This window comes from Undibacterium sp., assembly GCF_030683615.1.
GTDB lineage: Bacteria > Pseudomonadota > Gammaproteobacteria > Burkholderiales > Burkholderiaceae_D > Undibacterium > Undibacterium umbellatum.
Genome location: NZ_JAUXQE010000017.1, coordinates 1 through 57,671, shown reverse-complemented (window position 1 = coordinate 57,671; position 57,671 = coordinate 1). Strand labels below are relative to the sequence as shown.

The 57,671-nt window shown below is 52.3% G+C and carries 53 protein-coding genes (1 of these 53 running past the window's edge); 26 read left to right on the top strand and 27 right to left on the bottom strand.

Features of this window, described 5'->3' with window-relative positions; genetic code table 11:
* The 3 genes from Q8K39_RS08535 to Q8K39_RS08525 all read right to left on the bottom strand — a co-directional run.
* On the bottom strand, nt 1-98 hold the 5' end (the start) of the coding sequence (locus tag Q8K39_RS08535; protein ID WP_305259451.1) for a reverse transcriptase family protein. It extends 1,837 nt beyond the left edge of the window; the window shows 98 of its 1,935 coding nt (coding positions 1-98); the start codon lies at nt 96-98; its stop codon lies off the left edge, out of view.
* A gap of 379 nt (nt 99-477) precedes the next feature.
* Nucleotides 478-2,133, bottom strand: coding sequence for an SWIM zinc finger family protein (locus tag Q8K39_RS08530; protein ID WP_305259450.1), 1,656 nt, complete (start codon nt 2,131-2,133; stop codon nt 478-480).
* Nucleotides 2,130-5,429 (bottom strand): hypothetical protein, encoded by a 3,300-nt coding sequence (locus tag Q8K39_RS08525; protein WP_305259449.1) that lies wholly within the window; start codon nt 5,427-5,429, stop codon nt 2,130-2,132. The genes Q8K39_RS08530 and Q8K39_RS08525 overlap by 4 nt, the downstream gene beginning before the upstream one ends.
* Before the next feature lie 233 nt (nt 5,430-5,662).
* Between Q8K39_RS08525 and Q8K39_RS08520 the strand changes: the two genes are divergently transcribed.
* The 3 genes from Q8K39_RS08520 (at nt 5,663) to Q8K39_RS08510 (ending at nt 7,555) form a co-directional block, all read left to right on the top strand.
* Nucleotides 5,663-5,860 (top strand): hypothetical protein, encoded by a 198-nt coding sequence (locus Q8K39_RS08520; protein WP_186956053.1) that lies wholly within the window; start codon nt 5,663-5,665, stop codon nt 5,858-5,860.
* Between the two features lie 8 nt (nt 5,861-5,868).
* On the top strand, nt 5,869-6,975 hold the full coding sequence (locus Q8K39_RS08515; protein WP_305259447.1) for a patatin-like phospholipase family protein: 1,107 nt from the start codon (nt 5,869-5,871) through the stop codon (nt 6,973-6,975).
* A gap of 61 nt (nt 6,976-7,036) precedes the next feature.
* Entirely contained in the window at nt 7,037-7,555 is a 519-nt protein-coding gene (locus Q8K39_RS08510; protein WP_305259445.1) for a hypothetical protein, read from the top strand.
* 90 nt (nt 7,556-7,645) lie between these two features.
* Here Q8K39_RS08510 and Q8K39_RS08505 read toward each other — a convergent pair whose 3' ends face one another.
* From Q8K39_RS08505 to Q8K39_RS08490, 4 genes are all read right to left on the bottom strand, one after another.
* Nucleotides 7,646-8,572: a pseudouridine-5'-phosphate glycosidase gene (locus Q8K39_RS08505; protein WP_305259443.1), complete on the bottom strand. Its 927-nt coding sequence runs from the start codon at nt 8,570-8,572 to the stop codon at nt 7,646-7,648.
* A gap of 38 nt (nt 8,573-8,610) precedes the next feature.
* Nucleotides 8,611-9,711, bottom strand: coding sequence for a PfkB family carbohydrate kinase (locus Q8K39_RS08500; RefSeq protein ID WP_305259441.1), 1,101 nt, complete (start codon nt 9,709-9,711; stop codon nt 8,611-8,613).
* A 206-nt stretch (nt 9,712-9,917) separates the two neighbouring features.
* Nucleotides 9,918-11,633: an AAA family ATPase gene (locus Q8K39_RS08495; RefSeq protein WP_305259439.1), complete on the bottom strand. Its 1,716-nt coding sequence runs from the start codon at nt 11,631-11,633 to the stop codon at nt 9,918-9,920.
* Complete coding sequence (locus Q8K39_RS08490) at nt 11,609-12,877, bottom strand: ATP-binding protein (protein WP_305259437.1); 1,269 nt, start codon at nt 12,875-12,877, stop codon at nt 11,609-11,611. Before Q8K39_RS08490 ends, Q8K39_RS08495 begins: the two co-directional genes overlap by 25 nt.
* A gap of 483 nt (nt 12,878-13,360) precedes the next feature.
* On the opposite strand from Q8K39_RS08490, the gene Q8K39_RS08485 reads away from it, so the two are divergent.
* The gene (locus tag Q8K39_RS08485) at nt 13,361-13,687 is read left to right on the top strand and encodes a collagen-like protein (RefSeq protein ID WP_268978090.1); all 327 of its coding nucleotides are present in this window, start codon (nt 13,361-13,363) and stop codon (nt 13,685-13,687) included.
* Nucleotides 13,688-13,773: 86 nt separating this feature from the next.
* Nucleotides 13,774-13,965 (top strand): Thivi_2564 family membrane protein, encoded by a 192-nt coding sequence (locus Q8K39_RS08480; protein WP_186956061.1) that lies wholly within the window; start codon nt 13,774-13,776, stop codon nt 13,963-13,965.
* Between the two features lie 70 nt (nt 13,966-14,035).
* On the opposite strand, the gene Q8K39_RS08475 is transcribed toward Q8K39_RS08480, so the two are convergent.
* Both Q8K39_RS08475 and Q8K39_RS08470 read right to left on the bottom strand, forming a co-directional pair.
* Nucleotides 14,036-14,203, bottom strand: coding sequence for a hypothetical protein (locus tag Q8K39_RS08475; protein ID WP_305259433.1), 168 nt, complete (start codon nt 14,201-14,203; stop codon nt 14,036-14,038).
* A gap of 10 nt (nt 14,204-14,213) precedes the next feature.
* Nucleotides 14,214-14,555, bottom strand: coding sequence for a hypothetical protein (locus Q8K39_RS08470; protein WP_305259431.1), 342 nt, complete (start codon nt 14,553-14,555; stop codon nt 14,214-14,216).
* Nucleotides 14,556-14,851: 296 nt separating this feature from the next.
* Here Q8K39_RS08470 and rbsK point away from each other — a divergent pair, with 296 nt between their 5' ends.
* Complete coding sequence (gene rbsK, locus Q8K39_RS08465; RefSeq protein WP_305259429.1) at nt 14,852-15,781, top strand: ribokinase; 930 nt, start codon at nt 14,852-14,854, stop codon at nt 15,779-15,781.
* Here the strand turns inward: rbsK and Q8K39_RS08460 are convergent.
* Nucleotides 15,765-16,049 carry a hypothetical protein gene (locus Q8K39_RS08460; protein ID WP_305259428.1) on the bottom strand — a complete coding sequence of 95 codons (285 nt, stop codon included), beginning with the start codon at nt 16,047-16,049 and terminating at the stop codon, nt 15,765-15,767. The genes rbsK and Q8K39_RS08460 overlap by 17 nt on opposite strands.
* On the opposite strand from Q8K39_RS08460, the gene Q8K39_RS08455 reads away from it, so the two are divergent.
* The 6 genes from Q8K39_RS08455 (at nt 16,048) to Q8K39_RS08430 (ending at nt 23,091) form a co-directional block, all read left to right on the top strand.
* A complete protein-coding gene (locus tag Q8K39_RS08455) occupies nt 16,048-17,052 on the top strand; it encodes a BMP family protein (protein ID WP_305259427.1) in 1,005 nt (334 codons plus the stop codon). The genes Q8K39_RS08460 and Q8K39_RS08455 overlap by 2 nt on opposite strands.
* A 128-nt stretch (nt 17,053-17,180) precedes the next feature.
* Nucleotides 17,181-18,710, top strand: a complete 1,530-nt coding sequence (locus Q8K39_RS08450; protein ID WP_305259425.1) for an ABC transporter ATP-binding protein — start codon at nt 17,181-17,183, stop codon at nt 18,708-18,710.
* Between the two features lie 74 nt (nt 18,711-18,784).
* Nucleotides 18,785-19,867, top strand: a complete 1,083-nt coding sequence (locus tag Q8K39_RS08445) for an ABC transporter permease (protein ID WP_305259423.1) — start codon at nt 18,785-18,787, stop codon at nt 19,865-19,867.
* Nucleotides 19,864-20,835: an ABC transporter permease gene (locus tag Q8K39_RS08440; RefSeq protein WP_370868582.1), complete on the top strand. Its 972-nt coding sequence runs from the start codon at nt 19,864-19,866 to the stop codon at nt 20,833-20,835. Before Q8K39_RS08445 ends, Q8K39_RS08440 begins: the two co-directional genes overlap by 4 nt.
* A 393-nt stretch (nt 20,836-21,228) precedes the next feature.
* Nucleotides 21,229-22,236: a nucleoside hydrolase gene (locus tag Q8K39_RS08435; protein ID WP_305259419.1), complete on the top strand. Its 1,008-nt coding sequence runs from the start codon at nt 21,229-21,231 to the stop codon at nt 22,234-22,236.
* A gap of 12 nt (nt 22,237-22,248) precedes the next feature.
* Nucleotides 22,249-23,091 (top strand): 2OG-Fe(II) oxygenase family protein, encoded by an 843-nt coding sequence (locus tag Q8K39_RS08430; RefSeq protein ID WP_305259418.1) that lies wholly within the window; start codon nt 22,249-22,251, stop codon nt 23,089-23,091.
* A gap of 367 nt (nt 23,092-23,458) precedes the next feature.
* Here Q8K39_RS08430 and Q8K39_RS08425 read toward each other — a convergent pair whose 3' ends face one another.
* The 3 genes from Q8K39_RS08425 to Q8K39_RS08415 all read right to left on the bottom strand — a co-directional run bounded on the left by Q8K39_RS08425 (nt 23,459) and on the right by Q8K39_RS08415 (nt 25,691).
* On the bottom strand, nt 23,459-23,896 hold the full coding sequence (locus Q8K39_RS08425) for a hypothetical protein (protein ID WP_305259416.1): 438 nt from the start codon (nt 23,894-23,896) through the stop codon (nt 23,459-23,461).
* The gene (locus Q8K39_RS08420) at nt 23,893-24,330 is read right to left on the bottom strand and encodes a hypothetical protein (RefSeq protein ID WP_305259414.1); all 438 of its coding nucleotides are present in this window, start codon (nt 24,328-24,330) and stop codon (nt 23,893-23,895) included. Before Q8K39_RS08420 ends, Q8K39_RS08425 begins: the two co-directional genes overlap by 4 nt.
* Before the next feature lie 476 nt (nt 24,331-24,806).
* Complete coding sequence (locus Q8K39_RS08415) at nt 24,807-25,691, bottom strand: LysR family transcriptional regulator (RefSeq protein ID WP_305259413.1); 885 nt, start codon at nt 25,689-25,691, stop codon at nt 24,807-24,809.
* 102 nt (nt 25,692-25,793) lie between these two features.
* On the opposite strand from Q8K39_RS08415, the gene Q8K39_RS08410 reads away from it, so the two are divergent.
* Nucleotides 25,794-26,759, top strand: coding sequence for an MBL fold metallo-hydrolase (locus Q8K39_RS08410; RefSeq protein ID WP_305259412.1), 966 nt, complete (start codon nt 25,794-25,796; stop codon nt 26,757-26,759).
* A gap of 84 nt (nt 26,760-26,843) precedes the next feature.
* On the opposite strand, the gene Q8K39_RS08405 is transcribed toward Q8K39_RS08410, so the two are convergent.
* Both Q8K39_RS08405 and Q8K39_RS08400 read right to left on the bottom strand, forming a co-directional pair.
* Nucleotides 26,844-27,503, bottom strand: a complete 660-nt coding sequence (locus Q8K39_RS08405) for a hypothetical protein (RefSeq protein WP_305259409.1) — start codon at nt 27,501-27,503, stop codon at nt 26,844-26,846.
* A gap of 106 nt (nt 27,504-27,609) precedes the next feature.
* Nucleotides 27,610-29,091, bottom strand: a complete 1,482-nt coding sequence (locus Q8K39_RS08400) for a sensor domain-containing diguanylate cyclase (RefSeq protein ID WP_305259408.1) — start codon at nt 29,089-29,091, stop codon at nt 27,610-27,612.
* A gap of 42 nt (nt 29,092-29,133) precedes the next feature.
* On the opposite strand from Q8K39_RS08400, the gene cdd reads away from it, so the two are divergent.
* The 4 genes from cdd (at nt 29,134) to creD (ending at nt 33,332) form a co-directional block, all read left to right on the top strand.
* Nucleotides 29,134-29,535: a cytidine deaminase gene (cdd, locus tag Q8K39_RS08395; protein WP_305259406.1), complete on the top strand. Its 402-nt coding sequence runs from the start codon at nt 29,134-29,136 to the stop codon at nt 29,533-29,535.
* A gap of 34 nt (nt 29,536-29,569) precedes the next feature.
* A complete protein-coding gene (gene creB / locus Q8K39_RS08390; RefSeq protein ID WP_305259404.1) occupies nt 29,570-30,328 on the top strand; it encodes a two-component system response regulator CreB in 759 nt (252 codons plus the stop codon).
* On the top strand, nt 30,325-31,764 hold the full coding sequence (gene creC / locus Q8K39_RS08385) for a two-component system sensor histidine kinase CreC (RefSeq protein WP_305259402.1): 1,440 nt from the start codon (nt 30,325-30,327) through the stop codon (nt 31,762-31,764). Before creB ends, creC begins: the two co-directional genes overlap by 4 nt.
* Nucleotides 31,765-31,904: 140 nt before the next feature.
* Nucleotides 31,905-33,332: a cell envelope integrity protein CreD gene (gene creD, locus Q8K39_RS08380; protein ID WP_305259400.1), complete on the top strand. Its 1,428-nt coding sequence runs from the start codon at nt 31,905-31,907 to the stop codon at nt 33,330-33,332.
* A 68-nt stretch (nt 33,333-33,400) separates the two neighbouring features.
* Here the strand turns inward: creD and Q8K39_RS08375 are convergent, their stop codons facing one another.
* The 7 genes from Q8K39_RS08375 to Q8K39_RS08345 form a co-directional block, all read right to left on the bottom strand.
* The gene (locus tag Q8K39_RS08375) at nt 33,401-33,868 is read right to left on the bottom strand and encodes a hypothetical protein (protein WP_305259398.1); all 468 of its coding nucleotides are present in this window, start codon (nt 33,866-33,868) and stop codon (nt 33,401-33,403) included.
* Nucleotides 33,869-34,069: 201 nt separating this feature from the next.
* On the bottom strand, nt 34,070-34,609 hold the full coding sequence (locus Q8K39_RS08370; protein ID WP_305259396.1) for a cysteine hydrolase family protein: 540 nt from the start codon (nt 34,607-34,609) through the stop codon (nt 34,070-34,072).
* A gap of 257 nt (nt 34,610-34,866) precedes the next feature.
* Nucleotides 34,867-35,427 carry an HD domain-containing protein gene (locus Q8K39_RS08365; RefSeq protein ID WP_305259394.1) on the bottom strand — a complete coding sequence of 187 codons (561 nt, stop codon included), beginning with the start codon at nt 35,425-35,427 and terminating at the stop codon, nt 34,867-34,869.
* Between the two features lie 45 nt (nt 35,428-35,472).
* Nucleotides 35,473-36,618 (bottom strand): YbdK family carboxylate-amine ligase, encoded by a 1,146-nt coding sequence (locus Q8K39_RS08360; protein WP_305259471.1) that lies wholly within the window; start codon nt 36,616-36,618, stop codon nt 35,473-35,475.
* Complete coding sequence (locus tag Q8K39_RS08355; protein WP_305259392.1) at nt 36,618-37,814, bottom strand: cation:proton antiporter; 1,197 nt, start codon at nt 37,812-37,814, stop codon at nt 36,618-36,620. The genes Q8K39_RS08360 and Q8K39_RS08355 overlap by 1 nt, the downstream gene beginning before the upstream one ends.
* A gap of 28 nt (nt 37,815-37,842) precedes the next feature.
* On the bottom strand, nt 37,843-38,862 hold the full coding sequence (locus tag Q8K39_RS08350) for a gamma-glutamyl-gamma-aminobutyrate hydrolase family protein (RefSeq protein WP_305259390.1): 1,020 nt from the start codon (nt 38,860-38,862) through the stop codon (nt 37,843-37,845).
* A 444-nt stretch (nt 38,863-39,306) separates the two neighbouring features.
* Complete coding sequence (locus tag Q8K39_RS08345; protein WP_305259388.1) at nt 39,307-40,563, bottom strand: putative Na+/H+ antiporter; 1,257 nt, start codon at nt 40,561-40,563, stop codon at nt 39,307-39,309.
* Between the two features lie 204 nt (nt 40,564-40,767).
* Here Q8K39_RS08345 and Q8K39_RS08340 point away from each other — a divergent pair, with 204 nt between their 5' ends.
* On the top strand, nt 40,768-42,804 hold the full coding sequence (locus Q8K39_RS08340; RefSeq protein ID WP_305259386.1) for a hypothetical protein: 2,037 nt from the start codon (nt 40,768-40,770) through the stop codon (nt 42,802-42,804).
* A 2-nt stretch (nt 42,805-42,806) separates the two neighbouring features.
* On the opposite strand, the gene Q8K39_RS08335 is transcribed toward Q8K39_RS08340, so the two are convergent.
* Entirely contained in the window at nt 42,807-43,367 is a 561-nt protein-coding gene (locus tag Q8K39_RS08335) for a LysR substrate-binding domain-containing protein (RefSeq protein WP_305259384.1), read from the bottom strand.
* A 10-nt stretch (nt 43,368-43,377) separates the two neighbouring features.
* Between Q8K39_RS08335 and Q8K39_RS08330 the strand changes: the two genes are divergently transcribed.
* From Q8K39_RS08330 to Q8K39_RS08310, 5 genes are all read left to right on the top strand, one after another.
* Nucleotides 43,378-44,043, top strand: coding sequence for a DMT family transporter (locus Q8K39_RS08330; RefSeq protein ID WP_305259382.1), 666 nt, complete (start codon nt 43,378-43,380; stop codon nt 44,041-44,043).
* A gap of 100 nt (nt 44,044-44,143) precedes the next feature.
* Complete coding sequence (locus Q8K39_RS08325) at nt 44,144-44,554, top strand: lysozyme inhibitor LprI family protein (protein ID WP_305259380.1); 411 nt, start codon at nt 44,144-44,146, stop codon at nt 44,552-44,554.
* Nucleotides 44,555-44,669: 115 nt separating this feature from the next.
* Nucleotides 44,670-45,551 carry a dienelactone hydrolase family protein gene (locus tag Q8K39_RS08320; RefSeq protein WP_305259378.1) on the top strand — a complete coding sequence of 294 codons (882 nt, stop codon included), beginning with the start codon at nt 44,670-44,672 and terminating at the stop codon, nt 45,549-45,551.
* 110 nt (nt 45,552-45,661) lie between these two features.
* Nucleotides 45,662-47,023 (top strand): glutathione-disulfide reductase, encoded by a 1,362-nt coding sequence (gene gorA, locus Q8K39_RS08315; RefSeq protein ID WP_305259376.1) that lies wholly within the window; start codon nt 45,662-45,664, stop codon nt 47,021-47,023.
* 351 nt (nt 47,024-47,374) lie between these two features.
* Nucleotides 47,375-47,896, top strand: coding sequence for a hypothetical protein (locus Q8K39_RS08310; RefSeq protein WP_305259374.1), 522 nt, complete (start codon nt 47,375-47,377; stop codon nt 47,894-47,896).
* A gap of 246 nt (nt 47,897-48,142) precedes the next feature.
* On the opposite strand, the gene Q8K39_RS08305 is transcribed toward Q8K39_RS08310, so the two are convergent.
* Nucleotides 48,143-49,165 carry an HNH endonuclease gene (locus Q8K39_RS08305; protein WP_305259372.1) on the bottom strand — a complete coding sequence of 341 codons (1,023 nt, stop codon included), beginning with the start codon at nt 49,163-49,165 and terminating at the stop codon, nt 48,143-48,145.
* Between the two features lie 416 nt (nt 49,166-49,581).
* Here Q8K39_RS08305 and Q8K39_RS08300 point away from each other — a divergent pair, with 416 nt between their 5' ends.
* Together Q8K39_RS08300 and Q8K39_RS08295 are read left to right on the top strand one after the other, a co-directional pair.
* Nucleotides 49,582-52,695 carry a discoidin domain-containing protein gene (locus Q8K39_RS08300; protein ID WP_305259370.1) on the top strand — a complete coding sequence of 1,038 codons (3,114 nt, stop codon included), beginning with the start codon at nt 49,582-49,584 and terminating at the stop codon, nt 52,693-52,695.
* Between the two features lie 378 nt (nt 52,696-53,073).
* Nucleotides 53,074-54,384: a hemolysin family protein gene (locus tag Q8K39_RS08295; protein WP_305259368.1), complete on the top strand. Its 1,311-nt coding sequence runs from the start codon at nt 53,074-53,076 to the stop codon at nt 54,382-54,384.
* 287 nt (nt 54,385-54,671) lie between these two features.
* On the opposite strand, the gene Q8K39_RS08290 is transcribed toward Q8K39_RS08295, so the two are convergent.
* Together Q8K39_RS08290 and Q8K39_RS08285 are read right to left on the bottom strand one after the other, a co-directional pair.
* Nucleotides 54,672-55,559 (bottom strand): endonuclease/exonuclease/phosphatase family protein, encoded by an 888-nt coding sequence (locus tag Q8K39_RS08290; RefSeq protein WP_305259366.1) that lies wholly within the window; start codon nt 55,557-55,559, stop codon nt 54,672-54,674.
* Between the two features lie 555 nt (nt 55,560-56,114).
* The gene (locus Q8K39_RS08285) at nt 56,115-56,540 is read right to left on the bottom strand and encodes an SMI1/KNR4 family protein (protein WP_305259364.1); all 426 of its coding nucleotides are present in this window, start codon (nt 56,538-56,540) and stop codon (nt 56,115-56,117) included.
* 322 nt (nt 56,541-56,862) lie between these two features.
* On the opposite strand from Q8K39_RS08285, the gene Q8K39_RS08280 reads away from it, so the two are divergent.
* The gene (locus Q8K39_RS08280) at nt 56,863-57,231 is read left to right on the top strand and encodes a hypothetical protein (protein ID WP_305259362.1); all 369 of its coding nucleotides are present in this window, start codon (nt 56,863-56,865) and stop codon (nt 57,229-57,231) included.
* Nucleotides 57,232-57,304: 73 nt separating this feature from the next.
* Here the strand turns inward: Q8K39_RS08280 and Q8K39_RS08275 are convergent.
* The coding region (locus Q8K39_RS08275) for a transposase (RefSeq protein WP_305259361.1) at nt 57,305-57,671 on the bottom strand (367 nt) is incomplete at its 5' end.

Here is a 57,671-nt window from a genome sequence, read left to right as displayed (position 1 = left end):
CGCAAGTGGGCATACAATTCATCGCGTGTCATCTGTGACAGCGGTTTGTCAGATGCTGGCTGGGCGGCTGCTTGTGCGGACTGCTGGTGTTGTGTCATGACGCTGGTCTCTGTTTTCTTTTTGCAGGCTGATGCAATCAGCATGCAAAAGAATTCACGTTTTCCGAATAAAACAAAACGGTGAGCCAGACAAAGAAGAAAAACGGCAGGAAGCTCATCGAAGAGCCTTCAGACTGAGAGGCTCCACTCGACGCCGGAAACGACTACCGGCGTAATGGGGTTCACGGAATCCACATCGTCATTGCGCCGGTAGTCGTTTCCGGCACAGTGAAGAGAAACTCAGTGATGCATAGCTAAGCAAAAAACATGGATGGCGAAACACCATCCGGATTGCAAGAGCCTTCCTGCCTGCCTAAATTCTACTGTCCGGTTCACCTCCTGTAAACAACTACGATGTAAAAACTTGTAATACACAAGCTCACTTACTATTTGCCACCTGACGTATGGCCAGCATATGTTCGCAAGGCCCTCGGAACATGCGGTTGCGCACGAAATAATCGCAACTGCAATTGCCTTCGACCAGTCTGTCATCATTGTCCAGCCTGATCATGGTCTTGCTGAGTTTCTTGGTGTTGGTGATGCTGGTGCTGACGCTGGCTTTCCATTCAATACCACCGCCGGTAGTGCGGGCAGACTGCAAATCGAGCAAGAGATTTTTATGTACGAGTTGCGCAGCCAGAGCTTCACGTTCGCTGGCGAAGCGCAGGCTGGCAACGTTGATGGGTTCGCGCACCAGATCGCGCCAGCGGGCTACCTGATCCACCGCGTCATACACAACGCGACCCGCTTGCATGAGACCTGTCAGGGCAGATGCCACCAGCTTGCTGTCGAGTTGCAATTGCTGCGCCAGGCTGGCAGTGCTGGCTGACCATTGCGAGGACAAGGCATGCGCCACGGCTTGCGCAGTCGCATCATCGACATCCAGACGCGGTGCCAGCAAATCAAACTGCCCTGCGCGTGACCAGTCATTGGCTGTCCAGCCAGACAAGCCCAGTGTGTAATCCATGTCAGGCAAATGGGCTATCCAGAAGCTCGGCAAGCCTGTGCCCATGAGCATGACGCTGAACTTGTCGGCAACAGCAATCAGCCTCTCCAGTGTCAGCAAGCGGCGGCGGCCCCATATCCTGACTTCTGCCGCCTCTTTTCCAGTGAACACAGAACGCTGGCAAACGAGTTTGATACCCCAGGGTTCAAACAGCATGGTGATGGGTTGCCCCGGCTCTAGGATGAAGCGTATCGAGCGCGGCCCAACTCGCTCCGTCTTGCGGCGCAGGATATGGCAGATGCTGTGCACATCCATGGGATGCAAGTCCAGCTTGTGGGCAGGCAGCGACATGGCAGTGCTGACTTGCAGGAAGCCACGCATCCAGCTGTCAGGCAAGTCTATTTTGGCTTCATGGTATTGCTCGTCATGACCGGTCTGGACCTGGAAACCGTCTGCCTGGATCTCAAAACGGGTTTCTTTGTAGGCGCGTATCTTTTGAAACTCATCATACAGGGCAGATGAATAATCGATATTGGTGGTGCCGCAGGCAAATTCACCCAGATGCTTGAAGACATTGTGGCGGCAACTCAGGCTGGCATAGGTCGACTCATCGCGGCTAAAGCATTCAAAGAAAACCTTGTCAGGGTGCACCGTGATGACAGGGTCAAGCACGATCCACATATCGCGGTTTTCTTTGTACAGGTAATCAAAATATTCACGCTGTGCCTTGTAGAAAGGCTTGATTACTTCTGCTTTTTTATTTTGTACCTTGGTCAGTTCTGCGCGCACAGGGGCGATTTTTTCACGCAAGTCTTTTTCCTGCGCCATGAAGTCTGCCAGCAGGCTGGCTTCATTCTCAGCCAGCCAGGCGAAGTAGGCTGTCCTGTCCTTGGGTTGGGTACGCAGATCAGACACCACCACGTCGTGCATGGCGCTGATGGCTTCGCGGTAAGCCAGCGCCAGCGTGGGTTGCAGGGTAGCAGCGAAATAAGTGGGCTTGCGCAGGGTATCCGGTGCGAACTGCATGCTGGTGGCAGTGGCACTGTCATTTACCTGGCTACTGCCAAAATAGCGGTATTCAAACTTCATACAGACTCCGCAGAAATAGTGGCTGCATCCTTGTGCAACCTTGGTGCAACAAGCTGCATCGGCCAGTCACTTGAATCAGCCAGGGCCGGATACGCGGCCTGTAATTGTGTCAGGCCCAGGATGTACTGCGCCTTGTCCTGTATCGCCACGGTCAGTACCTGGCGGGTAAAAATCCTGGCAACAAATTGCGCATGACCAGCAGATAGCAAGCCCTGCTCCTGCAAGAAACGGATCACGCGGTTCTTGACGGTGCGCGCCTTGTTCACATGCGACAAGACACTGAGGAAATAAGGCTGTAATTGCTGAAGATGCTGCAGCGCCAGCAGCTTGTCAGCATACGCCTGCACACTTTGTTCCAGCCACTGGCTGACAAATAACTGCATGCTAGCCGATGGATGCTGGCTGAGGCTCAATACATATTCTGCCGCATCTTCCATCCTGAAATGGCGGGTGATCAATTGCCTGCCCAGTCTTTGTACCGCAGCTTGCGAGTGGTCGCACAGGGCCAGCAGCTGGCTCAGCGACCATTCATCTGCACTAATATGCTTGGTGAAATACTCAACTGCAAAGCTGCGGGTTTCTGGCCAGCGGGTATCAAGTATGCGTAAAGCATCATTGAGATGCTGACGCACTTCTGGCAGGTACTGAGTAAAATGATGTTGTGCTTGCAGCCTGACCTGCAAGACCGCATGCTTGCCCAGCGTGGCCCATTGCAAGATGCTAAGACTGGCAGCCAGTGCGCCCTGCTCTTGCTTCAGTAACATGGCACCCAGTTCCTGCGCGCCTTTGCTGCGGGCTTGCAACAAGCGCCATTGCACATCGACTGGCAGCGCCAGCGCGGCTGCCCGCAAAGGGCCAGCGCACCAGTTGATGATGTCGGCATGCACACTGTCTTCGCCATCGGCATTGTCGCTGCGGAAAATCACGTCGATGAAGTGGGCCAATAGCTTGTCAGAAAACTCAGGATAGACAGCAAGCTGGCTGATCACAGGCGTCATGGCAGCGCGCACACGCGCATCCAGCGCTGTTGCCAGGGTGGCCACCAGATCGGGCTGCTGAAGCAATACGTCGGCTGGCAAGGCAGCAAACAAGCGGCAGCCCAGGCTTTGCCTGCCTGCATCCGCATCTTGCAACAGATCGCGCAGTGTCAGTGGGGAGACATGGGCGATGCCCGCAGGGTGAGCCAGCAAGATATCGGTTGCCAGGGCCTGTTGCCAATAATGCGTAGATTTGAGCAAATCGCACCAGACGGCAATGTCATGGTCAGGCAATTGTGCCACCTGCTCTGACAGCACATTCTGGATCAGCCATTGCAGGTCATCGCGCGCAGCATCTGCCTGGTTCGATGGCACTGTCGCCATTCTTGCCCATATGGACAGACGGCTCAGGATGATTTGTCGTGTCGCAACTGTCGCACTATGCGCCAGCAAGCGGCAAGTTTCGCGCACGCCTTGTGACGGGCTGGTGATCATTGCCACGATCAAACCAGGCTCTTGCGCATACAGTTCTGGCGTCTTGCGGATAAAGCCCAGCGCGAAGTCAGCGGCAGGCTGATAATCCGTTGCCAACAAAATCATCAGCCAGTTGAGGTCCGGGGTTTGATGTGCGAAGCGTTGCCGGATAGCTGCAAAAGCAAATTCCTGCGTCGGCAGATAGGCACTTTGCAGCAGCTCTTGCAATTGCTCAGCACTTAATTGCAGGCAAAAGTCCTGGTTGTCTATCAGGGCGCGGGCAGCAAACACATGCACCCCATGGCAAAGGCTGTGTTGCAGCAGGTAGAGCAATTTTTCTGGTGCAGCATCCCATAGTTGCGGGAAAGCTTCCTGTCGTTTTGTGCGTGCCGGATAAGCCAGGTCTTCGGTCATCGCTGGCATCCACCATTTGAGTGCGGTACGGCTGGTTTTGACATCGCTGTCATGCTGATGGACTAGCTGGTTGAAAACCATCCAGCTGGCATACGGGCTCAAATAGCGCAGCTCAGTTTCATACGACCGCGTCAGGCGATTCCATTCCACCAGCCTTTGTACCTGTGCCTTGCCCGCATGTGCATCATCACAGGCCAGCAATACGCCTGTCGCCATACTGACAAAATCGGCACTACCCAATTCACCCAGGCGACGCAGGGTGCGCCAGGTGCGACGGCGCAGGTAGTCGCGCGTCAGGCTTGAATAAGCAACTCTGGTGTGGGGCTTTTTTACTTCATCGGCATAGCGGACATAGCGCCTTTCCAGATACACAGAACTGGTATTGGAACTGAGCAAAAACAAAGGCCAGGCTTTTTCAAAGCGCTGGTGCAGGATGCCAAACAGCTCGGCATCAGCACGGAATTCTGCACTCTTGTACAAATGCCGGAAAGCGCGGAAGACCAGCACATTCACTGACAAGTTGTTCAACTGTTGCAGCAGCAAGGGGCGCGCCAACGGCGAGATGCCCGTCTGGGCAATCATGTCAAGTTGCTCAAGCCAGTCATCATGACGCCAGGCTTGCCAGGTTTTTGCGGCGGGCAAGACCAGCAAGACTTCATCCATGCCTGCTTGCAGGCTGGGCGCATTCTCAGCCTTTTTCCAGGCGCTTTGCAAATCTGCTGGCCATAACGCCAGCAAGCCTTGCGCATGGTGCTGCGCTTCTTCTGGTGTCGCCAAAGCCAGCCAGGCTTGCAAGGCCATGTGTTTGACATGGGCGACTTTGGAGCGCTGGCTCAGTTCCTGCATGGCGACTTTTGCGCCAGCATCACCGCAGCGGCCTATGGCATAGGCGATGCAATAATCGAGCATGGCATCGGCGCTCTGCAGCAATTCAATCAGGCGCGGCACCGCTTCCTGCAAGCGGCGTTCACCTATGCGCCAGACAGTGCGCGTGCGCTCTTTGCCCGACATACCTGACCAGGCACGAGGGGGCAAACGGTCCAGCAGGATTTTTTCCTGGCCAGATACCGTTGCTGGTCTGGTGATTTTTTGTGCCAGGGTTTGTGAAGAGTGTCCCCACTGCATGGCGTGACTCGGAGCAGGATTGGGAGCACTGGAGGAATTGGGCGCAGTAGCAGCAGTATCGACAAAGCCTTGTTCCAGCTTGCTGGACAGCACCTGGGCAAACAGGGTTTCTGCCAGGCTGAGCGTGACGGGAAAAGGGGTTTTACTGCTTTCCTGCCATTCGGCATCGGGATGGCCTTCACGCACATTCACCAGATAGACAGGTGCCGCTTCTGTACTTTGCGGTGCCAGTGACAACTCGATCTCGCAATGCCGCTCTGTCGGCTGCATGCGCACCAGCTTCACCAATTTAATCATGCCTTGCATAGCCACGCTCCGGAAAATATCAGCCACCGGAATCGCAAACCTTACTCAGCATTCCCGGCATCATAAAGAAAGGCATTATGACATCGTTTATTTTGGTGGCAATACATACTTACGTTTGGCTACAAAGACAAATTTTGCTTTTTACACACTGTCACTTACCATAAAAAACCGCATGCTAGAATAAGCTTATCGTTCATGTATCAGCAACACATTATTCTTTCCGCGAGGAACATATGCACTATCGTCTGATCTGCCGCAATGAAAAAAAGGAAGTCATCAAATCCACGGAAGCAGGTGATGATTTCATGGCCGCCGTCAGCCAGGGTGCGCATTTGCGCCACGAGTTGAACGCGGCTTATCAGGTTGACCTGATCTCGGTCACCCATGATGGTGAAGAACATAAACTGGCGCAGCTTGGCGGATTTGCCTGAAGCTGCCCATGAGTCATCAAGATACCGTATTGATATTGCAGGGCGGCGGCGCTCTGGGGGCCTATCAGGCTGGCGTATATCAGCAATTGCATGAAGCAAAAACGCCGCTGGACTGGATCATCGGCACCTCCATTGGCGCCATCAACAGCGCGCTGATTGCGGGCAACCCGCCCGAAAAACGCATCACTCAGATGCGGGCATTCTGGGACAGCCTGGCACCTGATGCCTTGCATCGTGGCAGCTTCTGGCCCGCCATGTCGCCGTGGGTGAATCTCACCAATAATTTCAACACGCTGTCGGCATTGACGCAGGGTGTCAGCGGTTTTTTCAAACCGCGCTTTGGTGCAGCATGGGATATCAATGCCCAAGTACCAATCGATCAAGCCGGGTTTTACGATACCTCTCCCCTCAAGACCACGCTGGAAAAATATGTGGACTTTGATTACCTCAATGAGGGCCCGATACGTGTCAGCATTTGCGCCGTCGATATCGACAATGGCCAGGGCGTGGTATTTGATAGCAGGGAAGAACGCCTGTCTCCAGAACACATCATGGCCAGTGGTGCTTTGCCGCCAGGCTTCCCCCCAGTCAAAATTGGTGAGCGGGCATACTGGGATGGTGGTGTCTATTCAAATACGCCACTCGATGTGTTTCTTGAAGAAGAAAGAAATGCAGATGCCCTGTGCTTCATGATTGATCTTTGGGACCCGACCGAAACCCGGCCAGCCTCCATCGCCGCAGCCATGACACGCTATAAAAGCATACAGTACGCCAGCCGCTCCAAAGAGCAATTGCTGACCCACCAAAAACTGCAAGACATGCAGCGCGCCATACGGGTACTGACACAGGCCTTGCCAGCAGCTGCACGCCAAAATCCCGAACTGAAGCCACTGATGGCCATGGGCTGTGACCACACCATCAATGTCGTCCATCTCATTATGAAGGCACTGCCCGACGATCATTATTTCAAGGATGTGGATTTCAGTACCAGCACCATGCAAACTCGCTGGGCTGCCGGTGTACACGACTGCCAGCGCGCACTGCGCCACAAGTCATGGCTAAAGCCCTTGCCACCGCATGCGGGGCTGGTGATACATGAGTTGGAGCAAGAGTAAGCTGATCGATTTTTTCAGCTGATTTTTTTCATTTGTATCACGTCAAACAAAGGAGCCACACATGCCTGCAAGCGATCGCACTACCTGGGACTTTTTGGCCGATACCTACTGGTATGTCACTTACCCCGACCTGCCAGCATTGAAGTTTTCAGCCAGCGACAATGTACTGAGCTGGACTGGCGACCAGACGGTCTGGCATATCTCTGGCTATAAGAACGGCTATTTCTGGGGTGTATCGTCAGCCCTGATGTTTGATCCAGAATCCAGCGGCAGAACCCAGTCACCGAATCAGCGCAGCTTGGTGGGCACAGTGACCGCGAATGGTCAGGTGCAAATCAGTTTTATCGGTAATAAGCGTTTTCAGGAAACAGTGACTGGTTTTGGCCACATGAGCAAACTCGAAGAGCAATGGGTTTTCCAGATGCAGATGGCAACCTCATCTGACAACCCGACTCTGCACTGGGCAAATATGATGCAAACCACCAAAGCAGATCCAAGCTGGCACAAATTGCCAGGCGTGAATTGCTCGGTAGGAGACATGCTTGAAGGGGCAAGTTATCCGCAGTTTGATGACGAGTAGGCAGCTTTTCATTTGACCCTACAAGCTGCCCCCCCCTTAAGCAACATTGCAATCATCCCCCCTCTCGTTAAGGCTGCGGGGGTAGTGTGTTTACGCAGTACGCTTGCGCAAATGATGCAAGGCTAATGCTAACTGCGTGCCGACGACTGCATTGTTCTTGACCAAGGCGATATTGGTTTCCAGGCTGCGGCCTTCTGTCATTTGCTTGATGCGGTTCAGCAGGAAAGGCGTGATGGCTTTGCCAGTGATGTCCATCTCGTCTGCCAGTTGCAGTGCTTTTTGCGTGATGGATTCTATCTCTTCCTTGGGCATGGCAGATTCTACCGGCACAGGGTTGGCGATGACGATGCCACCGTCCAATCCCAGACTCCATTTGGCGTGGATGAACTCGGCCTGTTGTTCTGCCGTGTCGAGCTGGAAGTCTGCCCGGAAGCCACTGTCTGCAGTAAAGAAAGCCGGGAAGGATGACTGGCCGACACTGACGACCGGCACGCCGTGGGTTTCCAGGTATTCCAGCGTCAGGCCTATGTCGAGTATGGATTTGGCACCAGCACAGACCACGGCGACCGAGGTGCGTGCCAGCTCTTGCAAATCAGCAGAGATATCGAAACTGGTTTCTGCACCGCGATGTACGCCGCCTATGCCGCCAGTGACGAATACTTCTATGCCTGCCAGGGCAGCGCAGATCATGGTGGCAGCAACTGTTGTGGCACCGAGCTTGTTACTGGTCAGTGCATAGGCCAGGTCACGGCGGCTGACTTTCATGGCGTCTGGCGAATTACCCAGTAGTTCCAGTTCTTCTTCATTCAAGCCGATGTGGATTTTGCCGTTCATGATGGCAATGGTGGCAGGCACGGCACCGCCGTCACGGATAATTTGTTCCAGCTCGCGCGCGGTCTGCACGTTTTGCGGATAAGGCATACCGTGCGAGATGATGGTGGATTCCAGCGCCACCAAAGGCTTGGCGGCCAGGCGGGCGGCACGGACTTCATCGGACAACACTAAATATGATTGCATGATATTTTTCCTTTTAGGTGATGCAGGCTCATCCTGCATCAGACTTCTTCAAAAATAGTCGGGCTGATCGTCGCCGCCACTGTCGCATCACTTTCCAGCGTCAGTCTGGCGAGCGTCAAGCCATATTCACAAGCCAGGCCCAGATCATCTGGCGTGCGGCACAAAGACCAGGCCACGCCTGCGGCAAAGGCATCACCTGCGCCAGTGGCGTCACGCACATTTGCTGCAGGTGCTGGCAGGTGCTGCATGCCATGCACTGCTTCACTGGCCGTATAAGTCACCCCCTCGCCCCCCATGGTGACGATGACATCCTGCACGCCGCGCTGCTGCAATTGCTGGCAGGCGGTACGCAGTTCTGCTGGCCCTGCAATAGAGAGGCCGGTTGCAGCCCTCAGTTCACCCCGGTTCAACACCAGCAGGCGCAAGCCGCGCAAATCTTGCGGCAGGCGCGCCATCTTGGGTTCTGACACGGCCACCATCATCAGCGGCATGGCTTGCTGATATGCTTCTTGCAATAACAAGCCTATGCTATCTGTGGGCAAATTCAAGTCGGCAATGGTAAATGCTGCATGGCCGCGCTGCGGCTGGCGGCTTTGCAAGTAATCTGGCGTCAGGGCTTCGCAGCATTCCATATGCGCAAGCGCCAGCACCATGTCGCCCTCATCATTGAGCAAGGCGGTATAGCTGCCGCTATGCATGCCCGCCGCCTGCAAGCAGGCCTTAACGTCGATGCCGACAGACTGCGCATGGTCCAGCATGCTGCGCCCGGCTGCATCGTCACCCACCGCACACAACAAGCGGGTGGGCAAACCCAGGCGTGCCAGGTTCTCGGCAATATTGCGGGCCACACCACCAAAAGCCTCATGCTGGCTGACAGGGTTGGAAGTACCCATCTGCACCGGCCCCAGCGTGCGCAATTTGCGGTCTATATTGGCCCCGCCTATGCAGACAACAGGCCGCTGGTCAGGCAAGACATAAGCCCGCCCCAGCAGGCGTTTGTCACGTATCAGGGCAGCAATGTGCCCGGCCACGGCAGAACGCGACAAACCCAGCTGGTCTGCCAGGTCTTGCTGCGAAATAAAGGGCTGGGCGGCGATGAGCTGGTAAAGCTGTTCTTTTTTGGAGGTGGGCTGTGTCATGCTGTTATTTATCTATACAACAATTAAAACAATTGTTTTTAATGGTAAACATTTGTCTTGTCAATGTCAAACGATGGCATGAAACTGTCAGGGGATTTGCAGAAATGCAGGGGCAACCCATTTAGCGGTGGCTAACAAAACAAATGCGCTTCATCTGGGCATCTGTTTTTTTCCTCTGCATACTTCCTCAAAAAACTGGCTTGCCTTTATAGCTGTGCATCGACCGATTTGACCGCGTTTTTTCTCGTCTTCTTATTAGGCTTACCAGTCAGGCGTACATACAGATGCATGGTCGCCCCTTGAAGTTCAGGCTCCAGTTCAGTCAGCATGTCCTCTTTACCTTTTAGTGCGGCTTCAAATGCCAGTATCAATGGGCGGGCATGTTTTTCGTAGCCGAGCTTGCGCATTTTATCGAGAATGAGTGCAGCAGAAGTGGGCGTTTGTAGTGCAGTCACCAGAAAATCCTCAATGAATTCTTTGCTTAGCAGTGCATTTAGACATCCATCCAGATATTCAGGAATGCCTTGCTGACTGGCCTCATATTCAGCATCCAATGCTTCCATTACATGAGATCTGATCTCCCGGTCCTGAGACTCATGAATGCGATTAATTGTAGTCACCGCACTCGTCCCGCCCCCCTCTTTCAACATCGCCTGCAATTCTTCCTGCTCATACATCGCCTCAAAAAACTTCGCCAGCGAAATCACATTCTGGCGTATGCGGCGCGTTGCGCGCATTTGTAGCCAGAGGCGGAACATTTGTTCGGTGATGCGGTATTGGGTGCGGCCATGGGCGGGGGATTTTTCTACCAGGCCTTCGTTTTCCAGCAGGCTCAACTGTGCCGAAATGCTGGTGGTTGGCAGGTCGGTGTAGCTGGCGATTTCTGCGGCAGTGTGGCCAAAGCGCAAACCCAGCTTGGCATCGTTTACCGCCAATGCATGCATGATGACCTGGGCTTGCTCTGACAGGTCTTCTATGCGGGCCTTGTAGTAAGGCGTGGTGATGTCCATCAGGCGTTCAAAGTCTTCTACTGCGCGGCTGTTGGGGCCGTTGCGCAGCAGTTCAAAAATCAGGCCGAGTGCGCGTGGGTTGCCGCCTGTCAGTTCGTATAGTGCCTCAACCCGTGCAGGATTGGTGCGCAGGCGTTCTTTCACTTCTGGCTGATTTTGTGCATCGGCCAGATGTTCAAGCACGCTGTGCACTTCATCCAGGCTGAGTTTGCCCAAACGCTTGGGCAAGAAAAAATCATAGAATGCCTTGTCGTAATCAATGAAGGCATCGGACAGACGTACAGAACCGCCGATGACAATAGGCGAGGTGGTGGTGGACAGCGCTTCGCGCAAGGCCCAGTAGGCGGGCGAATGCGGGTCTTTGAGTTTGCGGCCAGATTTGTCGATACGATCAAAAACCATGTCAAGATTATCGACCAGCATCACGGGGCGTTTTTCCAGCTGGGCGCAAGTGTCTTGCAGCAGTTTGAAACCAGCATCGGCTGCCAGTTTGCTTTTGTCGCCCTGCTTGCGAATCTGGTCTATAGCCTGCAAGAGTTTTTCTGCTTCATGACTTTGCTGAAGATAGTCAAGTTCATCGGCCAGGGCTTCGCATGCCGCCCACCAAAAATCAGAGAGATTTTTTACCTGGTATAACTCTTCCGGAAAAGACAGGGCAAGCAAGTGATTACTTAAATCCGGCTCGCGGCGTATGGCGACAGCCAGGCGCTTCAATAATGTGGTCTTGCCTGCACCACGCACACCTACCAGCAGGTAATGCTGGACATTGCCTTGCAAGGGCGCGCGCGCCAGTTCTGCGCGCATGAATGCAAAATCATTTTGGCGGGCGACAAAGCTGGCCAGCAGGGCTTCCTCACTGAGCCAGTCGGGATTGTAGTGATGGCTGATCACAGTGAATTCCTTCTGAGCCACCAGCGTCTCAAAGGTTCAAGATGAAAGCGATAGCGTTTGTTGCCTGAGCTTTCGTCTGGCCACCAGTAGGCATCTCTTTGCAGGATGTCGCGCAGGTTGATGAACATTTCTCTTTGCTTTTCTGTGCTGTCGTTTGGCATGCGGCCTTCCAGATGGATCAGCATGTTTTCTGGGCGGGCACCTGTCGCATCCTGAGCAGCAAGACTTAACAGTGCAATGGCATGGGCTGCCTGGGCGGCACCCAGTTGCAGTGCCAGCCTTTGCTCCCAGTGATGAAAGTCATTGTCTGAACCTGGTTGCACCATGTCGTTCATGGCTGGCTCTATCTGGTTGATGATGTCTGCGACTGTAGTAGTGTTAGCATTGGTGTTTGCATTCGAATCGGCATTAGCGCTGACACGTTGGCGCAAGTAGTGGAAAGCTTTTTGCAAGTAGTAAGGTTGCGCCCATTGCACGGCGGCCACGAGTTTGCGGGCGGCTTCGTTGTCGAGTGCCAGTTGATAACGCTCAGCCAGTTTGAGCAGCATGGCAATGGCCACTTCTTCTGTGAAGGCGGCCAGATGCTGATGATTCAGGCTATTGATGGTATCGGCCATACCATGTTGCTGGACCAGAGTATCGAGCCCCACCGAGCCTGACACCAGCCATCTTACCGAGTGCGAGCCAGGCAGCGCACGCACATCATTGCGGAACCAGTCAAGAAAACGGCGCACTCGCCTGACGCCGCCTGGTGTGTCATTGCGTATCATATTGAAGAGCATGATGGGCAGCTCATCGATGTAGACCAGCCAGGGCTGGTCAGCCTGCATCAGGAGGCGCAATAAGTCATTACCGAGGTGTATCCAGTCTTCACTGGCAGGCGCAGCCAGGTCAACGCTGGCGGTGCCTGCACCAGTCACCGCAATCTTGATAGACTTGATGCGGGTGCTGATGGCATCAAAGGTGGCAGCAAACTTGTCTTTGATCTTGCTGCCAAGGGATGCCATTTCAGGTGCCAGGGCCGAGTGCAGCTTTTCCAGAAAAGCCAGCTCATCCTCACAAGAGGCGACATTGATTTCTATCGCATGCCAGTTTCTGGCTTTGACATGCGCCATGACAGCGCGGCAGATTGATGTCTTGCCTATGCGACGTGGGCCAAGTAGCAAAATATCATCATTCCTGAGGATGTCGGCAAGCCGCCCTACTTCTGTACTGCGCCCAAAGAAGTTTTCGCCTTCGACCGGTGTACCTGCAATGTTATCCATGAAGTTCGCCCTGGAATTCAGATAGAGTCAATGCACTAAGAAAATTTAGCGCTAAATAATCATAGTGCTAAATTTTCTTAGTGTAAAGCCGTTTTTGCAGCTGCTTTGGATGCTTTGAAGTTTGCCAGTAAAAAAACCCGCAAACCTTGATGGCTTGCGGGCTAACTTTATTTGATCCATCCAGACACTACTGCACATCAAGCCATGCACCCCATTACTGCAGATGCTGCCAATGGCTTGAAGTGAATCAATGCCCTACTTCACTTTGTATTACCGGTACAGCCAAGATAAACCAAAAAATTCCTGCGGTATGTTCGTCAGCGCACTGATGGGTGGTTTTTTTGCGCGCATGCTCCGCCTGCATTGCTCTATATGTGCTGGTGCTGCGGTCACTGTTGGCGTGCTGTTGCTGGCAGGTAGAGCGTGGCATCACGACTGAGCTGTTTTGATTTTCCATTCACAATTAAGCAAACAAGGTTCCCCATGAAATTTTCCATACTGATGTTGACACTCGCCGGCGTAATGGCGACAACCGCTTGTGATCGTCAACCGACGCAAGTTGTGGTTCCTGTGCCGGTTGCCGTACCCGGCCCCGCCGGAGCGACTGGTGCAACTGGTGCTACCGGTGCAACTGGCGACAAGGGCGTACCAGCTTCTGTCGGTGCCACTGGCCCCGCAGGTGCCGACGGCATGCAAGGCGCAACCGGCGATAAAGGTACACCAGGTGAACAAGGTTATGACGGTGCCAAGGGCAAAACTGGCGAGCCAGGCAAACCCGGCGAAACCGTCATCGTTTTGCCGCAAAAATAAAACCAGGTTGATCCGTGTTCGTCATGCCCTCGAGTGATGAACACGTTCTTGCCCACTATTCCCTACACTCTCTCAAAAAGTAAATCATGAATCAGATTATCAATCTCATCGTTTACCTGGTTGTCTTTGGCCTGATCTGGTGGCTGGTCGGCATGCTGCCCTTGCCAGCACCGGTAGCACAAATAGTGCGCGTGCTATTCATCGTCTTGCTGATCGTCATTGTCTTATCTGCCTTTGGCTTTGTACCTGGTGTACGTATGCCACAAATACGCTTGTAGGCAACATGGCATGCAAGCAATTTGCATGCTTTCTTTCTCCTGCCCTGCCTGCCCGCCGCGACCTGTCTGATTATTCTTTCTTATCTGCGACGCGCGCGCGTAGCCATTCAATCACGACTGCCACCAGAAAAAATCCCATAGTGACCAGCAACAGCTTGAGCATGACACCCACGTCAAACTGCTTGCTGCGGTAAGACGCCGCAGCAGCAATCAAGCCAGCCGCGCAGAGTATGCGCATGCCTTGGCGCTTATAGGCTGCCCTGCATAAAGTTAGAAATTTGTTGTCTGTGTCGCTGCTCATACAATTGTGCTTGCAAGTCGTGAGAGTGCGATTCTAACAGTGCCGGGCAAACGGCAGTGAAGACCTTGCCTTGCAGACGGCGCAGGCATCGCCTTGATTTCTGCTCCACGCCTGTGGTAACGCCGGCAGATCTGTCAATATGACCATCAATGAAGAAGACCCGGTTTTCTGCCACGATGGCTGCCAGGGCTTGCATACATTTACCCGCATTGGACAGCCCTGGCATCAGTAGCCGGGCAAGGCCTGTCAGTTCAGCGGACAAGGCTTCATCCCATGCTTTATTTGACAAGCTTAAAGGACAGCCCCACAATCAGCGCGCTTTAGTATATTTGAGAGTTATTTGTGACCAATATGGCAATTTATACTGATTACCCTGTCTGGTGCAATGCAACAAATCCTCACTCTGTAAATACCAGCAAAAGAGACAATAAACAAGAATCAAAGTATGGTTGCCAGTCTGCCGCGAATTTGCACAAATTTTGACCAAAAAATCAGATTGCGCTTGACGTTGAACAGGCGCCATAGTTAAATACGAAATCGATTGCGCAAACGATTGCGCGACAACTTTTATCGAGAATAAGCATCATGAAGCCACGCATTACGGTAGTCGGCAGCGTCAATATGGATCTGGTTTTTCGCACGCCGCGCATGCCGGCCGTGGGCGAGACCCTGCATGGTCATGAATTTTGTCAAATTCCCGGTGGCAAAGGGGCTAATCAAGCCGTTGCCGCAGCCCGTCAGGGTGCCCAGGTCAGCTTCATCGGTGCTGTGGGTGATGACGGTTTTGGCAGTTTTTCCCGCGATTGCCTGGCTGCCGAAGGTATGGAGCTCACGCACCTGGCCCGCGTAGCTGGCGTGGCGACTGGCGTAGCCGGTATTTTGGTGGATGACAGCGGCAGCAACAGCATCGTACTGGCGGCAGGTGCCAATGCCACACTGACAGCGGCACAGGTAGATGCTGCCACCGCTGCCATCGCTGGCGCGCAATTACTTGTTTGCCAACTTGAAACCCCACTGGCGACCGTCACCCGCGCGATAGAAATCGCCCGCGCCCAGGGTGTCAAAGTGATTTTGAACCCGGCCCCGGCACAAGACCTGACAGACGCCTTGCTGGCCCAGGTCGATTACCTGATCCTGAATGAAACCGAAGCTTCGCAACTGAGCGGCATCACGGTTGTAGACCAGGACAGCGCCAGGACAGCATCGGAACAAATCTTGCGACGTGGTACGGGCACGGTTTTGCTGACCATGGGTGAACATGGTGCCCTGATCACTGAAAGCACGGGCAGCCAGTTCATCCCGGCTGTCAAAGTTGATGTGGTGGACACCACAGCCGCTGGCGACACCTTCGTTGGTGCCTTTGCCGTTGGTCTGGCGAATGGCCTGAGCGTGATCGACGCCAGCCGTGAAGCACAATATACGGCTGCACTGACAGTCACCAAACTGGGGGCGCAAACATCCATACCGCAACGCCAGCAGGTGCTGGATTTCATGGCGGTCAGGAAGGCTGCCTAAGAAAGTAGCTTGCGAAAGCAGCACCAAAATTGGGCACTGGCACAAAATCATGCCCTGCCAGCAGCACCAACACTGTTTTTGATAAAATTTCGCCCGCGTGGCTGAAACGAAATGTCCGCACCATGTTAGGCTTGCACAGGCTTTCAAGACTGGCTCGATTTTTTATAAAGCCCAGACTGTGGCAGCGAAATACATGGTTTTTAATTTGGGCGCTGCATGCTCTACGTGAGCACAACAGCACAACGACATCTGATGAAGGAAATTTCATGAAACTCAAGCAAATCTGCCTGTCCCTGGCGACCCTGATGGCTGTCGGCGGCGCGGCCAGTGCTTATGCTGCAGACCTTAAATTTGCAGTGATCTATGACGCAGGCGGCAAGTTTGACAAGTCCTTCAACCAGTCAGCATCTGAAGGTGCAGAGCGTTTCAAGAAAGAAACCAAGCTCAATTACATCGAAGTGCAAGTCGCCAGCGACACCCAGACTGAACAAGTCTTGCGCAATCTGGCCCGCAAAAAAGTGGACATGATCGCCGCCATCGGCTTTGCACAGGCACAGGCAGTACAAAACATCGCCAAGGAATTCCCGGCAACCAAATTCGTGCTGATCGACGGTATTGCTACCGGCGACAATGTCAGCTCCGTCTTATTCAAGGAACAAGAAGGTTCCTACCTGGTGGGTGTGGCAGCAGCGATTGCCAGCAAATCCAAAAAAGTAGGCTTTGTTGGCGGCATGGACATCCCCCTGATACGCAACTTTGCCTGCGGCTATGCACAAGGTGCCAAAGCCACGGAACCCAAGATTGATGTGGTACAAAACATGGTTGGCACCACCACTGCAGCCTGGAATGACCCGGCCAAGGGTGGCGAACTGGCACGCGCCCAGTTTGAGCGCGGCGTTGACGTGATTTTTGCAGCAGCTGGTGGCAGCGGCATGGGCACCTTGCAAGCCGTCAAGGAAAAAGGCAAGCTGGGCATAGGTGTTGACTCTAACCAGAACTACATGCATCCAGGCAGCATGCTGACATCCATGGTCAAGCGCGTGGACCAGGCCATCTATGACAGCTTCATGCAGTTGAAAAATGGTAACTGGAAAGGCGGCACCCAATACAAGGGCCTGAAAGAAGGCGGCGTAGATTGGGCACTGGACAAGGATAACCGCGCTGTTGTGAGCGCTGACATGGAAAAACGCGTCAACGCGGCCAAGCAAGACATCATCAGCGGCAAGGTTAAAGTTGTTGATTTCCGTGAAGGCAATAAGTGCCCGGTCTGATGCCTGGCAGAATTTGACGATAAATTTACCAAGAATTGACTATAGGGCGCAAGTGTCTGACATGGATACGATGCGCCCTGATTGATGTTTAAGCCCTTGCACACCGCCATTTAAAGAAACGCTCAAGTATGCAGCCAGCAGTTGAATTTCAACAGATCTCCAAACGTTTTGGTGCGGTACAGGCCAATCGTGATGTGAGCTTTTCCATTGCGCCGGGTTCCATCCACGGCGTGATTGGTGAAAACGGCGCAGGCAAGTCCACGCTGATGAGCATACTGTATGGCTATTACCGCGCCGACAGCGGCAAGCTGCTCATCAATGGCGCAGAACAGCATATCCGCAACAGCCAGGAAGCGATTAACCTGGGCATAGGCATGGTGCATCAGCATTTCATGCTGGTTGAGAACATGACGGTGCTCGACAATGTCATGCTGGGCACAGAAGGCGGTTTTCGCCTGAAGCCCAAGCGCCATGAAGTGGAAGCAAAACTTCGCGAAATTTGCCAGCGCTACTCTCTGGAAGTAGACCCACTGGCGACAATACAGGATTTGTCCGTCGGTGTGCAGCAAAGGGTAGAAATCCTCAAGCAGATTTACCGCAGCGCGAACATCCTGATTCTGGATGAACCAACTGCCGTATTGACGGTGCAGGAAACTGCCTCATTATTTGAAGTGCTGCGCCTGTTCAAGGAACAAGGCAAGACCATCATCCTGATTACCCACAAGCTGCAAGAGATACAGGAAATCACAGACCAGGTCACCGTCATGCGCGGCGGCACTGTCATCGGTTCGGTGGCAACCAAGGATACGACAACGGCACAAATGGCTGAAATGATGGTGGGCCGCCCGATAGTCACCCACTTGCCACGTGCTGCGTATGCGCCGGGCGAGATGGTGCTGGAGGTCAAAGACCTGAACCTGGTGAACTCGCAAAAAGTCAGCCTGTTGAAGAATGTCAGTTTCAATATCCGTGCGGGTGAAATCGTCGCGATTGCCGGTGTCTCTGGCAATGGCCAGAGCGAATTGCTGGAAATCTTGAGCGGCATGCGCCTGCCTACCAGTGGCAAGCTGCAAATGCAGGGCAAGGACTTGCCCTTTGCTGGTCGCAAGGATGCCGATGGCTTGCCAGCAAGCTTCCGCGACCTGGGCATAGCCCATGTACCAGAAGACCGCTTGCGCGATGCCGTCGTCAAGAATTTCTCGGTGATGATGAACAGCTTTCTGGGTTACCAGAAAAAACTGGGCAAGTCATTTGGTTTGCTCGATTACAAAAGCATTTTGAAGAATTGCACAGACTTGCTGGCAAAGTTTGATGTGCGCCCGGCAGACCCGCATTTGCGCATCGCCCTGCTGTCTGGCGGTAACCAGCAAAAAGTGGTGATGGCACGCGAGATTGCGGCCAACCCCAAGCTGATGCTGGTGGGCCAGCCCACCCGCGGTGTTGACATAGGCACGATAGAAAGCCTGCATACCCGCCTGCTGGCGATGCGTGATGCTGGCATTGCGATCTTGCTGGTATCAGTGGAACTGGAAGAAGTACGCGCCCTGGCTGACCGTATCCTGGTCATCTCTGGTGGTGCCATTACCGGTGAATTGAAAGCAGAAGAATTTGATGCAACCGAGATAGGTTGCCTCATGGGCGGCGTACATACTCATTAAGTGCCAGGGATGAAATCCAGCCTCGGTAAGAATATTGCAAGAACAAGCGAATACAGACAAGCGACCAAACCAAGATGAATCAAGCCGACCTCCCACGCTGGGCCACCGCATTTGCCCTGCCGCTGTTAAACCTGTTCTCTGCCTTATTGGTCGCGGCAGGTGTGATTTATCTGCTGGGTGAAAGCCCGATAGAATCTCTGAGCATACTCATCAATGCAGCCGTGCTCAACCCTGAAGGTCTGGGTTACACCCTGTTTTATGCAGCCACCTTTATCTTCACTGGTTTGTCCGTGTCGGTGGCCATGCAGGCAGGTTTGTTCAATATCGGTAGTGAAGGCCAGATGTATGTTGGTGGCCTGGGCCTGACCCTGGTCTTGCTGTGGCTGGATTCGTCACTGCCAGGCTGGTTGCTGATACCGCTGGCGATGCTGGGCGCTGCTGTATTTGGTGCTGCGTGGGCTTATCTGCCGGGTTATCTGCAAGCCAAACGCGGCAGCCATGTGGTGGTGACCACCATCATGTTCAACTTCATTGCTGCCAGTTTGATGAATTATGTGATCGTCAGCTTCCTCATCCCTGCTGGTCAGCAAAATACCGCCAGCCGCGTGTTTGCCGATGCATCGTGGCTGCCCAAGCTGAACGGCATTTTGCCTGTGCTGGGTGAAACACCCTTGAACATCAGTTTTGTACTGGCGCTGGTGGCACTGGTGATTTACGGCGTCGTCGTCTGGCGCACCACCTGGGGTTACCAGTTACGTGCCACTGGCCTGAACCAGCATGCGGCGCATTATGCGGGTATCTCCATCAGCAAAACCATTATCGTGACAATGATGATATCTGGCGCGCTGGCTGGCCTGGCTGCTGTCAATTCTGTCATGGGTTCTACTCACTATCTGAACCTGAACTTCCCTGCTGGTGCTGGTTTTATCGGTATCGCGATTGCTCTGATGGGGCGTCAGCATCCGGTGGGTATTTTGCTGTCATCCATTCTGTTTGGCGCGCTGATACAGGGTGGCTTTGATCTGTCGCTGGAAAAAGCCAATATCCCGCCAGAGACCTTTATCTTTATCCAGGGTTTGATCATCCTGTTCTGCGGTGCCATGGAAAACCTGTATGCACCTGCCCTGTCTGCCCTGCTCAAGCGTAAGGAAAAATGATGTTTGATGATTTTCAATTTTCCAGCATCCTGGTATCGACCATACGCAATGCGCCGGTATTGATATTTGCGGCCATGGCTGGCCTGTTTGCAGAACGCAGCGGCGTGGTAGATCTGGCGCTGGAAGGCAAGATGCTGGCCGCCGCCTTTGTCTCCGCCGCCGTGGCTTTTGTGACCAAGAACCCCTGGCTGGGCATCATGGCGGGCATTGGCATTTCTGCCGCCATCGCCCTGCTGCAAGGCTTTGTAAGCATCACGCAAAAGGGTAACCAGCTGGTCGCCGGTATTGCCCTCAATATTGCTCTCAGCGGTTTGACCTTTGTTGTTGCCCAGTATTTCTTCCAGCAAGGTGGCCGCACGCCTGACCTGGGTGAGGCGCGCCTGTTTGATATCGTGTTGCCGGGTTCAGCCGCTATTGCTGGCATCCCATTCATAGGCTGGGTGTACACCAGGCTCATCGGTGGTCATAGCGCCCTGGTATATCTGGCTTTTGCTCTGATCCCTGTCGTACATTGGGTCTTGTACCACACCCGCTTTGGCCTGCGCCTGCGTGCCGTCGGTGAGAACCCGCATGCGGCAGATGCGGCGGGCATTAATGTAGAACGCACCCGCTTCATGGCCATGCTGTGTGCTGGCGTGCTGTGCTCATTCTCTGGTGCCTATCTGTCCATCGTACAAAGTGGCTTCTTCTTACGCGACATGTCGGCAGGTAATGGTTACCTGGCCTTGACGGCGCTGGTGTTCGGCAACTGGCGGCCTTTGCATACAGCACTTGGCTGCCTGATGTTCGGCTTCTTCGCAGCCCTGCAAGTCCAGATCGAAGGCGTGGTCTTCCCTGGCATAGGCAAGGTACCCGGCTCCCTGATACAAATGATACCTTACGTGGTGACCGTGATCGTTCTGGCAGGCTTGATGGCAAAGTCCGTCGCCCCGAAAGCGATAGGCCAGCCGTTTGTGAAGTCACGTTAATTTAAAAAACATAAGACCTTTCACCACAGAGGCACAGAGAAGAGCGAGTGAAGAGCCGAAGTGTTGGCTTATTCGTAGGTTGGGCTGATGAGGTGTAGCCCAACCTACACAATTGCAACCTCCTCGGCTTTTCTTCTTGCCCTTCTCCGTATCTCTTTGGTGAGCTTTTAGGTTTTCCTAACACTTAATAATAGGACTTACGCAAAATTGTCCCAGCAAGGCGTGGCGACGAAGACAGTACTTTAGTACGGCTAGGAGCTGCAACGCAGCTGGGGCGGTTTTGCGTAAGTCCTAAATAATTTCGACCTCCTTGAACCGGGTCAACTGCAACAATTCACATCGCGACTGGGTTCTGCCCAATGGCCAGCCGGTGTAATTTTGGAGAGCATACACATGTCAACAACAGCTAAACATAAAGTCATATTTGATACTGATCCAGGTGTCGATGATGCAATGGCCCTGTACTTTGCGCTGGCCCATCCTGATATCGACGTGGTTGGTATCACCACCTCATTTGGCAATGTCCATGTTGAGCAGGCAACTGCCAATGCACTGTATCTGACCCGAATTACTGGCCGCGATATCCCGGTCGCACAAGGCGTGCCTGTACCATTTGCCAAAGAACCTGGCACACCTCCTGATTTTATTCATGGTGCCGATGGCCTGGGCAATCTGAACAGCCGTATTGAATTGGGTGGCAAGGCAGAAGTGGAAAGCGCTGCCGAGTTCATCGTCAAGATGGCACGTCAATATCCTGGCGAAATCACCCTGGTTGCCGTTGCACCTCTGGGCAATCTGGGCCTGGCCCTGAAAATGGAACCACAATTGCCCAAGCTGTTGAAGCAGGTGGTATTGATGGCTGGTACGGTCGATGAACCAGGCAATGTTTCGCCAGTGGCAGAAGCCAATGTCTGGAATGATCCTGATGCAGCTGACCTGGTCTTCACCGCAGGCTGGGACCTGACCATGGTGGGTCTGGATGTTACGCACCGCGTGGTCTTGCCTTCGACTTTCTTTGCCCGCCTGGCAGAACAGCATAAACACGTGGCGATGGATACCCTGTCGCATGCAGTGAACTTCTATGCCAACTTCTACCAAAGCATACGCCCGGACCTGGGCCATGCCTGCTACGGTCATGACGTGCTGGCTTTTGTCTGGCTGGTAGCACCAGAGATGTTCGAGACCAACTCTGGCCGCGTGCGTGTTGCCAAAGAAGGCATAGGCAATGGCCAAACCATGATGGCAAAACTGCCTATCCCCTACCCACAATCCGGCTGGGAAGCCAGCAAGCCAGAAACCCGCGTTTGCATGAAAGTCGATGCAGAAGCGTGTAAGCAATTGATCGACAAGACACTGTCATCAAACTGGCTGCAGGCTCCGCTGGCACCAGCGGCAAACTGAGGAGAGCGCATCATGTTTATCGAACCAGTTGATTATCGCGCACCTGATGCTGCGCAAAAGTTTACTGAAAGCCTGCACCGCACTGGCTTTGGCGTGCTGACCAATCATCCTTTGTCGCAAAGCACGCTGGAAACCATTTACAAAGAATGGTATGACTTTTTTCAGACCGATGCGAAGAACAAGTATGACTTTGACCGCGAAAAAATGGACGGTTATTTCTCGCCTAGCATTTCCGAGACAGCCAAGGGCCAGACCAAGCGCGACTTGAAAGAGTTTTATCATATTTACCCTACCGGCCGTTATCCGTCTGAAGTATCGGACGCAGCACGCAAGTATTATGACGATGGTGCCAAGCTGGCAGCAGAGTTGTTGCAATGGGTAGAAGACTATTCGCCTGCCGAGGTCAAGGCCAAATATTCCATGCCCTTGTCAGACATGATCACTGACAGCGACCTGACTCTGCTGCGCGTTCTGCATTACCCACCGCTGCGTGGCGATGAAGAACCCGATGCAGTACGCGCCGCTGCCCATGGCGACATCAACCTGCTGACGCTCTTGCCAGCCGCCACACAAGCCGGTTTGCAAGTGCTAGGCAAAGACGAGGCATGGCATGACGTGCCCTGTGACTTTGGCATGCTGATCGTGAACATCGGCGACATGCTGGATGAAGCATCTGCCGGCTACTATCCATCAACGATACACCGCGTACTGAACCCTACCGGTGAAGAAGCGAAAAAATCACGCATCTCTCTGCCACTGTTCCTGCATCCGCGTGCGGATGTGGTGCTGTCCGAGCGTCATACTTCCGGCAGTTATCTGCAAGAACGTTTGCGTGAACTGGGTGTAAAGAAGTAAGTTTTTTGCAGTTTGGTTTTACAAGGCCATCTGCAAGTGAAAAGCCCGCAACAGGAAACTGTTGCGGGCTTTTTGTATGTTGAGCCATCACTTCATGCTCATCGACGGGGCGCACAAAATAAGGCAATAAACATCGCCAACAATAGCCTCCCAACCGTCATGCCAGACTCGATCTGGCATCCAGCGTCGTTAAGCCGTATCGCCTGCTTCACTGTCCACACAGGACATCGGCAATTTTGCGCACTATCTGCCCGCAGACTGCATCAGCATGCCAACAACGCTGCCAAATGCCGGTTCAAGTCCGGCATCTCGGGTTTAAATCCGCATTGAGCGCAGAGGATGCATATCACCTGCGCTCAATCAAACATCATGGCTGACAACTGTAGAGAGTGGCGCTAGGCTCCAGGCTTACTCCAGTGTCTTTGCTTTTGTCCTGCTTGACCAATTCTGCAAAGCACTTGTTCTCAAAGAAACCGTTGTTCATCACATAAGCCTGGTTTTCCACTGGTTTGAAGTTGACACCTGTAGTGCAATAACTAACTGCGAAAACAGTTGATTGCTCTGTGTACACTGTCAATCCTATCACCTCACCCACAGGCACCTGTACAGAACTTACCTTGTTCGCTTCCTCTTTTAAAGGCAGGTTGAAACGCTTACCGTTTTGACATAATACATACTTGCCTTCATTCATGACACGGACCGGTACCATCATGGTATTTGCATCCGGTGAGAAAGTCGGATAAGTGTTACATGCACACAAAGCCAATGCAACTGCGACTATCATCGTATAGTTTACAAACTTCATTTCATCACTCCCTGTCCATCTGCAGCAGGTGTACCACCCACCACCTTTGCCATATCAGCCAATACTGTTGCTGTCGTAAATGCACCAGGTCTTGATTCATCCAGATATAGTACGAAAGAGTAGGCAACAGGTTTGCCTTGCATCCAGCCCACTAAAGGTAAATTACCAGGATTATTCCGTGCTGCATCAACCAAAGTGCGATAGATAATGAAATAAGGTTTGTTCTTGGACTTAGCAAGCTCAGCAGCGCGATACAGTGCGTAATTTTGCACGCTACTTGGTTTAATTAATCCATTGCCAGAGAAGGCAACTTTATCCAGCTGTCCAGGTCCCGGGATTTCATAATATCCACCGGTGATGCCATCGCTTTGGTAGCTGGTGGCGCAAGCACTCAACAAAACACTGGAGGCCAGTAGTAAACATAATTTGTGCAAAAATAACTCCTGTTAATTGATAGGGCTCCGTACCTGATTGTTCAAGAAAAACTGATCGCCGATCAAATTTTTCCCGCCGCCTGTAGTCATACCCAAATCCGCATCACGGCACGATTAATTTTCAAGCGCGGATTCTAACCTATTAATTGCTGACAGAGGCCGAAAACGCGTACGTACATCGATTGCAGTTGCAATGGCATCCTGAGACAAGCATACACGCCACGCAAAATACGGCTGTAAACATCCTTTGAAAAAGTCGAATATCGTCATGCCAGACTTGATCCGACATCCATGGTCGTTAAGTCGTATCGCTTGCTTCACTGTACACACAGAAAAACGGTGATTTGCATGCTGCCTGCGAACAGACTACATCAGTATGCAAGCAATGCCACTGGATGCCGGATCAAGTCCGGCATGACGGGTTTGAGTGTGTGCAATCTAGTAACGGTGTCAGTATTCGCAGGGAACAAAATACCCTATGCAAACCGCAACATCGCTTTCGCCAACTCTTCATGCAAAAGCTGGAACACCGCCCTGACGCGGGTAGTCTCTCGCAAATCGGGATGTATCAGCAACCACAGTGCCGCCGCGCATTCGGGTATGGGCTCCCCCACCCGCTGCAAGGCATCTGAGGCATCACCCAGGATGCAAGGCAAGATCGCCAAACCGATGCCCTGCAGGCAGGCTTGCTGGACCAGGCCAAAGCTGCTGCTGCGGTAGCCTATCTCATCCAGTGGCAGGATATTGCCCAGCCAGCGCAGGCTGCGGTGGCCGCTGTAGGCGTCATCGAGCGCTATCCATTCATGCTGCTCCAGTGGCAGGTCTGCATGCGATGCAAAATAAGACGCTGCCGCGTAGATGCAAAATTCCAGTGGGGCGATGTGTTTGCCTATCAGATAATCCGGTGGAGTGGTCGTCGGGCGCACGGCAATATCAGCATCGCGCTTGGACAGATTGGCAGACTTGTTATCGACTTCCAGTGTCAGCCTGATTTGCGGGTAGAGCTGGCGACATAAAGCCAATATGGGTGGCAGTAAAGTCAGGGCCAGGCTGTCGGTGGTGGAGATGCGTACCAGGCCGCTGGGTCGCAAATCTGCGCCCGCCACCCGCAGCATGGCACTGGTGGCAATGGCGTCCAGCTCGGCACCGGCGCGCATAAGTTCTTCGCCTGCGGGCGTGGCATGGTAGCGGCCAGCGCTGCGTTCAAACAGGCGCACACCAGTTGCTGCTTCCAGCTGGTTCAGGCGACGGAAGACTGTTGCATGATTCAAGCCCAGACGGCGGGCAGCACCAGCCAGCGAGCCTGTCTCGGCTATCCAGGCAACCAGTCGCAAGTCATTGAGATTTTCTACGCTTTGCATTTTCGCAAACCATCTTGTCGTCAATGGCTAATTGTATTGCATAAATGCAGAAACTACACTGCGTATGTCATCTATTAATCAATCACTACAGAGGAGAACGAAATGAAACGTACATTCTTAGCAGTCATGACAGGTTTGCTGTTTGCCACTACGACACAGGCAGCCGAACCTATCTGGGATGGCAACAAGGTCGAGATGATCAGTGAGAAACTGGGTGAAGGTGTGTATGCCTACTATGCCAATAACGCCAAAGAACTCAATGCCAAGGGTGGTGCAGCGGCCACCAGTGGCGGCTTGATCGTCGGCAGCAAGGGTGCCCTGTTGATAGAGACCATGCTCAACAAGCGCCTGAATTCACAAGTCATGGCACTGAGCCAGAAGCTGGGTAAGAAACCCATCCTGTATGCCGTCAACACCAGCTCGCACGGTGACCATGCCTACGGCAATATGTATATGCCCGCCAGCACGAAGATTATCCAGCATGCCCAGACCAGCAACTATATCCATGCACATCTGGACGATGACAAGGCTTTCATGATCAAGAACTTCGGCTCTGGCCGCGGCATAGAAGAAATCAAGGCACGCACTGGCGATGTTCTGGTCGCGCCAGGCAGCACATTAAAGCTGGACCTGGGCGGCAAAGTTGTGGAGATCATGGACTTTGGCTTTGCCCAGACCGGCGGCGACCTCTGGGTATGGGAACCGCAAAGCAAGGTCATGTGGAGTGGCAACCCTGTCATCGCTGGCAAACCCGCGCTGCCCTGGTTACTCGATGGCCACCTGATCGCCACGCTGGAAACTCTGCGCCGCGTTGATGCCTTTTTACCGGCGGATGCCCGCATCGTACCCGGTCATGGCGTAGCTATAGGCAAGGAAGACTTGAAATGGCAAATCGCTTATCTTGAAACGGTACGCAGCCAGGTGCAGGCAGCCATTTCCCAGGGCTTGAATCTGGAACAAACCGTTAAGCAAGTCAGCATGCCAGATTATGCGGGTTATGCGCTGTTTGGCTGGGTGCACCCAGGCTTGAATGTGCCTGCAGTATATAAGGACTTGGGTGGGAAGTAAGTGCGCGCTTATGCTGCTGTCATGGCGGCATATGCAAGGCTTTAACTTGCAGGGCGCAGCATGTGCACCCTGCAAGGATGTGGCTCAAGCCGCTTTTTGCGTCGATGCTTTCGCCAGACTCACGGTGTCGCCAGCAGGGATACCATCAGATTTCCAGCGCGCAAATTCTGTGCGTATGGCTTCCAGGGTTTGCTTGCTGATTTCAGGCAAACTACCACCCAGTATCTCGGCTGCTTCTTGGAAGCCCTGCTCTACTGCAGCAGTAATTTTTTCCAGCTTGGCGGGGTCATCGCCTATGGCCGCCTTGGCAAAACTGAGTATGCGTTCAGCAGTTTTTTGTACACTGAATTCTCCACCCTCGGCTACTGCTGCCTGGGCTGCCTTGATGGCTTCAGGGCTGGCATTGATTTTTTGTTGGCCGCTGACTACCTTGGAAATTTCCAGACCTTGTTGTTCAATCAAGGGTTTGATGAGGTTGATGATCTCCTGGGCCTTGCGGTCAGATTCTTCCAGCAGGGCTTGCAGGTCAGGCTTCGCAGTCTTGTTCAGGCGCGGGTCATTATAGACAACGGTACTTTCTTTACTGCCTGCGACCGAGCTATCCAGATTGACCTTGGCGCTTTGATCAGGCGTGGCTTTGATATCTGCCTCTTCAGCGCTCTTATCGCCAGCCTTGGGTACTTTGGTTTGCGCAGTCTGATAAGTGCGCGCGTAGATGTCTTGTGTCGAAATGCCTAAGCTCATAATATTACTCCAGGGTAATATGGAAATTTAATCCCATACTACGTTATCGGGCACAAATGAAGAAACTTCAATGGCAAAAGCAAATTATGTGCTGCTTATTTGCGCATTAAGCCGCTTCATCCGTCACGGCATCAAACATGACCCTGTTTCTGCCAGCATGCTTGGCTGCATAAAGTAACTGGTCTGCCCTTGTGCGCACCATGTCCGGGGTAATGTCACCGCCATGGTATTCGGTAATGCCTATGCTACTGGTCACGAACACTTGTGCGGCAGCGGTCAGGATGGGGTGGGATTCCAGACGCTGGCGCAGTCTTTCCATGGCGATAATCGCTTCAGAAGCGCTTGATTCAGGGAAAAGGATGGCAAACTCATCCCCGCCCAGGCGTGCGGCTTTGTCTATGCCACGTATGTTTGCCTGCATCATGCTGGCAAAGTGAGTGAGCACTTCATCACCGGCCTGATGGCCATACACATCATTGACCGTTTTAAAGTGATCGATATCCAGCAAAGCCAGTGCATAGGGGCGGCCCATGCGCTTGGCGCGCTGGTGTTCATCTTCCAGCATGGGCAAAAAAGCAGCACGGTTGATCAAGCCCGTCAGGGCATCCACCTCGGCTGCCTGTTGCCATTCCTGGCGAGCCGCTTCTATTCTGAGCAATTGGCGGTTATGCAGGGCCACTGCCAGAATGGTGAAGGTGGTCGTGCAGACGAAACACACCAGCATGAAATTCGCTTCCACCAGATTGCTGGTCTGGAAAGGCCCAAGTTGCTGGCCCGTCATGGCAATAATGGCCACCATGCTGACAGCCAATATCAGCGTGACCAGATTGAGATTGACATAAAAAGCCAGCAGCAACAGCACCGGCAAGATGAAGTAGATAAAGCCTGGATGACCCCGAAATGCCAGATACAGCAATACCCCGACACCCAGGCTGGTTAACACTAGCCTTTGCACTTCGATACTGCGTAGTTGCCGGTCATCACTCCAGGCCTGGTAGAGTGGATAAATAAGCAAGATACCAAGACTGTCTGCCAGCACCAGCATGCGGAAGAAATCGACTGCCTCATCCCAGCCTATATAACCGCCTACAGCCAGGTTGAGGCTGATGATAAGGCTGCTGAGCATGGTCGGTATCAAACAGACTTTGATGCCAAAATGCAACAAATCTTGCGCCTGCGTCAAGCCACCTGGCAATGACAGGCGCATCATCAGCATGGCCACGATGCCAGCCATGCCATCTGCAGTGGCTGAAATCAGGGTGTACAAGAGGGGAGAGCTGCGGTGCACTTCGGCCATACCAGGATAATTCGCCCAAAAACTGGCGAATATGATCAGGGGCAAGGCCAGCAAACCATGCCGCATACACATCACCAGGCCTATGCCAGATGCCAGCCACAAGAGCGTGATATTGCTAGGTTTCAGGGCAAACAAGTGCATGCCGGTACGGGCAGCCAAATAATACAGGCCCATGCCAAACAAGGCCCAGGCCAGTTCCTGCAACTTTTTTCTGAAAACCGGATGTGTTTGGCCGCCCTGCCCGCCAAGGCTGGAAGCGGAGGATTTAAGCTGATTCACCATATTTGACATGGTTTGATAATACAATGTTGCCTATACCAACGAAAGATGAACATGTTTAACAAAAGTGAACTATTGCAAGCTGCCAATACAGCCCGTGAATCCGCTTATGCGCCCTACTCCAAATTCAAGGTCGGCGCAGCCGTGTTGACCAAGGACGGCAAGACTTTCCATGGTTGCAATGTCGAAAACGCCTCTTATGGTTTGTGTAACTGTGCAGAACGCACAGCCCTGTTTTCTGCCATTGCTGCCGGTTACCGTCCTGGCGATTTTGCTGCCATCGCCGTGACTGGTGACACTGAAGGCCCGATCGCCCCTTGCGGCGCTTGCCGCCAGGTCATCATAGAACTGGGCGGGCCAGACTTGCCAGTGCTGCTGACGAATCTCAAAGGTGATGTCAAGACCACCACTGCGGGTGATCAGTTGCCAGATGCGTTTTACCTGAAGCCCGAATAAGTTTTCACCGTCCCGCACAGCGCCTCTGTGCGGGATGATCACTATCTCTACCAACGTCATCATCTCCTGCATGAGCAAATCCATACTGATCATCGAAGATGAAGTCAGCATCGCCGACACCCTGGCATACGCCTTAAAGACTGACGGTTTCATACCGCAACACTTTAGTCTGGGTCAGCAAGCACTGGAACTGCTGCGCACGACAACAACGCCCCCAGCCCTGATCGTGCTTGATATCGGCCTGCCCGACATCAGCGGCTTTGATGTCTGCCGCCAGTTGCGCCAGTTCTCGGATACGCCAGTCCTGTTCCTGACAGCGCGCAATGATGAGATAGACCGCATCGTCGGCCTGGAAATTGGCGCCGATGATTACGTCAGCAAACCCTTTTCACCACGTGAAGTAGTGGCCCGCATACGCGCCATCTTGCGGCGCCAGCAAGGCAAGGTACAAACCGTTGCCGACGCAACCCCAGCGCGTTTTGAATTGAAGCCGCAAGAAGCACGCATACTCGCGTATGGCCAGCCGCTGAGCCTGACACGCTATGAATACCTGCTGCTAAAGACCTTGATGGAAAGCCCCGGCCATTTGTTTTCACGCGCGCAGCTCATGGACATCGTCTGGACCAATGCGCCCGATACGCTGGAGCGCACGGTCGATGCCCACGTCAAATGCCTGCGCGCCAAACTCCGCCAGGCACGCCTGAGCAGTAACGGTACGGTCGATGATGACCAGGCCAATGATGAAGGCATCATCACCCACCGTGGCATGGGCTATAGCTGGTCACCTGCATGAAGATAGGCCTGCGCATACTGCTGGGTTATTTCTTGATACTGGGCTTAAGTGCCTGGCTGATCCTGAATGTGGTGGTGGAAGAAATCAAACCCGGCGTGCGCGCCACGCTGGAAGACACCCTCATCGACACTGCGCAAATGCTGGCCACCCTGGTGTCAGAAGACGTGGCAGCAGGCAAGGTCGCCGACAGCGACTTGATGAAGCGCCTGCAAAACTATGCACAACGCAGCATCGACGCCAACATCAGCGGCATACGCAAGACCAGCCTGGACTACCGCATCTATATCACTGATGCAAAAGGCATCGTCATTTTCGACAGCGATGGCATGGATGTAGGGCAGGACTACTCAAGCTGGAACGACGTCAACCGCACCTTGCAAGGAAAATATGGCGCACGCAGCACCCGCAGCAAGGCGACAGATGAAACCAGCAGTGTCATGCATGTCGCCGCCCCCATCATGGACCGTGGCCGCATCATAGGCTCGTTGACGGTAGCCAAACCTATCTCCACCATCAACCCCTTTATATACCGCAGCCAGCGCAAAATATTGCAACGCAGTGCCTGGTTGTGGCTGGGTTCTTTGTTGATAGGGCTGGGGTTTTCATGGTGGCTGAACCGCACTTTGCGCAAGCTGCAAACCTATGCCAGCAGCGTAGAAAACGGTGACAAAGCCAGCCTGCCAGATCTGGGTAATAATGAAATCGGCAGCCTTGGCCGCGCCCTTGAAGCCATGCGCGACAAGCTGGAAGGCAAGCAATATGCAGAACAACTCATGCATACCATGGCCCATGAATTGAAAAGCCCCATCGCCTCGATACAAGGCTCGGCCGAACTCATGCGTGAAGACATGCCCGCCGCAGACAGGCAGCATTTCCTCAACAATATCCTCGAACAGAATGCCCGCCAGCGCCAGCTTATCGACAAACTGCTGGCACTGGTCAAACTGGAGAAACAGCAAAGCCTTGCCCACGTGCACCTGGTCAACATCCCACGTCTGCTAGCACTGGTGGCTGAAGATGCCCAACCCAGACTGCAAGCCAGGTCCCTGCAATTGCAACAGCAAATAGACGCAGCCATCACCAGCATCAGCGGCGATGAACTGCTGCTGCGCCAGGCGCTCGGCAATGTGCTCGACAATGCCATTGCCTTTGCCCCTGCTGGCAGCAGCATCAGCATGCAAGCCAGCCTGCATATCAACACCGACAACACCCCGTCTGTGCAAATCAGCATCAGCGACCAGGGACCGGGCATACCCGACTACGCCCTCGATAAAATCTTCGACCGCTTCTACTCCTTGCCGCGCCCAGATGCGGCCAAAAGCACCGGCCTGGGTTTGCCCTTTGTGCGGGAAGTGGCCTTGCTGCATGGGGGAAGTATCAAGGTCGAGAATCTGGATAATGGTGGCGTCGTGGCGACATTGTGTTTGGGTACCTGACTCCATCCCCATTTAGTGGAAGAAAGAGGAAGAATGGTGAAGAAGCGTGAATACAAAAAAGTCCCCCACTTCACACAAACCGCATTCTCCCCGCACATTCCTTTTTTACATTACAAGCTTCGTCATTACCGGAGCCTGTCATGCAAAGAAGTCTGTTATTTAAAATCGTCATCGTTGGCTTGCTGGCCATCTTGTTGTATGTGCCACTGGGCATGATACATGCCACCATCTGGGAGCGTATGCATTACCGCGAGGAGGCGGTGCGCAGTATCACAGCAGATTCTGTCAGTGAGCAAGTGGTTGTCGGGCCTGTGCTGGTCGTCCCTTATACCGAGACCTGGGAAGATGAGAGCTTTGATGCATCGCTCAATAAAACCGTGCGCCGCCAGTTGTCTGCCAATAAAAAGCATTACATCTACCCCAATGAAATGCAAATCATGGGCAATATCGATACTGACCAGCGCTATCGTGGCATCCATAAAGTGCTGGTATATACCGGCCACCATAAGATAACGGGTGACTTCATGCTGCCAGAGTTATCGAGCATGGTGCAGAAAGACAACCCCAAGGCCGTCATCTCCCTGGCGGAAACGCCCTATATTTCCATGGGCTTGAGTGATACACGCGGCCTGCAAAACTTCCCTAAACTCAAATGGGATGAGCAAACCATCGAGTTCAAACAAGGCAGCAAACTCAGTTCTTTCCAGCGTGGTATCCATGCGGGGCTGAATGATGTCAATCTCGCCAGCGCAAGGCAAGTCAAATTCAAGATAGACCTGGATCTTGATGGCATAGAAAAACTGAGCTTTGCCCCGCTGGCTAAAAATAACCAGGTGACGCTGGAATCAAACTGGCCACACGTGCAATACGGCGGCCGCTTTTTGCCATCACCAAAAGGCAGGGTTAATACAGATCAGAGTGTCAGCGCCAACTGGAATATCTCTTCCCTGTCCAGCAATGCACAGCAACAAATGACCCGACTCGAAAATGCCGGGAACGCGGCCAATGTGGCGCACGGAGCCAGCCCGGCGGAAGATGGCAGCCCAACTTCATCTGCCTCACCCATCGATATCTTCAGTGTTTCTTACATCGAACCAGTCAACATCTATTCGCAGGCTGACCGTGCCGTCAAATATGGTCTGATGTTTGTCGCCCTTACCTTTGCCGCCTTCTTCTTGTTTGAGGTATTGAAGCAGTTACCAATCCACCCTGTGCAATACACCCTTGTTGGTCTGGCGCTGGTGATTTTCTTTTTGCTGTTGATCAGTCTGTCAGAAAAAATCAGTTTCGTGCTGGCCTACCTGATTGCCAGTACCGCCTGCATTTTACTGATCGGCATCTACCTGGCGAATGTGCTGAGAGACTGGAAACGTGGTGTTGGATTTGGGTTCGCGTTGACGGTCTTGTACGGCATCTTGTTTGGCTTATTGAATTCAGAAAACAATGCCATGATGATGGGTAGCCTGTTGTTGTTCGCGGTCCTGTCCGGCATCATGTTAGCAACCCGTAAGGTAGATTGGTATAAGCTGGGTAAGCCAGCCACGGACAGCGCCTACGATCACGCCTGATGAGTCTAGCAAATTGATTTGACGAGAGCCAGGACCTTGCATGCATCATGTGCAAGGTTCCGGCTTTTTCAAGCATGGTCTATCGTCAGCCCGGCATTGATCTCTGCCAGACTGCGCATCAGGGTTTCGGAATAATGCAGGCCCGCGCCGGAGGTGGCATAGATCAGCCTGAGCAAGATAAAGTATTCGCCATCGCAAAAATCGCCAACAGCAGGCAATTTGTATTTGACCTGCTCCAGAAAATCCAGCAATTGCGCTTCTTCTGCCTGCCATGCTGGTGAATTTGCCTCTGGCTCAGTTGCACATTCCAGCAGACCCGTACACCATTGCCTGACCCCACCATGAATGGCTGGCTGCTCCGCACCCGCCAGCTCGATACTCACCTGTGCATCTTCACCCCAGCGCTTAAGCGTCTTGCTGTTGTTGCTGATGCGGGATATCGCACCATCAAGTCCCTTGCCATCCGCCGCCAGAGCAAAGCTCTCAGCATCAAATTCTTCACCGCCCACTTCAACATAAAAACGCAATAATTTCATTCTTGCCCCCGTATCCAGGATTTAAAAATGCGTTGCCATCGTAACTCACTTGGCTGCAGGATAAACCAGCCAGACCATCCTCATTCTAGTCGTGAATGAAATTTTTGCAATTGTTATCACCGTCTGAAATTCAGCGGACAGCTTGCCACGCCAGTAGCCTCTTTCAAATGAAACTACTGGCTGTCGCTTCTGGGAACAGGATTAAAACCGCAGTTCCTCAGCCTTGACCAGTCTTGCAACCAGGCCATTCAAAGTCATATTGTGATGTGCAATGATGGTGCTGGCGGGCAGCAAGGCTGTGTCATTGCAGCTATGTGCATCTTCCACCAGGATGACGTTGAATCCCAGCTCGCTGGCAGCGCGGCAATTGGTATCGATGCAGTACTGTGTTTTCAGGCCAGTGATGATGAGTTCCTCGATACCTTTCGCCTGCAATTTTTGCAGGAAATCCGTACCCTCGAAGCAACTGGGCCTGGTCTTTTCAAATACGGTATCCCTTTCCATATCCAGCGTCAGCCCTGGCATGAATTGCCAGTTGACGCTGCCAGCTTCTATCGGCGAGCCTTGCGGGCCAGTGTGGCGCACGGCAAATACCGGCACACCGGCAGCGTGTGCCTTGGCCAGCAGGCTATTGATATTGTCCAGCACCTGCTCTGCTGCATGGATAGTACCGCCCTGCAACAAACCGGCCTGCATATCAATGACCAGCAGGGCCGGGTTTGCATATGATTGTTGTTCCATTTTCTTGATTCCTTTTTTTGCATTCTGCATGAATAAATTGCCAGCGAACAGGCAAGAAAAAACCCCGCTCATTGCTGGCGGGGTTTGCTATATCTGGTGGACTTAAATCCACTAGCGGACTCAATCAAACCAGCAGCTAGCCTACCCCGCTACTACCAGTAGTAGTCGTGGTGACGGTGCAGCCTGTCGTGGTCAATTGAAATGTCATGCAAAGAGTGTAGTTTCTCAATATGAGATAGTCAAGCACTGGGCAGATTTCATTTCTTCAGGAACTTTGGATAAGCATTGATCTTCGCCTGCAGGCGTTGCGCCAGGCCAAAATCGGCGGTCAGCAATTCATCATGGATGAGTTGGGCTTCATCGCGATAAGTCAGGATTTTTTCATTATCCCAATAATGCGGCGGGTGATACAGATTGGTAATGCGGTCAGCCATCTTGACCATCCAGATCTCTGCCGGTTGTTGCCGTATGCGGTCGAGGCTGTCACGCATCTGTTCAGCCTTGGTCGGCAGCGCGGTGTTCTTGGACAAAGCCTGCACGCCATCAGCCACAGCCTGGCCAAATTCCTGTTTCAATAATTCGTAGCTGGCACTGGTATCTTCTATGGTGTCATGCAACAAGGCACATTGCACCGCCAGTGCGCCATCGGCAGTGGTATTCGATTGCAAGGCCCAGATGACTTCCATGGCAACGCTGGCGATATGGTTGATGTATTCCACCCGCTCACCCTCCACCTTGCCACCATAGGTTTGCCCGCTATGCTGGCGCGATGAAAACGACCAGGCTTTTTCATAGATATCGGGGGTCCAGTGATTCATCTTGTCATCCTTTAAATAAGAGCGGAAAAATGAGATACCCATCCTTCACATCGCCACCCACCGGGTACGGCGCCGCCGGTCGCGGAACATGTGGATGGCGGAATGCACCATGCCTTCCGGGCTGCCGCTTTCCTGGTATTGCTGGCGCAGGTAGAGTGCATCGTTACCGGTGCGGGCGACTTCGCTCAAATGTGTCAGTGCATCTTGCGCGCCCAGGCTTTCCGCATGGGGTTTGAGTTTGTTCAGGCTGGCCAGTATGTCTTCGCGCAAGACGGTGTTTTCATAGGTTTTTGGATGCACGGTAACGCCGTCAAAGCCGAAACGGCAAGCCTGGAAGCGGTTGTAGTTATACACCAGGTAATCATCTTCTGCCGGTGGCGGTTCACGTCTTTCCAGCAAATAGGCGCACAGGACTTGCAGATAGGCGGCCAGGGCAGCGGCTCTTTCCACATTCAACGGGGTATCGCAGACGCGCAGTTCTATGGTGCCGTATTCTGGCTTGGGACGTATGTCCCAGTAAAAATCTTTCATGCTTTTGACGACCCCGGTTTTTTCCATTTTACTGAAATAGCCATGGGCAAATTCATCCCAGCGCAACAAGAAAGGGGCGCGCCCTGACAAGGGGAAGGCATACACAGAATTCAAACGGGCAGAATTGAACAGGGTGTCACCGCCCTGCACATAAGGTGAAGAAGCCGACAGTGCGATGAAATGCGGCACATAGCGGTTGAGTGCATGGAGCAGGTACATGGCATCATCACCAGAGGTGCAACCTATATGCACATGCTGGCCAAAAATGGTGAATTGCTTGGCCAGGTAGCCGTAGAGTGCTGACACTTCCTGGAAGCGTGGTTTGGAAAATATCTTGCGATCTGTCCATTTCTGGAAAGGGTGAGTACCGCCACCGCAGATGCCTATGTTGAGCACGTCGGCGGCGTGCACCAGGGTGTCGCGTATCGCCAGCAATTGCTGCAATATGCCCTGATGCGTGGTTTGCACATCAGTGCAGATTTCTATCATGCTCTGGGTGATTTCTGGCGTCACATTGCCAGGGAAAGGACGTTTCGCCAGTAAATGCAAAAGATCGGGGCTGGAGGCAGTGAGATCAAAATCAGACAGGCTGACGAGTTGCAGTTCCAGTTCCACACCGACCGAGAGCGCATCCGAATTCTTGAAATCTTCGAGTGGCATCATTGCTCCTGTTCTTCTGGGGTTTCTTTGGCTGTGTACAAGGCTAGCTGGGTCAGGATGGGGCCAGCGATTTCCAGTATCAGGGTCATGGCAACCAGGGCATACCATTCATTGGTGGTGGCAATGCCCAGACTGTTTGTCTGTTCAAGGTTGAGAATCAGAAAGACGGAAACCGGTGCCAGGCCCAAACCGCTGAGCAATCCCTTGCGCATGGAGATGCCACTGACTGGCGCCAGCAATGTGGTGACCACCATCTTGCTGCCCAGGCGCATGACCAGCAACAGGCTGCCCAGCATGGCACCAGCCAGCACCTGCGCCCAAGCCAGGGTAGATGCAGCAAAGACGAACAGCACCACCGCCAGCAACTCACCCAGGACCCCAAAATTTCTTTGGGTGCGGCCGAGGCTGATGCGTCTGTGCCTGGCGATCAGGCCAAAGCTCAGCGTCGCCAGTATCGGTGACAAACCGCTGGCGTGGGTCAATGCCACCAGGACAATCACAGCAAAGGCAAAACCCAAGGTCGCATCCTGTGCCTGCCGCCCCCTCCAGCGCAATATGGTGGGCAGCAAAATGCCAAATATCGTGCCTGCCAGCAGCGAAGCGCAAGCCACCAGCATGACATGCAAGCCCTGTGAAGTGGCTTTCAGGAAATCTCCTGGCGTCTGCATGGTCCAGTAAACCAGGATGAGTTTAAAGGCAAACACTGCCAGCACAGTATTGATGGCCGTCAAATGCAGGATGCGTTCACTGACCTGACCTGAGCTGCGATGTTCATTGATCACGCGGATGACAGCCGCAGGTGAAGATGACATGGCCAGTGCTGCCAGCAAGAGCGACATCAACTGCGTGCTGCCATACCAGAGCGACACGCAATACACGGCCACAAAAGTGGCAGCTGCCTCAATCAGGCCAGTGATGGCAATCCAGGGATTGATGCTTAGCCAGCGCAAATTGATACGATAGGCAAATTCAAACAGCATGAGGCCAAAAGCGATATTCGCCAACAGCACCAGGCTTTGATTATCCAGCGGCGACAAATAGTCAGGAAACAGATTCACTAGCGCAAAACCGGTCAAGGCATACACGCTGATGCGTGGCAGATGTAAGCTGCGGTTGAGGATATCACCCAGCAGCCAGGCCAGCGCAATCACACAAGGCCATGCCATCTGGCTGATATTGATGGAAAATTCTGTCATGCTGTCTCCTCAAAGCATCAGGCTGTTTTTAAAGTCTGGTTTCCCGGGCGGCGCGCAAAAAACTGTCTAATATGGGTGTGCAATCGAGCAGATCGCTCTGCCCTGTCAGATGAAATTCAGGATGCCATTGCAAGCCAACCACGAATTTGGCTTTTTGATAGCGTATTGCTTCCACGATGTTATCGGCTGGTGAAATGGCTTCCACCTTGATATCCCGGCCCAGGGTCTTGATGGATTGGTGGTGGATGGAATTGACTCTGGCAGCTACATCTGCGGGAAACAGTTTTGCCAGTGAAGATTGCGGCGTAAATTGCAAGTCATGGCCATGCTGGTCATACAGATCATTGACGTGGGCGATGGCATCTGGGACTTCAGTGACGATATCCTGGTGCAGGCTGCCACCGAAAGCCACGTTCAATAACTGGCAACCACGGCATATACCCAGCAAGGGTTTGTCGGCCTCAATGAATTCATGCAAGAGTTCAAGCTCATACATGTCGCGGGTACGGTCACCACCCCATTCAGGGCGGGTGGATTGCTGTGAATAACTCTCAGGCGCAACGTCAGCCCCGCCTTGTAAGACCAGGCCATCCAGATGGCGTGCATAATCGCGCAAGCGTATATTGCTGTGCCTGATCAAGCCATTGGTATTGACCGAGGGGATCATGAAGACCATGACATCGCGCGCCATGACCCATTGGGCAATTGATTCTTCCAGATATTGCAAAGTCTTGCTGGACAGCCCTTTGGCACCTGCCTGCGGATGAAATATCCGGGCAGAGACGCCTATGCGCAAAGTGCGATGGGTAATACTCTTTGCCGTGCGTATCGAGCTGGCCTGCAAACGCGCAGACACCACGCGCAAGAGCGTGCGCCAGGGAGATTCTTCTGTCTGATAAGGCGGTTGAGGCGTAGATTTTTCTGGCTCTGGCTTGGCTGCTTGATCAGTTGCCGCAATATGCGGCTGGCTATCTGGCTGACTGACATGCACGGACGGCAGCGCTACGGCAGCGTCCTGGTTGACTGGTGTGTTTTTCTCATCCGGCATGGCAGGTATCCATTGCTGAAAATTGAAAATCAAAGCTGCATTTTTTCTTGTTTTATTGTCGGTGCAATCTGACAAGCATACAATAAAAATCAGCAAAAGATACGCAATGCCATTTCCTACCGCAAGATGGCATCCACTACTTGATTTTATTATGCTTGCCAGGAACAATTACGCTGGCTGGTTTCCGCTAAAGAACGGTCGTCACTTGGCGGGCCATTAATGGCCCCGGTCTTGCTAGCATCTGGCAGGTGCGTGCAAACATTCATTGCCACGCCAGCCCGTTGGGACAATTTGCAGCGCTCATCTCCAAGCAGTCAGGGAGTAAAGTCTGTGCAATTCATCGCTGCACAGACCACCAGAGCTTACATTTGTTGCTCCTATGCCTGCAGTATAGTTTCAAATCTGATTTCTACAAATTTATCTGCCGCAGCATACCTGTATCACTCACAATAAAAACATCACCGCCGCCACTATCGTTGGAGGCAAAGCACCCAGCAACAAACCTACCGCGCCTATCGATTCATCATTGAAACCACGCTTCAACAAAGCCACGCCTGCCGGGTTGGGGGCATTGGCTATCACAGTCAACCCACCACCGGCCACTGCACCCGCCACCAGCAAATACTTGGCTTGATCACTCAAGCCTGCGATCAGTGAACCCAGATACGTCAGCGCGGCATTATCAGTAATCGCCGTCAGACCCAGTGCCGCAAAAAACAGGGTATGCGGTGCCAGGCTGGATACGATGGGTTGCAACCACCATTGCTGCATGCCGCCCAGCACGACCAGGCCCGCCAGAAAAAAGCCTACCAGCAAGCCTTCCTTTAAAATCAAGGGGCTTTGATGACGCTCATATGCCTGGGTATAACCCATGAAGAACAGAAACAGGCCAAGAAAGAATACAGGGTGATGGGCAAACACAACCACGCCCGCCAGAAAGGCCAGATGAATCAGGCTGACGATGAGCGGCACTGGTTCAGTTGGCGTCGTTTGGGTAGACGCGTCTGTCGTCAGGCCAGCGATATGTTTGCGCAAAAGCAGCGTAACTACGGTGGCATTGAGCACCACCGCCACTGCCGCCTTCCAGCCAAAAGTGGCCAGCATGAAGGCACTATCCCATTGCCAGGCAGCAGCCACCATCAAGACTGGTGGTGCAGCATAGGAAGTCAGGGTGCCGCCGATAGAAACATTGACAAACAGCACGCCCAATGCGGCATACTTCAACCACTCTGGTATGCCCTGACGGAAAATTTTAGGTGCCAGCATCAGGGCTGCCAGCGTCATGGCGGCAGGTTCGGTAATAAGAGAGCCCAGCAAGGGCACCACGGCCAAACCAAACCAGACCAGGGCAATGGTATCAGGTACTGGAGTAAAGCGCGCCAGGGCCTTGAGAACGCGCCCAACAAGCTCCAGCACGGGGCGGGAAGCAGCCACTACCATGACGACAAAAACAAACAGGGGTTCAGTATACTGGCGTGACTCGGCGTAGCTCACTGCGGCATCACCGCCTGATACCAATGCCATCACCACGATGAGCACAAAGGCCCAGAAACCAAAGACAACTTCGACCTCACCCAGCAAATGAAACAAGCCGGCATGAGCGGTATTCTTATGCGCAAGTACTTCAAAAAATTTGGCACTAAAAGTATGCAGCAAGGCCAGGCCAAAGATCACGGCTCCAAGTGTGTTCATTAAAGTCATCACTGTTTTCTTTCCTCGAATATGGATGCATATCTTACACGAGCTTAACCATGCTTACGACAAAAACCGGTGTAAGATGGGTCGATATTCCTCTCCTCCTCCATCCATACTGTATGGATGGTGGAATGCCATTACCAGACCTTTTCTCTCGACCGGGATGGGCCTGTATCACGGACGGATTCACTCCTTAGCTCCCATATTCTTATGTATAAATTCCGACTACCGCTTTTTCTCGCCCTCCTGGCTGGTCTGTTTTCCAACAACACCCAGGCCGCATGCACAGATGCCTTGCTCGGCGACTTTGCCCGTGAAAAAAATGGCCCTGCCATCATCAGGGTAGAAAAAGTGCATGGTGAACTGGCTTACCGCATGTCAACTGAAAACAAGCAATGGGATGCCAATTTCCAGAAAAGTGGCTTTGTCAGCCCGGACAAACTGGCGCAGATGCTAAAAGACGAAAGCCTGCTCAAGACCTCATGTGCGATATGGATGGACAGCGGCGTGCTGATGAAACTTCCAGTGGGAAGCACCTTGCAGGTCAGTACACCTACTCAAAAATCCTACATGGCCAGGGAAGTGACGACAGGCTACGTCTACTACATCATGCAAGGCTTCATGCTCGAAGTAATAGATTTGTTTCCGGTTGCCGCCAAAGGCATATCTCCAGCGGCGCCTGAGCCTTTGAAGAAAAGGCCAGAAGGTAAAGAAGTGCCTGATGCTGCGGCAATATGTCCGGGTAAAAAATTGCCAGACATGAAGCAAGCAGCATTTAATAATTTGCGTACTAGCACCAAAGACTGGTTCCGGAAACGTTCACCACAAATGCAGTTGGAATTCATCTGCGGCCAGTGGCTACATGCAGAAATGCTGAGATTTCCTGGCACGGCGACAAAAGAAGAAAAGGAAAGAAGCGCCATACTGGAAAACTTCCGTGAACTGCTGAAGGCAGGCCAGATACCGCGTAATGAAAACGGGGAGGCACAATGGCTAGATGCCGGCATAGCTTTACTCAGAGGCAATCATGACTGGAACATGGTCGTGGCCTTGCAAAAAGAATTTTATGATTTATTTGATCAGGCTGTCTTCCCGCATCTGACTGTACCTGCCCGCTATGAAAACAGCTACACCAATACCGAATTGCTGAAACTGACGCGGTTTATGCCAGCAGAACAAGCTCTGCGCGTCTTAAAAAAATTCAATGAAAAAGGATTTCTGGCAAACTCTCGCGAAAGATCAGAGACCAGGCGTTATGATATGTCGCCAGTGGCGATGGAACTGTTACGTTACCATCCTGACCTGGGTACAGTACCTGAGCCTGTCCTGGATTTTCTGTTCTCGCAGGCAGGGGCAGATGCAGTCAATGACAGGGAGTTGATGCGCAACGCGGTAGCCAAAAAAAGCGCAGATGCAGTACATCAGCTATTGAAGCGCGGCGCAAATCCACTGGGCAGAGAAGTGTTATCGCGCGCCTGGGATACACCAGCCTACCCCAGCTTGCTCTCCGCAGCGCTTGCTCAACATGCAGCCGCAAAAGCTAACACCCTGTTGCCCCAGATTGAAGCCGAAGCCGTACTCAGCCGCATACTTGCCACTCGTGATTATGAAAAGAAAATTGACTGGCAGGAGGTGGATTTTTTAGTCAGTGCAGGTGCAGATATCAATGATATGTTTGCACAAAACAGGCCAGAGAACATCGGTGTGTATGCACACATGCGCCCTGAAATCACCATGCAATTAATAGAACACGGCTTGCGGCTGGATAAAAATCATGAGTACATCGATGACAAGAACAAAATCTCAGGCGAATTACTACCTTTGTATTTGCGCTTTGAAGGTTATGAACCACATCGCGAAGACCTGATACGCGCCATGCTCACCAAATACAATAATGTGAATATTGCCTCAAGATGTCCAAACTGCAGTCTGGTTTATCCCCTGGATTACGTGATCAGATCCGGGCGGGCCGATCTGGTAAAAACCTTTATTGAATTTGGTGCCAATCCAAACAATGTCAACAAGGATGGTTCATTAAGTTTTTGGCATGCAATCGTCAAGAATCAGACAGATATGCTGGAGTTGATGGCAGCTTCCACATTTAAACTCAATTTGAATGCTGTTGATAACAAGGGCATATCAATACTGGCCTGGGCCAATTGCCTCAAGGCCGATGCAGCAGCTGCCTGGTTAAGCAAGAATGGTGCGCAGGAAATTGGCCGCGAGATTTGTGCCAAGCTGAAATAGCCTTATTTCAGTTTCACTGCCCGGCACAACCAATCCTTGAACTGGCGCGTTTCTTCTTTCAACAAGACCTCGGACGGATAGACCAAAAAATAGGCGATGCCAGTCTTAATACTGGTCTTGAAGGGCAAGATCAGTTCATGACTTTTCAGCTCTTCTCTAATCAGGGTTTTTCTGGCCAGGGCAATGCCATGGCCGCGCTTGGCTGCATCCAGTGCGCCGTTAGAGTCAGCAAAGACGGGGCCGCTGTTCCAGAGCACATGTTGCGCTCCCGTCGCCTCCAACCACAAGCGCCAGTCTTGCTGATGCTCATCATGCAGCAAGGTATAGGCACTCAGTTCATCGACTAATTTGAGTTGCTTGCGGCTTTTCAGCAAACGCGGACTGCATACCGGTTGCAGGGGATCGTCTATCAGTATTTCTGATGTCAAACCGGGGTAATTCCCCAACCCATGCCTGACAGCAAAATCAACATCATCGCGCGCAAAGTCGGCCAGACGGTTGGTGGTACTGATTCTGATATCGATCGCCGGATGCAGTTGATTGAACTGTGGTAGTTGCGGCATCAGCCATTGCATGGCAAAACCCGGCGTACAACTGACAGTGATTCTGGGTAGCGCTCGCTGTTCTTGCAAGCGCCTGGTCGCCTCTTCCTCATGGGCGTCATCATCGGCGCCCTGTTTTTTTGCAGAACGGCCCGGCCTTTACAAGATCCTGGGCGTATTGATAGGCATTGCCGGTGTTGCCGTACTGACCTCAACCGGGCCAGTGCAATTCAATGCAGCGCTCTTGATCGCCGCTACAGAATGCATGCTGGCCACGGCTTGCTATGGCCTGGCCAGTTTTTTGACCAGGAGATGGATATCCGCCACAGGTGGGCTGGATAGCAAGCTTGTCGCTTTTGGCAGCCAGCTTGGCGCTGTTGCTTTGCTGCTGCCATTTTTTTCGTATGGCGCATTGACACAGCCACCGGCAACCTGGGGCAACAATACGGTGTGGCTGACCCTGGCAGCCCTGGGGCTGGTATGCACGGCGCTGGCTTATATCCTGTATTTTCGTCTGATCGCCGATATTGGCCCGGTCAAGTCGCTGACGGTGACTTTCCTGATCCCACCCTTTGGCGTACTCTGGGGTGCACTCTTCCTGCACGAAGACATCACCCTCGCCCACCTTACGGGCGGCGCCCTGATAGGTCTGGCTGTATGGCTGGTCTTGCGGCCAGAAAAACCAGGCCTTGCTTAAACACAGGAATAGTTGCCCTAACCCGGCCCACATTAAAACAATGCTAATATTTGCTGATCACTATTCATGTGTAATGTCCGAACACCAGCAAAAATAATCCATGAAATCCGTTCATATAGCGATGCTAGCCCTGTTTTACACCCTGGCAACAACTGCAGCACAGGCTGAAATCGTGTGTGCCAACATCAATACTCCCCAGGAAGAAGCCCGGTGCATGGCAGGCGAAGTGGACAAGGCCAACAAAAAACTGTCCAGCTATCTGCAAGCCGCCAAGTCACGACTACAACAGGAAGACGACAACAAGCTCGATCTCGATGCAACACAAAGAGCCTGGGAAAACTACCGAAGCGCCCATTGCGACGACGTCTACACCTATTGGGCCAGCGGCAGCATACGCTACCGCCAGTCAGCCCAATGCCAGCTAGACCTGACACTCAGCCGCACCCGCGATGTCTGGCAAGCTTATCTCACTTTTGCCGATAGCACGCCTGCCCTGCTGCCTGCACCATAGGGCCTGATCTCTCTTGCAAGTATGTTCCTTGAATCGGTTGTACAATTCATTGCTGTTTCATCCGGCGTTTCACATCCGCAAGTACAACCTCAAAGAAACCTTACAGGAGAACACCATGCAGTATCGCGAAGACTTTAATAGCCTGGTTGGTAGTACAGAAGACAGTACGACGGTCAACCGTCGCAGTTTTATACAAACTGCAGTAGGTGTCGGTTTTGCGGCAGCGGTTGCACCGGTATGCGCGCAAACCATGATCAAGACTGACCGTGCCGGTTTGACGGATGGTGTCGCCAAGCTGACAGTGGCGGGCGCAGAAGTGCCACTGTATTTTGCCAAGCCTGAAGGCAAGAGCAATTTGCCGGTAATATTGGTGATCTCCGAGATTTTTGGTGTACATGAGCATATAGCTGACGTCGCACGCCGTTTTGCCAAGCAGGGCTATCTGGCGATTGCACCTGAATTGTTTGTGCGCCAGGGTGACGCCAAGAACGCCGCCAGCATGGCTGAACTAATGAAAGAAATCATTTCCAAGGTGCCTGATGCACAAGTCATGGGCGACCTGGATGCTGCCGTGGCATGGGCTGGCAATAACGGCGGCGACACCAAGCGCCTGGGCATCACCGGCTTTTGCTGGGGTGGCCGCATCACCTGGCTGTATTCTGCCTACAACCCCAATGTCAAGGCTGGTGTGGCCTGGTATGGCCGCCTGGTAGGCGAATCGACGCCATTGACACCCAAGCACCCCGTCGATATCGGCGCAGGCTTGAAAACACCTGTCTTGGGCCTGTATGGTGCCAAGGACACGGGCATCAATGCTGAATCCGTCTTCAAGATGGAGGTGGAACTGAAAAAAGGTAACAGCAAATCAGAATTCAAGGTGTATGCAAATTCTGGCCATGCCTTTCATGCTGATTATCGCCCCAGCTATAACGAAGAAGACGCCAAAGATGGCTGGAGCCGTGCGCTGGCCTGGTTCAAGGCAAACGGCGTAGCCTGATTCCTGTTTTTATTCATTTCCTCTGATTCATCTCTTCTTAGTTTCACTGCAGGCCAGCCACGCGCCGGGCCTGCCCTCTTATCTATCATCAACATTAAGCAAGGACCCGCATGCACACTTATGACTATGATTTATTCACGATAGGTGCTGGCTCTGGTGGTGTGCGGGCCAGCCGTTTTGCGGCACAGTATGGTGCACGCGTGGCGGTAGCCGAGGCCGGCCCGCTGGGTGGCACTTGTGTGAATGCAGGTTGCATACCAAAAAAGCTGATGTCGTATGCCGCTCATTACCATAGCGACTTTGCCGACGCAGCCGGTTTCGGCTGGAGCATGGGTGAACAACAGTTTGACTGGGCCACGCTGATCGCCAATAAGGACAAAGAAATCGCCAGGCTCAATGGTATCTATGGCCAGATCCTGACGAATGCCAAGGTCGATATCATCACTGGTCATGCCCAGATCGTCGATGCGCATACCGTCATCGTCAATGGCCAAAGCTATCGCGCCCAGCATATCCTGATCGCCACAGGCGGACACCCGGTCAAGCCAGAATTGCCAGGCAGTGAACTGGGCATCACTTCGGACGAATTCTTTCACCTGCCTGCCCTGCCGCGCCGTGCCGTGGTGCAAGGCGGTGGCTATATTGCAGTCGAGCTGGCTTCCATCCTGAATGGGCTGGGCTGCCAGGTCACACTGGTACAACGTGGCACACAAATCTTGCGCAGCATGGATGCCGACCTGGGCCATTTCCTGATTGCTGAAATGCGCAAGAAAGGCGTCGAGATTGCACTTGATACCAGCATCCTGTCCATCACCACGGAGGGCGACAACACGCAAAACAAACGCGTGGCACTCAGCGATGGCCGCACACTGGATAGCGACTGCGTGCTGTTTGCCACGGGCCGCAAACCCAATGTCAAAGACCTGGGCCTGGACAACGCCGGCGTGCAGGTGCGCGAGAATGGTGCCATCATCGTCGATGAACACTTTGCCACCAATGTAGACAACATCTACGCCATCGGTGACGTGATTGACCGCGTAGCGCTGACACCAGTGGCACTGGCCGAAGGCATGATCGTTGCCGCCAACCTGTTCCAGCATGGGCGCAAGCTGATGTCCTATGAAAACATCCCCACTGCCGTATTCAGCCACCCCAATGTAGCAACCCTGGGCCTGACAGAAGCCAAGGCACGCGAAAAGCATGTGCATGTGAAAATCTTCAAGAGTGAATTCAAGGCACTCAAACACACGCTCTCAGGATCTACCGAACGCTGCCTGATGAAGATGATCGTCGACGCCGACACCGACCGCGTACTGGGCATGCACATGGTGGGCGCAGATGCAGGCGAAATCATCCAGGGCTTCGCCGTCGCCATGCAATGCGGCGTAACCAAGGCACAAGTCGACGCCACCATAGGCGTACATCCAACCATTGCGGAAGAGTTTGTGACGATGAGGACGGCGGTGGTGTAGCTTGATGAAGTTGCGGCTTCAAAGAAATATTGCTGGTGTAGCGTCGGACTTCTAGCGGAACGTATTCCTGTTTTATAGATGGAGGAAGCAATTTACACAAGCACACCTTGAAGAAAATGGTAAGGCGGCATTTTGAAACAATCGTATGGTGGCGCTGTACATATGATCGCTGGGTGTTGCCAGTATGTTGTTCGGCTGCTTGACAACCCCATGCTAACGAGCGAGCCCATTTTTTTGCAGACGTGACGCTGCATTTGGGTCAAGCCACAACCTTTTTGAAGTTTTTTCCAACCAGGATCTGCGCCGATTGTGCAAGTCTGCGGTAGCCTGATTCTTTTGCAGAGTTGCCCCATGAGCTTCATCCCTACCCTGTCCACTTGGTTAGGTGTCCACTGGTTCCTGCCAGTCGCCACAGTGATGGTCATCGCCGATTCGATGATCGCCCGCAGCGACGACTGGCATGCTTCGCGTGTTCTGGAAGCTGCCTTGCTGTTCGACTTCGTGATCCTGATACCACTGCTGACGCTGTGGTGCTACCGCGCGCATGGCAGAAAAGCAGTACTGCGTGCTCTCGGACTAGTCTGCCTCGCACTGTGGGCCACTGACTGCATCATGCCCCGGCAGCATCACCACCTGCTTGCCTCTATCGAATGGCTGCGTCCAATAGTGCTAGTCGTGCTTGGCCTGTTTGAAGTCGGCATCTTGATTAAGTTCTATCGCGCAGTTTTCGGCAATAAGGAAGCGCCTGACAAGGCTGCCGCAAGGATGGCGAGGCAGCTTGGCCTCCTTTTGTTCGTGGAGCATACGTTGGCCTGGGAAGCACGAATGTGGCTGAGAATTCGCGATTTCCTCAAATACATCACTGGCCGCTAAGTTGCAGCCACGTAGTTGCGATTAGCGCAATCGCACATATGTCAGTCGCCGGCGGCCACCTCAATTTTTGTATTACACACCTGTTCAATAGGTAAATTCCTGCATTTGCATAGCGATGAAAAGTAGCAGACCTGAAAAAACCAATTTGCAAACACGTTGTACTAGGCCACATTTTCATGTCCAGCGACGACTTGACATGTTTTCATGACTGGTTACTGTTACGCAACGCTAATCGTATCTACGGATCTAAGCTGCACGGATCTCCAATTCATGCTCGGCCAAAAAACATCCGCCTGTGGATAAAACTAATCTCCATATACCAGGAACATCTATATCGAATTTGGGGGAAAATGAAGGTGAATAACGCTTCACTTTACCGTCAAGAGGCCTAACTGTAAGATCAAAATAAGATTTACACGCATTTCGATTTGTTGGGCTGAAAATACTATAGTCAATTCTCAATATAGTTTCAGCAGGAATTGTTCCAGTTTCAAAGATGCTTTGAACATTTAAGCGATACTGATGACTTGGAATGTCAATGTCGAGCCAAGCCCAGCCACCGCCTAAAGCAGCAAATAATCCTCGACTTGAGTCATCTAATGCAGATGCAATAAAAAGTGAAGAGATTTTGAGGCCACGTTCAATATCACCGTTATTTCCAGCTCTCCCTTTGTGCTCTACATATCCACCACTACCACCACCCGAACCTGGTGCCAGCCCTACCGTTCCATTGGCATCGACTTGTTCGTGGAATCCGGCCGGAGTAACACCGCTAATGCTGATTATCCCCCCAGAACCACCGCCGCCACCAAGAATGCCGCCCTCGCCACCAGCTTTTATCGTTGCACCACGAAAATCTATGTGTGTAGTCGGTTTTGCTTTATGAATTGTAGCGAGGAGATCTGTTATAAGTGTATTTGAGAGAACAAGATGCTCTTTGCTAGTCGCTTTGGCCTCATGCATTGTTTTTAATTTTAGCAAGTGCTCTGTTGTATACGTTTTTTCATTTTCGCGTGCATCAATAATAGCGTGATGCATTGAGCACATCAAAATCAGATTTTGAATGGAATGCCGATCTTTTGCCGTTTGATTTTCATCATAGCGGAGCCCCCCAGGATTTTGCGCTTTTATATGACAAACTTCGCCAGTTACTGTCTGCGTAATCGGATCTATGATTGAATTCTGGCAGTCAGTAAATGCGCATCGATTCATTGACAGGCCAAAGAGTCTTTTGATGGTCGTAGTACTTGGGGATTTCACTTCTTTCATTTTTTCATTCCAATAAAATCATTCACACGCAATTTCTTATCCCCGAAGCGCGATCGGTACGGCCCAATCACCTCAAGTAGATTGTAATCAATAAAACCACAAATCCTGATATATCCGCGATATAAATGTTAAAGAATGTATAATTTTGCTTCTTGTTTTTGCACTATTAGTCTCTTAAATTAAGACTATTTAACGATAACAAGATGCCTTTTCAAGAAAGCGGAGATTTGCTGGGCAACGGGACTGAATTGAGAACCATGCGCAGCAAATCTCCGCCCAGCACCGCTTTAATGCTTTCCCATTTTTTCTCATTTGTTGTCGATTGCAGTCCATTCCACCAATCCGATCCTGTCAGGCGGAGTTTGTTTTTGCGCTGACAAGGGGACTGGCGTGTCAATATACATGGAAAATATTCTATGAAAAAAATCTTGAAATTATTCTTGCTTGCGCTTGCAGTATCTTTTTTCAATCACAGTGCGATGGCGCAAAGCTGGCCTGTCACTCGGGCTGAAACTTCATCGGCGTTGTGGCCAAACACCAACTTATACGATCGCAATACCAGCACGGTCTGGACCAGTACTGGTCATGGCGACCCCAACCACCAGGAATGGCTGGCTTATTGGCTTGATGGCTTTCATCCCGTCAATGCCGTTAAGCTTTATCCACGTTATGCTGGTGGGCGCGTGCTGGGTTTCCCCACCGCATTCAATGTGTACTGGAGTGATGGCAGCAAATGGAATTTTGCGCAATCCTACTCCAACGTCACCATGCCCCAAGCCGGAAATTATGTGACGCTGAAACTGCCCGCAACTGTCAATGCCAACGGCATACAGGTTGTTGCCACCCAACTGGGGCAAGATGACGTGGGTAACTACTATTTCCAGATAGGTGAAGTTGGTGCCGCGCAGACGGATGTCGTGGCAACGGATTATTTCAGGAACCCGCTTCCTGGTTCTCCGATACTGACGATGGTCGATGACGCGCCAACGAGCGTATTGGTGAGCGGTGTCCGGGCGACTATGTACCGGGTCAGACAACCTAATAACGAAACGGCAAACCCAGGCATACCCGTTCCTCTCGCGAGATATGGCGGCGTCATGCGCGAATGCCTGAAGCTCAACCCGAATAGTACTGCGCCGGATTGGGCATGTTATTCAACCTACCCTGAAGACTATCAAAGCAGCTCATCTGTCCTGGCAAGCCCGCAGATGAATGCCGTTTGCGGTGCACCGGCGAAGTACCCTGCATTAATCAGTTCGTGCAGCAGTGGACAATGCGTTTCTGAAATCTTCATGCTGGATTGCCAGACCGGGTATCCAAGTTTGACAGCGAACAGGAACTTCAATACGGCAAAAGTCGATCTCAATTATGGCAGCTATATCGATGACCCGGATGACTTGTCGAAACAAGGCTATGGCGGTAAGTATTACCTGTCAGGGAATTACAATACGGCACTGGAAATCTTGAGGCAAGGCCGGGTTCCCATTGTTGGTATCAACATTTTTGAGCGCCCTCTTACTGGTGGAACTTATACGCTAAAAGCCGACGCCGAAAAGATCATCAATGATACCGTTGCCCAATACCCGCAGTTGTTTACTTCTGGTGCGATGATTTCCATTGTCGATGAGCCATTCTGGACTAATACGGGACTCCCGGCAGCCGCGGTTCTCGATGCAGAAATTAATGCCCTGCGCAAGGGGATTTTCTTGATGCAAAGAAAACTGCCAGGAGCAAAATTTGGTTTGAATCTTGCAGGCGTATTGAGTGCGCAGCCTCAAATGATGGAGGCAGTCAAAAAAATCCTCACGCCGACTGACGGTATGAGCGTGAGTTTGCAATGGCTGGCAACGGACGTTTATGTCAATACTTTTGATTTGACTGAACGCGCCACTGCCTTGAATACAGCGAACGGGTTCGCAAACTACATGAAAACCGCCCCTTTCAACACCATGGAAAGTTGGCTGGTGGTGCAAGGTTTTACCCCTTACAATTATACCGGTGCGGTCCCCCCTTCCAACTGGCCTGCTGGCCTGACAAGCGACTTCAAGAGCATCATGCGCAGCATGGGCGTCATTGGGGCCAAGTATACCGGCGTGCTGGTATGGGGCTGGAACAAGGCTGCCGAAATCGATGACAGGTTTACTGGCAAATATTTCCCGTCTGAACTTCAAAAGTGGTATCAGGCTCCGGCTTGCTCAGGTGTCAGCCTGACGCCATCCAGTCTGCCTGCTGGCGGTGGTACTGCCGTTGCGCAAGCCAGTTGCACGAACGAGATTTTGACCTATGCATGGACGGTGAATGGTAATGTCTTTGGCGGCAATACGCCGTCGATCAGCATCGCCCTGACGGCAAACAATAGCAATGCTGCGCTCAATTACACGGTGTGTTTCACTGCCATCAATGTCGCCCATACTGCTCCTATCTGTACCAACCTGGTGCAGGCTGCAGGTAGTGCTGCAACGGTGCCGGGTGCGCCTGCCATCAGCTCGGTCGTTCCGGGTAATGGTAATATCAAGGTAGCATTTAATCCCAGCGGGCTTGGATCGGGCAGCCTGGTTAATTACACGGCTACTTGCGGCAGTGTTACTGTCAATGGCAACGGATCTCCCATTACTGTCACTGGTCTGACCAACGGCACGGCTTACACCTGCCGCGTCAAGACCACCAGCAGCGTGGGCAGCAGCGCGTGGTCAGCGGTGTCTGCTCCGGTAACACCAACGGCATCGCCAACGCTGCCGGCTGCGCCTGCCATCAGTTCTGTTGTGGCTGGCAATGCTGCTGTCACGGTAGCATTTACTCCTGGTGCACTGGGATCGGGCACACTGGTCAGGTATACGGCATCTTGTGGCAGTGCATCTGTCAATGGCAGTGCATCACCTATCGTTGTCACTGGCCTGACGAATGGCACCGCTTATACCTGTCGCGTGCAGACCACCAGCAGCGTGGGTAGCGGCGCATGGTCAGCGGTGTCTGCTTCGGTGACACCAACGGCAGCAACCTTACCCGCTGCGCCTGCCATCAGTTCTGTGGTGGCAGGCAATGGCGCTGTCACGGTGGCATTTACTCCTGGTGCGCTGGGATCGGGCAACCTGGTCAATTACACGGCTACTTGCGGCAGTGTTACTGTTAATGGCAATGGTTCACCCATCATCGTTACCGGCCTGACTAACGGCACGGCTTACACCTGCCGCGTCAAGACCAACAGTAGCGCAGGTAGCGGTGCATGGTCAGCGGTATCGAGTTCTGTGACGCCGACGCTTCCACCAGTATTGCCAACGGCCCCTACCATAGGCACAGCCGTCAGTATTCCTGGTCAGGCAACGGTGTACTTTACTCCAAATTCATTGGGGTCGGGCAGCCTGGTCAATTATACGGCTGTCTGCGGCGGCGTTTTTGCCACTGGCTCTGCGTCCCCCATTGTCATCACGAATCTACCCAGCGGCACGCCTTTCTTCTGCAAAGTGAAGACCATCACCAGCGTCGGTGCCAGCCCCTGGTCCAGTTGGACGACTGATCCTATATATCCATAAACACTGGCTCGCCCCAGGCTGCCGGTGAAGTTTTTACGCGCAGCCTGGCATAAATACAAAATTTCGAATCTTGTGCGCGATTGCAAATCAACTCTTTGGCGACCTGAGCGGTTCCAAGTCATTGTGACTCGTATTGCAGGCAACTCATTGAAACAAGGATGGTGAAGGCAAATACTGCCTGCCCATTCAGCCCGAAGGGGCGATGAGCAATCGCGCAATCGCCTGCCAAGATGGAAATGTATGAAAGTCGACCGTGACCCGCGTCCGTCTAAAAAAAACTCATTGAACGGTACGTGACCGCAGTTTACATACCAAAACTTGAGTACAATACTTTTTCCTTAACAACAGGGGCAATATTTATACAAATTGCCTCTCATAATGGACATACTCATTATTCTTGGTTTGATCTTGGTTAATGGCTTATTTGCCATGTCTGAAATCGCTGTTGTCTCCTCAAAGCGTATTCGCTTACAAAAACTTTCCGAAAATGGCAGTCGTGGCGCACAAGCTGCTCTAGAACTGTCCGACAGTCCCAGTCGATTCCTCTCTACCATTCAAGTTGGCATTACGCTGATCGGCATTTTTAACGGTGCTTTTGGTGAAGCCTCTTTAGTGGCTCAACTAAGTCCGAAATTGGAAGGCATTTCAATCATTGGCGAATTTGCCAGAGAGATTGCACTCGGCATCGTTGTGGTTGGCATTACATTTTCTTCCCTGATTTTAGGTGAACTGTTACCTAAGCGAATCGCTATGCAATATCCAGAAACGGTCGCTTCGTTGATCGCAGCACCGATGCAATGGTTGTCGCGCGTGATGGGACCATTTGTCAAGATATTAACGATCACAACTGAAGCCCTGTTGCGCTTATTGGGTTTGCATCAACCGAAAAGTAACGCGGTTACCGAAGAGGAAATCGCAGGTATGCTTCAAGAAGGTACGGATGCCGGTTTATTTGAAAAGACTGAGCACGATATTGTGTCGCGTGCCTTACGCCTTGATGATCAACGCGTGGTCGCTTTGATGACGCCCCGCATGGCGATTGATTTTATCGATATTGAAAAATCTCTGGAGCACAATTTAGCAAAGATAGCGGCCAGTCCGTATAGCCGTTTTCCTGTGTGCAAAGGTGACTTGTCCAATGTGATTGGCATCATACATGCTGGTCACTTGTTTGACCAAGCCATTGGAGGAAAGTCCTTGCAGAGCGTCGATATTGCTAATGCAGTCAAGCCGCCTTTGTTTATTCCAGAAGCACTAAGCGCCATGCAGTTGCTTGAATCGTTCAAGAAAAATCGTGCTGAGTTAGCTCTAGTTATTAATGAATACGGTGAAATCGAAGGTATCGTCACGCTGAGTGACGTACTGGGGGCATTGGTGGGTGATGTGGTCGCGGTGGATAATCAGCAGGATGCTGATTGTGCTCAACGTGAAGACGGCTCATGGCTGATAGATGGAGGAATTTCATTTGACAGGTTCAGAGAGATATTTGATAGCGACGCAAGATTTCCAGAGGAAGCATCAGGGTCTTACCATACCTTGGCCGGATTTGTGTTAACTCAATTTGGCTACATACCCCGCGCGTCAGAGTATTTTGAATGGGAGGGCTTCCGGATTGAAGTCGTTGATATGGATAAAAACAGAATTGACCGACTATTGATTTCTGAGATTTTGCCAGCGACAGGAATTTAAGCTCATCCGAAGTAATATAGCTGGGTGCAGATCTGACATTCACTTGCATCTGGCGAGACATCAAACCTGGATTTCACTCATTTGAACAGCTACACCAGAAGGATCTCAGTAACGGGTTGTATCCAGGCGATGGGAGATACTGCGTGCCCAAGCAGCCCGAATGGGCGATTAGCAATCGCGAAATCGCCTGCCAAGGTGGAAATGTATTTATGTTTGACCTGACCCAGCGCCCTTTGCCTCTTTTGAATGGCTAAAAAGAAATGACCACACGCCCTGACAACGCCAGGTCATTTTCGCACCGGCCCCTTGAGTATGATGCGCGCGACGACAGGGTGGTGGTCGGATGGGTAGCGCCTATCGCGTGAGTCGCTTATCACGGCATATTTGAGTACGTCGAAGTGCTGATCGACGAAGATATAGTCTATCCTTTCATTCATCGCTGCATCCAGTTGGAAGTTGTTGAAGGTCCCTACCGGGCCATAGGGTGGTGCCTTACTAATCCGGTAAGCATCGCGCATCCCTTTTGCCATATTCTGCATCTGCACTGTTTCTGGTGTCGAGTTGAAGTCACCGAGACATATTGCGGGCTCGCCGCGTGCGATCTCTGCGATTTTGCGTAAAACCAGTTCTGCTGAAGCGCGGCGAGCCACCTGGCCTTCGTGGTCAAAATGAACCGAGAACACGAATAGGACACGCGAGCTGCCTCGATCACGCAAACGCGCCCAGGAGACAAGGCGACGGCAGCAGGTGGCGTCCCAGCCGTATGAGGGGTGGTCGGGCGTTTCACTTAACCAAAAGTCACCCTTGCTCAATAGAGTAAATCTGTTCTTACGAAAAAAGATCGCTGAGTGTTCGCCTGCATTTCTGCCATCGTCGCGACCAACCCCGACATGATCAAACTCTTCCATCTGGGCCAAGTCGGTGATTTGATCTGCCAAGCCTTCCTGTGTACCTACAATATCAAACTCGTGGTAACGAATCAGTGCCTTGACCATCTCTTTGCGGGATGGCCAGGCATTCACACCATCGCCAGTATTGTTATACCTTAGATTGTAAGTAGCGACGTTAATCGCCGCTGCCGAGCGGGGTTGCGCCGACGAATCTGGCGTCCAGGCAAGAGCAAGCAGCACAACAACGGCGACCCAGAGTGCAAGCGGCGAGAATCTGTTTAACATGTTGATCGCATCCAGAAAAGCTATAGGTCAATGTAAAAAGAGGGTTTCAGTTTTTTGCAAATATTGATTTGCCCTTCTAGCACCACCAAGCACATTGACGCAGCATGATGCGGACAATGACGGCTATGGTAATGACGCATATTCGCAAACAGGCAATGGGCCATATTCATGATGTGCGGGTTCTACGACCCACGATTGATTTTAGCCATGAACTCGCCCCCTGATCCATTGGTAAGCGAAAAGCGACAGAGTTTAGCGATCTGGTTAAACGCGCATGAAAATGCTGAGCACGTGGTCAGATCCTTCATTCATACATTTTCTCTGCCTGGAATCATCATCAAGTCAGCGTAGTAATCGGCTGTGCGCTGACAATCCCGCCTAAGTGAATGCTTGAATTTAGTCGTTGAAAATCAAAGACGTAGATTGTTTGCTCAAGAGACCAGACGCCTTCCTTGTGTGATGGCGCATTAAATCTGGTCGCGGTGTGGTGCGAATATGTTGTTCGACTGCTTGAATAGCGTGGACCAAGGTGTGTCCGCGCAGCTGTGCTGCCCCTTACTCATGCCATAGACGTACAAATTGACTAAAACTAGGTGCAATCAAGCTGAGTTGATGAGTAGCAGGATCAAGTATTTCAACTGTCGGCGGACTACTATTAAAATTCAGACAGATCATATAGTCTCCAGCATCTCGCGCTATTGGAATATATCTCTCAGGAAGATTGCTTACTCCTTGAGGACGCGCATACCACATAATGGTAGGCGGTCTTAGCTCATCGCTAAATTCAAAGAACTCACTGATGCATGTCCCTGAATCTTCATAGTCGAACGAAGATATCTCGGGGCTAGCGCCATCAGCATATTTCATGAGGTCGATATAAGAGTCAGGAAATACAAGGTCTAGCTGCTTCTGTATCAAAGAAACCATCCGTGTATCCACAGATGATTTTTTTTCTATTCCAAATGAGCTCCAGTCAAACATCGAACATAACTCCTTGAATTTTCCTAGCGATTAATGCAACGCCTAGGGTCGATTGACAGTGCGCAAAGCCTGGAAATACATCAATGTCGACCCGGCCCCGCGCCCTGCACTTTGCCTTAAGGGAATGCGGGCAAAGCCGGACAAGCTGACAATTGCCATCGATTTGAATTCTCCTTGAAGCAAGCCCTTGATGAAAGTGCAATTAATACAATTAAATTACATTTATGATAATATATCATGTCAATGTTCTATTTTTGACGCAATCTGGAAAGTCTATATTTTGTCGATAATGTCAATTTATTACCCAAAAAAAGGAAATGCGATGACTTCAACAGCAAATCAACTCGAAACGAGATCTGGAATGAAGTTTCACAAAAAAGGCCACAAGATCTATTTTAGCTCAGCACTGATAGCACTTTGCGCCAACCTGTTCTTTCTGCCGCAGGCGCATGCTGATCAAACAATATCGGCAATGGCTGGGCCCTGGCCTATCACAATCAGAACATGCTCTCACGATGCGGGCGCCGTTTGCTCACTGACTTGGAGAGGAAAAGAGTTTATCAACGATTATGACCATGGCCGACAACTACAATCTGCTTCGTCGTTTGACAACTTGGGTGAAAGTTTTAAGGCTACGCTGAATAAGCATCAATTTTCGATGGACGAAACTCCAAGTAGCGCACTCAATTGATAAAAGCGTCGTTCAAGCTATTTTTCGCGCCCCCCATCAGGCCATTGATGGGGTTTTTGCTCATTTTTGCCCACTATGGGCGCACCTGTACCAGCAAGTGCCGACGCGATAAATAAATATTGGCCAAGGCCAGCGCAGTAAATGCGCGTGCGGCATTCTTTGCCAATCCACGATACCGCACCTTGTTGAATCCCCAGAGGCGCTTGACCACCGCAAAGACGTGCTCAACGCGCGCTCGGATCTTCGATTTATTGCGGTTCTTGCCTCGCTCAACCTCGTCAATCTCCCCTGATTTGCGGGTGCGTTGATTGGTAAAGTCTTTGGCTCCTGGTGCTTTGGAGAGAATCAAATTCTTTTGACTGGCATAGGCACTATCACCGTACACCCGTTTTTCACGCCCATGCAGCAGCTTGGGCAGGGGATGCTTGTCATGAACGTTG

Coding starts and splice junctions, on each gene's coding strand:
- Q8K39_RS08310 (WP_305259374.1), top strand. CDS start 47,375: ATGAGCTTCATCCCTACCCTGTCCACTTGGTTAGGTGTCCACTGGTTC.
- Q8K39_RS08400 (WP_305259408.1), bottom strand. CDS start 29,091: ATGTCAAATATGGTGAATCAGCTTAAATCCTCCGCTTCCAGCCTTGGC.
- Q8K39_RS08480 (WP_186956061.1), top strand. CDS start 13,774: ATGAATCAGATTATCAATCTCATCGTTTACCTGGTTGTCTTTGGCCTG.
- Q8K39_RS08345 (WP_305259388.1), bottom strand. CDS start 40,563: ATGACTTTAATGAACACACTTGGAGCCGTGATCTTTGGCCTGGCCTTG.
- Q8K39_RS08375 (WP_305259398.1), bottom strand. CDS start 33,868: ATGAAATTATTGCGTTTTTATGTTGAAGTGGGCGGTGAAGAATTTGAT.
- Q8K39_RS08460 (WP_305259428.1), bottom strand. CDS start 16,049: ATGAAATTTCCTTCATCAGATGTCGTTGTGCTGTTGTGCTCACGTAGA.
- Q8K39_RS08370 (WP_305259396.1), bottom strand. CDS start 34,609: ATGGAACAACAATCATATGCAAACCCGGCCCTGCTGGTCATTGATATG.
- rbsK (WP_305259429.1), top strand. CDS start 14,852: ATGAAGCCACGCATTACGGTAGTCGGCAGCGTCAATATGGATCTGGTT.
- Q8K39_RS08425 (WP_305259416.1), bottom strand. CDS start 23,896: ATGAAGTTTGTAAACTATACGATGATAGTCGCAGTTGCATTGGCTTTG.
- Q8K39_RS08475 (WP_305259433.1), bottom strand. CDS start 14,203: ATGCGCATACTCTGCGCGGCTGGCTTGATTGCTGCTGCGGCGTCTTAC.
- Q8K39_RS08410 (WP_305259412.1), top strand. CDS start 25,794: ATGAAACGTACATTCTTAGCAGTCATGACAGGTTTGCTGTTTGCCACT.
- Q8K39_RS08280 (WP_305259362.1), top strand. CDS start 56,863: ATGACTTCAACAGCAAATCAACTCGAAACGAGATCTGGAATGAAGTTT.
- creD (WP_305259400.1), top strand. CDS start 31,905: ATGCAAAGAAGTCTGTTATTTAAAATCGTCATCGTTGGCTTGCTGGCC.
- gorA (WP_305259376.1), top strand. CDS start 45,662: ATGCACACTTATGACTATGATTTATTCACGATAGGTGCTGGCTCTGGT.
- Q8K39_RS08335 (WP_305259384.1), bottom strand. CDS start 43,367: ATGCCGCAACTACCACAGTTCAATCAACTGCATCCGGCGATCGATATC.
- cdd (WP_305259406.1), top strand. CDS start 29,134: ATGTTTAACAAAAGTGAACTATTGCAAGCTGCCAATACAGCCCGTGAA.
- creC (WP_305259402.1), top strand. CDS start 30,325: ATGAAGATAGGCCTGCGCATACTGCTGGGTTATTTCTTGATACTGGGC.
- Q8K39_RS08525 (WP_305259449.1), bottom strand. CDS start 5,429: ATGCAAGGCATGATTAAATTGGTGAAGCTGGTGCGCATGCAGCCGACA.
- Q8K39_RS08485 (WP_268978090.1), top strand. CDS start 13,361: ATGAAATTTTCCATACTGATGTTGACACTCGCCGGCGTAATGGCGACA.
- Q8K39_RS08440 (WP_370868582.1), top strand. CDS start 19,864: ATGATGTTTGATGATTTTCAATTTTCCAGCATCCTGGTATCGACCATA.
- Q8K39_RS08365 (WP_305259394.1), bottom strand. CDS start 35,427: ATGAATCACTGGACCCCCGATATCTATGAAAAAGCCTGGTCGTTTTCA.
- Q8K39_RS08340 (WP_305259386.1), top strand. CDS start 40,768: ATGTATAAATTCCGACTACCGCTTTTTCTCGCCCTCCTGGCTGGTCTG.
- Q8K39_RS08515 (WP_305259447.1), top strand. CDS start 5,869: ATGAGTCATCAAGATACCGTATTGATATTGCAGGGCGGCGGCGCTCTG.
- Q8K39_RS08325 (WP_305259380.1), top strand. CDS start 44,144: ATGAAATCCGTTCATATAGCGATGCTAGCCCTGTTTTACACCCTGGCA.
- Q8K39_RS08350 (WP_305259390.1), bottom strand. CDS start 38,862: ATGCCGGATGAGAAAAACACACCAGTCAACCAGGACGCTGCCGTAGCG.
- creB (WP_305259404.1), top strand. CDS start 29,570: ATGATCACTATCTCTACCAACGTCATCATCTCCTGCATGAGCAAATCC.
- Q8K39_RS08300 (WP_305259370.1), top strand. CDS start 49,582: ATGAAAAAAATCTTGAAATTATTCTTGCTTGCGCTTGCAGTATCTTTT.
- Q8K39_RS08520 (WP_186956053.1), top strand. CDS start 5,663: ATGCACTATCGTCTGATCTGCCGCAATGAAAAAAAGGAAGTCATCAAA.
- Q8K39_RS08415 (WP_305259413.1), bottom strand. CDS start 25,691: ATGCAAAGCGTAGAAAATCTCAATGACTTGCGACTGGTTGCCTGGATA.
- Q8K39_RS08355 (WP_305259392.1), bottom strand. CDS start 37,814: ATGACAGAATTTTCCATCAATATCAGCCAGATGGCATGGCCTTGTGTG.
- Q8K39_RS08435 (WP_305259419.1), top strand. CDS start 21,229: ATGTCAACAACAGCTAAACATAAAGTCATATTTGATACTGATCCAGGT.
- Q8K39_RS08490 (WP_305259437.1), bottom strand. CDS start 12,877: ATGGATAACATTGCAGGTACACCGGTCGAAGGCGAAAACTTCTTTGGG.
- Q8K39_RS08360 (WP_305259471.1), bottom strand. CDS start 36,618: ATGCCACTCGAAGATTTCAAGAATTCGGATGCGCTCTCGGTCGGTGTG.
- Q8K39_RS08505 (WP_305259443.1), bottom strand. CDS start 8,572: ATGCAATCATATTTAGTGTTGTCCGATGAAGTCCGTGCCGCCCGCCTG.
- Q8K39_RS08500 (WP_305259441.1), bottom strand. CDS start 9,711: ATGACACAGCCCACCTCCAAAAAAGAACAGCTTTACCAGCTCATCGCC.
- Q8K39_RS08405 (WP_305259409.1), bottom strand. CDS start 27,503: ATGAGCTTAGGCATTTCGACACAAGACATCTACGCGCGCACTTATCAG.
- Q8K39_RS08450 (WP_305259425.1), top strand. CDS start 17,181: ATGCAGCCAGCAGTTGAATTTCAACAGATCTCCAAACGTTTTGGTGCG.
- Q8K39_RS08285 (WP_305259364.1), bottom strand. CDS start 56,540: ATGTTTGACTGGAGCTCATTTGGAATAGAAAAAAAATCATCTGTGGAT.
- Q8K39_RS08445 (WP_305259423.1), top strand. CDS start 18,785: ATGAATCAAGCCGACCTCCCACGCTGGGCCACCGCATTTGCCCTGCCG.
- Q8K39_RS08530 (WP_305259450.1), bottom strand. CDS start 2,133: ATGAAGTTTGAATACCGCTATTTTGGCAGTAGCCAGGTAAATGACAGT.
- Q8K39_RS08455 (WP_305259427.1), top strand. CDS start 16,048: ATGAAACTCAAGCAAATCTGCCTGTCCCTGGCGACCCTGATGGCTGTC.
- Q8K39_RS08330 (WP_305259382.1), top strand. CDS start 43,378: ATGGCAAAACCCGGCGTACAACTGACAGTGATTCTGGGTAGCGCTCGC.
- Q8K39_RS08290 (WP_305259366.1), bottom strand. CDS start 55,559: ATGTTAAACAGATTCTCGCCGCTTGCACTCTGGGTCGCCGTTGTTGTG.
- Q8K39_RS08305 (WP_305259372.1), bottom strand. CDS start 49,165: ATGAAAGAAGTGAAATCCCCAAGTACTACGACCATCAAAAGACTCTTT.
- Q8K39_RS08510 (WP_305259445.1), top strand. CDS start 7,037: ATGCCTGCAAGCGATCGCACTACCTGGGACTTTTTGGCCGATACCTAC.
- Q8K39_RS08320 (WP_305259378.1), top strand. CDS start 44,670: ATGCAGTATCGCGAAGACTTTAATAGCCTGGTTGGTAGTACAGAAGAC.
- Q8K39_RS08430 (WP_305259418.1), top strand. CDS start 22,249: ATGTTTATCGAACCAGTTGATTATCGCGCACCTGATGCTGCGCAAAAG.
- Q8K39_RS08295 (WP_305259368.1), top strand. CDS start 53,074: ATGGACATACTCATTATTCTTGGTTTGATCTTGGTTAATGGCTTATTT.